The following is a 56,904-nucleotide window of genomic DNA, read 5'->3' as shown; positions in this document are numbered from 1 at the left end:
CATTATCACGAACAGAGAAATGAAAGGTTCCGTCTTGGCTTTTACAATGTACACAATGATTTAGCTCAGGATACAGGCCCATGACACCGAGCATCTTCATTTGAACAATGAAGGTGATAACATCCGGATCTGTTCCTTCATTCAGCTGTTTTAATGATTCTAATATGAATTCAAATAAATAAGGGTTTGGCTTTTTTTCTTCTGTGCCTCTGTCGACTAACTCAGCAATATAGGCAGCATATGCTGTTAAAAACAAATCTTCCCTGATGCCTCTCATGCTGAGGATCATTTCCCCCTGCTGAAGCGTTCCGAGGCCCGATGTTTTTTGCACTAAGAAAGCACCATACAAAAAGGGCTGGCTGACTGCTGATAAACGGCTGTTCGGTTTTTTGGCGCCTCGTGCCATAACACCTATTTTTCCGTGTTCTCTTGTCAGTAATGTTACGATTTTATTCGTCTCTCCGTAATCATTTGTGCGAAGAACGATTCCTTCACATTTTGTCAGCATTTCCGCACCTTCCTCAAGCAGGAGCGGCCAAGAGGTTTATAAAATTGGATAATCAAATCGGGCTAGCTCATCTTCTAGTTCTTCGGGTCTTTCCATGTTCTCTTTTTCCAGTTCTTTAAAAAGAAGATACGTATCAACATTTCCTGTTTGAGAAAATACGTTCCAGGTAAAATTCAACACAAGAAACCCACCTTTCTGTAGTTAAACTAGCTTACCTAAACTCCAAATTCTTACCTTTATCTTGACCAGATGTCCTCCATTTCATGTTAAACAAAATTTGCTAATGTATCCCTGTTCCTGTGAGATAATGACACACACGGGAAGAGATTAATATTCGTCCTCTTTAAAGCCAAAATCGCGAAGCTGGGACATTTTATTACGCCAGTCCTTCTGCACTTTCACCCACAATTCAAGGTAGACACGGGAGCCCAATAGTGCTTCAATATCCGCTCTCGCTCTTTTTCCAACCTCTTTTAGAAGGCTTCCTTTTTTACCGATCACGATGCCTTTCTGAGAATCCCGCTCGACCACAATCGTTGCCGCTACGTGCACAGAACCGTTGTCCTGCCCTTTGATGGATTCGATGGCCACCGCAATGCTGTGCGGGATTTCTTCTCTCGTCAAATGCAGCACCTTTTCCCTGATTAATTCAGAAATGATAAATCGCTCAGGGTGGTCAGTTACCTGGTCACTCGGATAGAATTGCGGCCCTTCCGGCAAATACGCTTCAATCTGAGCGAGCAAGGTTTCGATGTTATTTCCTTCTAAAGCAGAAATCGGAACAATTTCCTTAAAAGGATAACGTTTGCGGTATTCGTCAATTAGCAGAAGCAATTGGTCGGGATGAATTTTATCGATTTTGTTTACGATTAAGAATACAGGCGTAGACATCGTCTGCAATTTCTCAATGATGAATTCGTCGCCCTTCCCGTAGCCTTCCTCAGCATTGATCATAAACAAGATCAAATCGACTTCTTTTAATGTATTTTGCGCCACTTTCATCATAAAGTCCCCAAGCTTATGCTTAGGTTTATGAATCCCTGGTGTGTCAATAAAAATGGTTTGTGATGTGCCTGTCGTCAGTACTCCTTGCACCTTGTTTCTCGTCGTTTGGGGCTTATCGCTCATGATCGCGATTTTTTGTCCAATGACTCTGTTCAAAAATGTAGATTTTCCTACGTTTGGTCTTCCAATAATGGATACAAATCCTGATTTAAAGCTTTCGTTCGTCATGTAAATCCTCCGATGAAAATGCGCCTGGCAATAATTCTTCCACAGTCATTTCTTTTATTTGTCCTTGTAAATTAGTCAGTACGACAATAACGTCTTTTGTGCACAGCTCAGAAATCACCTGGCGGCAGGCTCCGCACGGAGATACTGGTCCAGGGGTGTCAGCCGCAACGGCCAGCATCTGAAACTCTGTATCCCCTTCAGAAACAGCTTTAAATAAAGCGGTACGCTCGGCGCAATTGCACATGCTGTATGCCGCGTTCTCAATATTGCAGCCTCTGTACACTTTTCCATCCTTGGTAAGAAGAGCGGCTCCTACTTGGAATTTGGAATACGGCGCATATGCCATATCACGCGCTTTTAAAGCTTCTGTTATTAATTCTTGTCTGTTCATGTGTACATTCCTCTCTTACCTATAATGGTACCGCTATCACTTTATATTTTACATAATCGCGCGCTTTTTTTCACGCCCATTTCTAAAAATGTAAAATAAATGTAAGAATTTTCAGCCATTACAGCTTTGGCAAAAAAATAAGTAAACCAATGATACACGAAATCACGGCAAAAACGCAAACAGCCCCGGCGGCAGCGTCCTTAGCCGCTTTAGCAAGAGGGTGATGTTTGTCAGTTATTAAATCAACCGTATGTTCAATGGCTGTATTTAAAAGCTCAAGCGAAAACATACCGCCAATCAAAAGGAATATAATCATCCACTCAATCATGCTGAGCTCTACAAGGAAGCCGCAAATGAGAACAGCGCAGGCGGCTGCGGCATGAAACTGGAAATTCCGCTCCGTCCGCGCTGTTTCCCATATGCCCCGGCCTGCATGCACGAAGCTTTTGAAGAATCGCTTCAGCTCATTTCTATGATCTTTTGAGTCCATAAGCGTCCAGCAATTCCTTTTGCTTAGTAAACATCTCCTCTTCTTCCTCTTTCGTCATATGGTCATATCCTAAAAGGTGCAGAAATCCGTGTACAGCTAGAAATCCGAGCTCTCTTTTAAAAGAATGATTATACTCCTCTGCCTGCTCTCTTGTGCGATCGGCACTGATGATAATATCACCTAAAACCGGAGGCATTTCGGCGCCCACGATTTCGATCTCGCCTTCTCCCTCTTCTTCAAGAGCAAATGAGATGACATCTGTCGGAGCATCCTTTCCCCGGTATTCTTTGTTAATCTGATGTATGTCGTCATTGGAAACAATCGTGACAGAAACTTCAGCCTGGTCTTGAACGCCTTCACGCTCAGCAGCAAATTGAAGCAGATTTTCTACTTCTTTGAGCATCTCTTCTGAGACGCTTCCTGTTTCATCAACGATATCAATCAGTAAACTCATCTATTTCACCTTCTTAGTAGCCTCCGGATATTCAATCCGGGAGTGGAAAATTCCTTTTAATGTTGCACAGAGCGTTTTTGCGATTGTATCCAGCTCTTTAAATGTCAAATCGCATTCACTGAACTGTCCGTCCTGAAGCTTATCGGATATAATACCCCGGACAAGCTTTTCAATTCGTTCAGGATTTGGATTGTGCATGGATCTGACGGCCGCTTCAACACTGTCGGCCACTGATATAATTGCGGCTTCCTTTGACTGCGGCTTCGGCCCCGGATAACGGAACTCTTCCTCTGTAATCTGGTCGCCTTTTTCCTTCGCTTTATAGTAAAAAAACTTTAAAAGCGAGGTTCCATGATGCTGCTCAGCAATATCGACAAGCTCTTTCGGAAATTTATAGCTTCTCAGCATATTCGCACCGTCTGTCGTATGCGAGATAATAATATTTTTACTCAACTGAGGTGACAGCTTGTCATGCGGATTGTCAATATTCATTTGGTTTTCAATAAAATATTGCGGGCGCTTTGTTTTTCCGAGATCGTGATAATATGCGCCGACTCTTGCAAGCAAACCATTAGCCCCAACCGCTTCACAGGCTGCCTCTGATAAATTGGCAACCATTACACTGTGATGATATGTACCTGGTGTTTCTGTCAGTATTTTGCGCAAAAGCGGATGGTTAGGATTAGACAGCTCAAGCAGCCTCATGGTGGATAAAATGCCAAAGCCCGTCTCAAAAAACGGCATCAAGCCGATGATCAGTACAGACGAAGCAAATCCTGACACAACCCCCATCAGCATTAATGTTCCGATTTCAAGACCCGACAGTGCAGTGTTTTGGATCAATAATAAAGAAAGAACGACAACCATATTGATAAACGCTACGAAAAGCCCGGTCTGCAAAATCTTTGATCTGGCATTGTGCTTTCCTAAAAATAATACACCTGAAATGCCGCTGATCAAATAATAAATCCCTATGACATAATTGAATGTTCCTGTCACACCCTGATTAAACATCATACTTCCACAAATCGCAAGAATGATACTTCCCAAAATGGCAATGCGTTCATTCATCAGCAGTTTGATTAAGATGGCGCCGGCCGCAATGGGGACCAGATAGCCGATATTATTATACTCCATCTTCTGAAACAAACTGACAACCTCCATGATCACAAGCAAAAGTGTTGTGATAATCGAGAATAACAGAATGGATTGGTTTTTAAACTTCAGATTTTGTTTCTGTTTTTCAAAATAATATACAAGTGTTGCAATGAAAAGTCCGATCATAATCAATAGCCCGCTGATCGGTTTAAAGAGATTTGAGTTATTTAATAACCCGGTCAGCTCAAGTTTCCTGTACACTTCCCGATCAATGAGGTCATTTTCTTCCACGAGCACTTGCCCCTGTTTGATTTGAACCTGCTGGACATTATCTGAGGCTTCCTGCCGTTTTGCCTCTGTTGCTTTCGGATCGAAGACGTAATTCGGAATAATAGCAAAACGCCCGATTTCTGTCGCAGCTCCCAAGTATTTAGACGGAATAGAATTGCTCTTTAGCTCTTTTTCTACCTTATCCTTTGCATCAGATAGTTTATCCGAAGGGATTTCACTGCTCATGACCGTATTTACTGCGGTAATGACCGTATCTCTGACAAAAGAAAAGTCTTCACTGTCTGCTTTCAGCAATGTCTTGATGGAATCCTCCGATATAGAATCATTCACATCTGATGTCAATTTGTCCTTTACAGATTTGACCATTGATTTTTCCGATGGTGATTTACTGCCTTCTTCCGATGATTTTTTCACTTCACTAATACTGTCGAATATTGATGACACAAGGTCAATCCGATTGTCTGTATATTCTTTTTTTAATGTATATTGATCTTCAACCGCGTCCTCAGCGGCTTGCTTTTTTTCCTCTGTGGCTTTTTGATCTTCTACGGTTGCCGGAGCGTAAATGGTCTTGTCGCTGACTGAAAACAGGTCTAAATCAAGTGTTTCCGGCTTAACATGTACAAAGAGCAAAGCAAACATAATGGCAGCCAGCAGAAGATACAGCAGTACATGCATGGAGCGGGCATTTTTAAAATTGCTCCATTTTTTTGAGCTGCTTTTGGTCTTAGCCTTCTTTTTCAACACAAGAACCTCCTCTTGAAACATCAAGCCCACAAGCAATCATAAAAATGACCCGATAACGCGCGATCGGGTCATTCAGCATTAATTTTGCTTATCGTATGCTTCAATAATTTTCGCAACAAGCGGATGTCTGACCACGTCTGTCTGGTCCAGCTCAATCATAGAAATGCCGTCTATTCCTTTTAGCATCTCCTTCGCTACTGCAAGTCCCGATTTGACGCCTTTCGGCAGATCAATTTGGCTAACGTCACCTGTAATGATCATTTTAGAGCCAAAACCCAGTCTCGTCAAAAACATTTTCATTTGAGCAGGCGTGGTATTCTGTGCTTCATCAAGTATAACATAAGCATCATCGAGCGTCCGTCCCCTCATATATGCGAGCGGAGCAATTTCAATGATGCCTCTTTCCATCAGACGTTCTGTATGATCTGCCCCAAGCACATCATGAAGAGCGTCATACAGCGGGCGCAAATAAGGATCTACTTTTTCTTTTAGGTCACCTGGGAGAAAACCGAGGCTTTCACCGGCTTCCACGGCAGGTCTTGTTAAAATGATTTTTTTGATATGTCCGTTTTTTAAAGCATGGACTGCTTTTACGACAGCCAGGTACGTTTTCCCGGTTCCCGCCGGACCAATGCCGAATACAAGGTCATTCCGCTTCATAGCGGCCACGTATTCCCGCTGTCCCATTGTTTTTACACGGATTGATTTGCCTTTTGCGTTTTTTGTAATTTCTTCTTCATACATGCTTTCAAAGTATTCAAGTTCATTCTTCTTTGCCATTTTGATGGCGTAAATCACATCACGTTCAGAGATCTCTATCCCCTTGCGAATTAAAGCGAGGAGCGATCCCAGCAGCCTGTCTGCAATCTGAAACGATTCATCATCGCCTGAAACATAAATCGTCTCGCCGCGCGTAATGATATTTACATTCAGATCTTTCTCCATCAATTTCAAAAAAGAATCTTGGTTCCCGAAGAGTGAAAGCGCCTCGTCCGGGTTTTTCAGTTTTTGATTCATCGCAAGTAAATGTTCTGTCATTCTTCAGTCTCCCTGACAATAGGTGTGGTTTGAACGATATCTTCTATAACTTGGTAGAGAATAATCAACTTTACTTTACCATTCTCAACAGTCTGGTGCAAAACTTTTTCACTTTTCACCTCGCCGTTTTCGCCTATTTTATCCTCTACATCCTGTTTACCCAATTTAATGCCTTCTTGAACTGCTTCTTCTTTCGTATATTTTCGCAAAGCCTCTTCACTTTCTCTCGTTTGCTCTTTGACATAGGATACAGGGAGCTTAAATCCGAGAAAATGAAGCGAATGCTTTTCTTGTTCTGTTTTTGGATGCTTCAATTCCTCTTTTTTAAACGTCATCCCCCAGATCGGGATTGCCAAAGAACCAAAAGAAAGCTTGTGCTTTGTCCTTACTTTGCCCGTATAGACGTTAAATAATGTTTCAAGCGGGACTGTCACTTCTGATCTATACCAGGTTTCTCCGTAAATTTCTGCTTTTGAGGCGACTTCCTGCTGATGGTCTTCGCTGCCGATCAGTCCCGAAACAAGCAGCTGCCCCTTTTCAACATGATCGTGTATGGCGGCCATGGGCTGTCCTTTTTGCACAAACATTCTCGTAATGGTTGCTTTCTTTTTGGCGACAATATTGCGCGGGCTAACATACTTTTCTTTTTCGGGCTCATTTTTCTCCACAACTTTCATGTGAATGGTCGTCCCCTTCAGATCAACTCCGACCCAAGTGATATTGTCTATTCCATTGGTTAATGATTTCTGTATTTTTTCGGGCGACATCATTAAAAACTGCAGACGGCCCTTTTTGACGCCGATTTCATTAAGATGCTGCCTCATTTGATGTTCTGTTTCAGGCTTAGCGCCTGTCACATCAATTTTCCACACCATATTGGACAGCAAAAACAAAAGGATGAAAAAAATCGCAAAACCGATCGTAAACCCTATATTCAGCTTTGATTTCAGCAACAGGAAGGGAAATCCCTTCCGATTGATAAATCGGGCTTTACATTTAAATTTACTTCTCACCCGCCGAAAGGCATGTACATCCTGAAGCTGTATATATAACGATACGGCTTCTTTCTTTTTTTTGACATGAAAGACCGGAATCCCCTGTCTTGTGCATTCATTAAGGAGCCGCTCAATCCCTCTTCCCGTCAATTCAAGCTGGACCTTACCCGAAAAAAAAGACAGCCATTTATTTTTCACAACATTTCCCCCTCGGCTTTATGACTCAACATATCGAACGACATCAATCGTACCCTCCAAAAGTATCTCTTCCGGAAGAATCGCCTTGATGACAAAATTTTTACCAGATATGATGCACTGGCCCTGCTTCAGCATCAGCCTCACTTCATTCTCACTGAAAAGCAAAAGGCCTCTGTGGTTTTCTATGTAGATATGAAGTCTGCCAACCATTGTAATCCTCGGCAGATCCATCATAACGTCCGGGGGAATTTCCAATGCTCTTGTCAGCCAAGCTTTCATACGATTCTTTCTTTGCCCCATACAAAAAGAACCCCCTTTCATCTCATATGTATGATTTGAAAGGAGGTTCTAACACTTTAATTTTTACGGGCCGAGCGCATCGTGCGGTGAGGTTTTTTCGCCCGTGGAGGCCCGAACACCTCTCCTAGAACGATCCCCTGTACGACGGTGTCTTTATTCACCTGAAGCATTTTTTGTTTTGTGTATACTGTTTTTTGTTTGGCAGCAGCAAGATCTCGTTCCAGCCCTTTCAGGTTTCTTGCTGTTTCCCTGCGTCTTTCTTCCGCTTCCCGTCTTGCCTGTTCCATACGGTTAGGGATAGGTGCAGGGGCATCTTCTTTTGACTGCTTCTTTTGAGGAGAAGCAGATTGCACGTGTTGAGGTTTTTTTCTTTTTTGGCTGTTTTGCTTTTCTTCTTTGCTCTTTTTGCCGAAAATCGCAGAAATGATTCCGATGATCGCTGCAATAATAAGCGGATTGGTCAGTAAATCTTCCATCAGCGTTCTCCCTTCTTAGAGAGATTATGATTTGCGGTCTTCATCCGAAGGGTCTTTCGTCAGCTTGCCGAATGAATCACGCATTTCTGTGTCAGCATCGATGTTCTTGATATTCATGTAATCCATGACGCCAATATTCCCTTCACGCAAAGCTTCTGCCATCGCAAGCGGCACTTCCGCCTCGGCTTCTACCACTTTCGCGCGCATTTCTTCTACGCGGGCACGCATTTCCTGTTCTTGAGCGACAGCCATCGCACGTCGTTCTTCCGCTTTTGCCTGCGCGATATTTTTATCAGCCTCGGCCTGATCGGTTTGTAAAATTGCACCGATGTTTTTGCCGATATCTACATCTGCAATATCAATTGAGAGAATTTCAAACGCAGTTCCTGAGTCCAATCCTTTTCCAAGGACTGTCTGAGAAATCATGTCAGGGTTTTCAAGCACTTTTTTATGATTATCAGATGAACCGATTGTAGAAACGATCCCCTCACCTACACGAGCTACAATGGTTTCTTCCCCTGCTCCCCCGACGAGGCGCTCGATATTCGCTCTTACTGTGATTCTTGCTTTCGCTTTGACTTCAATCCCGTCCATTGCGACACCTGCAATGAACGGTGTTTCAATCACCTTAGGATTAACGCTCATTTGAACAGCTTCCAACACGTCCCGGCCTGCAAGATCAATGGCAGCACAGCGCTCGAATGTGAGTTCAATGTTAGCTCGCTGAGCGGCGATAAGCGCGTTGACGACTCTGTCAACATTACCTCCAGCCAGATAGTGGCTTTCAAGCTGGTTTGTTCCAACATTAAGTCCCGCTTTATGCGCTTTAATCAGCGGGTTAACAACCCGATTCGGAATGACGCGGCGAAGCCTCATCCCAACTAGAGTGAAAATGCTGATTTTCACTCCGGCTGCCAAAGCTGAAATCCAAAGCATTACAGGCACAAATGTAAAAAATACTGCCAAAACAATGATCGCTACTGCGACAATTGCCAGAATCATAAGTGTTGACGGATCCATATAACTTCTCCTCGTTTCTATTTAAATTTCTCTCACGACAATGCGTGAGCCTTCTACTTTAATCACTTTTACTTTTTTATCTTTTTCTGTAAACGATCCCTCCGAAACAACGTCAAGGCGTTCATCATCAATAATTACGGTACCGGAAGGACGCAGCGGTGTAAAGGTTATACCCACTTTTCCCATTAAGTCCGTTCGCGTTTGATTTGAAACGTAGCCGCTCTCCGTATTTGTAGAATCATTTAATATCAATTTCTTAAAGAATTTCATACGTTTTCCCAACACCCTTGTCAGTAAAATAAACGCTGTAATCGAAACAGCTGAGGCGATCAAGAGAGAAACCGCCATGACAGTGAAGCTCCCCGCAGCTAAAAACAGGCTCGCAATAATCGCTCCCAAGCCCAGTAATCCAATGATTCCTCCGGGAAGAAAAATCTCAAGCAGAATGAGAATCACCCCTGCTATAAAGAGGAGAACCGTCTCATACCCGGCAAGACCGGCTGCAAGATGCCCGTAAAAGAACAGCAATAACGCAATGAGTCCAGCCGTTCCAGGGAGGCCGACACCCGGGGAAAAAAGCTCCACCGTCAGACCTAAAAAAGCGATTGTCAGCAGAATAGGGACAATGACCGGATTCGTCAGCCATCTTGCTGTCTTTTCCGCAAAGCTCTCCTTTGCGTAGCTGATCTGCGCCTTTTCGAGCCCAAGCTTCTTTACGAGCGTGGACAAATTGTCAGCAGTGCCTTCTGAATAGCCTACCTCAATTGCCTTGTCTGCGTTAAGTGTCAACAGATCTCCCTTAGGCGCGCCGACTTCCTTGGCATCTATATCCGGGTCAGCCATTGCGAGCGCATATTTTGGATCGCGGTTATTTTTCACTGCGGCATCTTCCATCTCTGCCAGCCAAAGTGATTGAGCTTTTTGGTCAGCGGCATTGCCTTGGCCATCAACAATCGCGGCGGCTCCCATTTTTCCGCCAGGCGCCATATAAATGTGATCTGCTTGAAGTGCAATATATGCACCAGCAGACAACGCGCGTTTGTTGACATATGCAGTTACGGGGATCTCGCTATCGGTTATCAAATCGGCCATATCAATAGCAGATTTGACCAATCCCCCCGGGGTATTGATATCAAGAATAATATGGTCTGCATGTGCATCCTTTGCGTCTTGTAACGAACGGGACAAAAACGAGACGAGACCCTGTTCGACATTTTTTTCAACCGGAATCACATAAACAGTTTGTTTTTCTGCTTTAGCGTTCAGCTGTACGCCTAATAAAGAAAGCAAAAATATACCCAAAAGAGCAGCACGGAATCCTTTGATTTGAAGCAAGGGCGGTGTATCCCTCCTTCCTTTTATAATAAGTGCCTTCTCTTCATACGTAACAAATGTATCAAAGGTTTCATTTTTTTATGTATAAAAAAAGACATCTCTCTTAGAAAGATGTCCTTTTCTTTGCCATTTAAGACAGTTGACTGCTCACAAGCTTATTAATTAAACTTCCGTCAGCTTTACCTTTTACTTTAGGCATAATTGCCCCCATCACTTTGCCCATGTCCGCTTTTGAGCTCGCACCGACCTCCGCGATGGTTTCATTTACGATTGTACGCAGCTCTTCTTCTGACAGCTGCTCAGGTAAATAAACTTCTAAAATGTCCAGCTCTTTTTGAACTTTATCTACTAAATCTAAACGATTAGCGTTTGAAAATTCCTGGAGGGAGTCTTTACGTTGCTTAAGTTCACGAGAAAGGACAGTGAGTTCCTCATCCTCGGTCAAACTGTCTTTCTTAAGCTTAATTGCTTCATTTTGAAGTGAAGCCTTAACCATTCGAACGACAGTCAGTTTGTCTTTCTCACGGTTTTTCATATACAGCTTCATATCCTGGTTGAGACGCTCAAGAAGACTCATAAATCCACCCTCTTTTAGAATTTGCGTTTTCTAGCAGCTTCAGACTTTTTCTTGCGCTTTACGCTAGGTTTTTCATAAAATTCACGCTTTCTTGCTTCTTGCAAAGTACCTGTCTTTGATACACTGCGTTTGAAGCGACGAAGAGCATCTTCAAGCGATTCGTTTTTTCTAACGACCGTTTTTGACATTCTCTTTCCCTCCCTCCGAATACACCAATCGACTACCTTTAAGTTACACATATAAACATGTACTTTGACATTATAATATAAGCCATCAGTCAGGTCAACTAAGTGAGTTCACTTTTCCGTCATGAGTGCGACTGCCTGTCTATATAATGATAGAAAGGGGTTGGTGAATAGGATGTTAATTCTGATTAGCTTTACTGCTCTTATATTATTCTTTCTCACAGGCATGAACATGCTTCGAAAAGGCTTAATTTCTATGGCGTACTCAAAAATTGAAGATCGTTTGCTTTTATTTACAGACCATCCATTAAAAGCGTTTCTTATCAGCATTGTATTTACGGGGATACTTCAGAGCAGTTCAGCCTTTATGGTCATTGTCATCGGCTTTGTTAGTGCGGGTGTGCTTTCTTTTAAGCGGACGATACCGATGATTCTCGGAACAAACGTTGGGTCTACCTTTACAACTGAATTTATTGCTATCAAAATGGATATTTTGATTTGGGTTCTTTTAATAGGAGGTTTATTGTTTTTTCTGACTGGCAGGTATCCTTTGAAACAGCTGGGAACAAGCTTCCTCGGACTGGGCATCATCTTCTTTTGCATCAGCGGATTCAGCCACCTTGCCGGGCCGCTGACGAAGCTGAAAACGGGAGCCGACGTTCTATACCATGTTAACGATTCAAACTGGTCCGCTTTGCTCATCGGCATGGTGTTAACTGCCATCATTCACTCCAGTTCTGTCTGTATCGGCATTTTGATGAGTTTTATGAATGAAGGGATTATCGGACTGACACAGGCGATGAGCGTCGTACTCGGATCCAATATCGGGACATGCATTACAGCTGTCATGGCTGCTGTATCCGGTGGATATGCGGCGAAACAGACAGCGTATGCGCATGTGGTATTTAACGTGCTAGGGGTGGCTCTAGTATTGCCTTTTCTGACCGCAGCGACCGGCTTTGTAGAGCAGTTATCACCCGATCCTGCCCAAAGGATTGCTCATTTCAGCCTTTTATTTAATGTAGTAACAGCTCTTTTATTTCTTCCGCTTACAAACTTGTTTTACCGCTTGATTCACCTTCTTATCCCGGCTAAATAAAAAACCGGTACATTTTAATGCACCGATTTTTTAGGTTAAGAAGACAAACGCATGTGTTCAGTTATTTCATCCTCAACCACACGGACAAACTGTCCTTCGTTGTAAGGATAACCTGCTTTTAGGATTTTGACTTTTACGATTTTGCCGATCATATCTTCCATACCTTTGAAAACAACCTTCATATAATTGTCTGTGTAACCGACAAACATATTTTCTTCTTCTGTTTCCTTAAACGCTTCCTCAGGGATAATCTCAAGCACTTCATTTTCATACTGAGAAGCGTATTCTTTTGCAAGCTGGTCAGAAAGAGCAATCAGGCGGTGCACACGTTCGTTTTTCACGTTTTCATCCACTTGGTCTTCCATTCGCGCAGCTGGTGTTCCTGTACGTTTACTGTAAGGGAAAACATGCAGTTCAGAGAATTTATGTTCTTTAATAAAGTTATAGGTTTCCATAAATTCTTCTTCTGTTTCTCCAGGGAATCCGACGATGACATCAGAAGTAACAGCTAAGCCTGGCAGTGCTTTTTTCAATTTATTTAAACGGTCTGCAAAGAATTCCATTGTATATTTGCGTCTCATTCGTTTAAGCACTGTGTTTGATCCGGATTGGATAGGAATATGCAAATGATTCACTATCTTATCTGAGCGGTCTAAGACCTCGATCACTTCGTCAGTGATTTGGCTGGCTTCGATTGAAGAAATTCTGATCCGTTTCACGCCTTCCACACGGGTGTCTAATTCGCTCAAAAGCTTCGCGAAGTTGTAATCTTTCATATCTTCGCCATAGCCGCCTGTATGAATACCCGTAAGAACAATTTCCTTATATCCGGCATCAACAAGCTGCTGCGCTTGTTTAATGACTTCTTCAGGATCGCGGGAGCGGAGCAGGCCGCGCGCCCACGGAATGATACAGAATGTGCAGAAATTATTGCAGCCCTCCTGTATTTTTAATGACGCTCTTGTGCGATCCGTGAAAGCAGGCACATCAAGCTCTTCATATACTCTTGCTTTCATGATGTTGCTGACGCCATTAATCGGCTGGCGTTCTTCTCGGTATTGGTCAATGTAGCCAAGCATTTTTTCACGGTCCTGTGTTCCAACTACAATGTCGACACCGGGGATCGCCATAATCTCAGCAGGTGAGGTTTGCGCGTAGCAGCCTGTGACACAGATGACACCGTCAGGATTTTGACGAATGGCGCGTCTGATCACTTGGCGGCTTTTTTTATCTCCCGTATTTGTAACCGTACATGTATTAATGACATATACATCAGCTGTTTGTTCAAAGTCTCTTCTTTCATAGCCCGCTTCTTTGAAAAGCTGCCAGATTGCTTCTGTTTCATAATGGTTGACTTTACAGCCAAGCGTATGGAAAGCAACAGTTGCCATTACTGATCACCTCTTAATAACTCTGTTTGATAAGAAATCGCGCTCAACGCGTATAGCGGAGCGGTTTCTGTCCTTAAAATTCTCGGTCCAAGGCCGCACGTCACACCGTCTTGCTTTGTGAGCCGTTCAACCTCCGCTTCTGTTAAACCGCCTTCTGGACCAAATACGATCAATAGAGATGATCCTTTCGGAAGGCTGCTTACAATCGCGCTGAATGCGCTTATTTCCCCTTGCTTCGATGACTCCTCGTATGCAACGACACATTTATCGAAATCCTGCATCCTTTGAAGAAGCTGCTGAAAAGAATGGACATCCATCACTCGCGGCACTTCGTTACGGTACGATTGCTCAGCCGCTTCCTTTGCAATTTTCGTCCATCTTTCCCGCTTTTTCTTTGCCTTTTTGTCATCCAGCTTGACAACAGAACGCGCGGCTTGGAAAGGAATAAAGGCATGAGCTCCGAGCTCAGTCCCCTTTTGGATAATCCATTCAAGCTTATCTCCTTTCGGAAGGCCGCTCGCAATATAGACCTTTATCGGAAGCTCTCTGTTTTCATTCGTCCATTCTATCACAAGGCAGGACACTTTATCTTTGGAAACAGATTGAAGTTCACATTTTGCCTCGAAGCCGTCTTGAGAGCAGCAGATAATCTGATCTCCCTCATTCATTCTCATCACGTTCACAATATGATGAACATCTTCGCCGGTAATCGAAAAAGCCGGCGCTTCCTCTATTTGCTGCTTCGTGAGCTCGATAAAATATCGTTGCATACGCTGTGACACCTACTAACTGTTATTTTTTCGCAATAATGCTGACCCAATCTTCCATTGAAAGGATTTCTACAATGGTAAAGCCAGCTTGTTCCAGTGCTTCTTTTACTTCTTGTTTTTTATGCCCGATGATTCCTGACGTAATAAAGTGGCCGCCTTCTTTTAACAGGCTGTACGCTTGTGAAGTAAAGCGAAGAATGACTTCAGCCAAAATGTTGGCCACAATCACATCATGTTCCCCTTCAATCCCGTCTAACAAATTGTTTTGCTTCACTTGAGCAATATCGCTGACTTTGTTCAGCTTGAGATTAAGGCGTGCACTTTCTACAGCCACGGGATCAAGATCGTAGGCATGAACCGATTCAGCCTCAAGCATTGCAGCCGCAATACTTAAAATTCCCGAACCAGTGCCGACATCAATCACCTTATCACCCTTTTGCACAAAGCGTTCAAGCGCCTGAATGCAGAGTACGGTTGTCGGATGTGTCCCTGTGCCGAAAGCCATTCCCGGGTCCATTTCAATAATCAGTTCATCAGTATGGACCGGCGTATATTCCTCCCACGTCGGCACAATTGTAAACTTTTCAGAAATTTTCACAGGATGATAATACTTTTTCCAGGCAGTCGCCCACTCTTCTTCATTTACTTCAGAAATAGTGATGTGGTTTCTGCCCAAATCAATATTGTAAAGAAGGAGATTATTAATCGTTTCTTTAATGCCGTCTACAGTTTCGCCCAGAAAACTGTTAACCGGCAGATATGCTTTGACAATGACACCCTCATCTGGGTAATCATTGGGGTCGAGCTGGTAGATTTCCCCGTACACATTCTCACGTTCTTTAATTAAATCAAGCGGGTCCTCTATCACAACCCCACTTGCACCAGCTTCATGCAATATATTTGAGATAGGTTCGACCGCTTCATGTGTTGTGTGAATGCTTAATTCGGACCATTTCAAAACTACCAACTCCTCATCCAATAATTAATCGCCTTTAAACGCGCGTTTTACCTTGTCAAAGAAACTCATTTCCTGTTCGTCAGGCAGGTTTCCGCTGACTTCGGCAAATTCACGGATAATGTCTTTTTGTTTATCAGTCAGATTTGTCGGCGTAACGACGCGGACGACGATATGCTGGTCACCCTGTCCATAGCCTCTGACATTTTGAACGCCTTTGCCTCTTAATCTGAATTTTGTTCCTGTTTGTGTACCGGCCGGAATTTTCAATTTCACTTTTCCATGCAGCGTCGGCACTTCTACTTCATCTCCAAGAGCAGCCTGAGCAAACGTTAACGGCATTTCACAGTAAATATCATCGCCGTCACGCTCGAAGAACTCGTGTGCGCGTACATGGAACACGACAAATAAATCCCCAGCAGGGCCGCCGTTTATTCCTGGTTCACCCTGTCCCGAGAGACGAAGCTGCTGCCCGTCATCTACACCGGCTGGAATTGTCACATTGATTTTCTTGCGTTTTTTGATTTTTCCTTTGCCGCCGCAATCCGCACATTTGTTTTTAATGATTTTGCCTGTACCTTCACAGTGGTGGCAGACCCGTCTGTTAACGACTTTTCCAAACGGTGTATTTTGCTCCACGTTTAACTGGCCGGAGCCTCCGCAGTGGGAGCATGTTTCTGGATTTGTTCCAGGTTTCGCACCTGAGCCTTTACATGTCTCGCACGTTTCCTCGCGGGGAATTTCGATGGTTGTTTCTTTACCGAAAGCCGCATCCTCAAACGACAGGGTCATCGTATACTGTAAATCAGCACCCTGGCGCGGAGCATTTGGATCTCTCCGTCTTGTGCCTCCGCCGAAAATACTTGAGAAAATATCATCGAAACCAAAACCGCCGAAATCGCCGCCGCCAAAACCTCCGCCGCCGAAGCCTTGGTTAGGGTCAGTGTGACCAAATTGATCGTAATGCGCACGTTTTTGGTCATCTGACAGCGTTTCGTACGCTTCTTTTACCTCTTTAAATTTTTCATCTGATCCGGCTTCTTTGTTAATATCAGGATGATATTTTTTTGACAGCTTCCGATAAGCTTTTTTAATTTCATCCTTTGAAGCGCTCTTACTTACTCCCAGCACTTCATAGTAATCACGCTTACTCATCTCGCTTCACTCTCCCGAATTTCTCACATAAATTAGATTGTATCATTTTGAATTATGATTTTTCAATTCCTTTTATCCCGGGCAAGAAAAAAAGTCAAAGCCAAGAGATGCCTGACTTTGACTTTCTAATCATTGAATCAGATTATGAAATGTGTTCTTTTCGGTCAGCTCCGGAAGCGGGGCTGACACTAAAAAGAACTTATTTTTTGTTTTGGTCGTCGTTTACTTCTTCGTATTCAGCGTCGACAACGTTGTCATCCGCTTTGCCTTCAGCGTTTGCTCCGCCTTGAGCTTGCTGTGCTTTAGCAGCTTCTTCATAAAGCTTCATAGAAAGCTCTTGAACGATTGTTTGAAGCTCATCTTTTTTCGCTTTGATCTCTTCAAATTCGTTTTTCTCAATTGCTGCTTTTAAAGCGTCTTTGGCATCGTTGGCTTTTTTCACTTGTTCTTCATCCACTTTGCCTTCAAGATCTTTTAATGTTTTCTCAGTTTGGAAAACAAGCTGATCTGCTTCGTTGCGGACTTCGATTTCTTCTTTTTTCTTCGCATCAGCGTCAGCATTTTCTTCCGCTTCTTTAACCATGCGTTCGATCTCTTCATCTGAAAGACCTGAAGAAGATTTAATTGTAATGTTTTGTTCTTTCCCTGTGCCTAAGTCTTTTGCTCTTACGTTTACGATACCGTTTTTGTCAATATCGAAAGAAACTTCGATTTGAGGCACGCCGCGCGGTGCTGGCGGGATATCAGTAAGCTGGAAGCGGCCGAGTGTTTTGTTGTCGGCAGACATTGGGCGCTCACCTTGAAGAACATGGATATCAACAGCTGTTTGGTTATCAGCAGCAGTTGAGAACACTTGAGATTTGCTTGTCGGGATCGTCGTGTTGCGGTCGATCAGTTTTGTAAACACGCCGCCCATTGTTTCGATACCGAGAGAAAGCGGTGTAACGTCAAGAAGAACAACATCTTTTACGTCACCTGTGATAACGCCGCCCTGAATCGCAGCACCAAGCGCTACAACTTCATCCGGGTTTACGCCTTTATGCGCTTCTTTTCCAGTTTCTTTTTTGATTGCTTCTTGTACGGCAGGGATACGAGTTGATCCGCCGACAAGGATGACTTTGTCGATTTCGCTTGCAGAAAGTCCTGCATCTTGAAGCGCTTGACGGACAGGACCCATTGTGCGCTCTACTAAATGAGAAGAAAGCTCTTCGAATTTAGCGCGAGTTAATGTAAGTTCAAGGTGAAGCGGTCCTGCTTCTCCAGCTGTGATAAACGGTAAAGAAATTTGCGTAGAAGATACGCCGGAAAGATCTTTTTTCGCTTTTTCAGCTGCGTCTTTCAAACGCTGAAGCGCCATTTTGTCTTTTGATAAATCAATGCCGTTTTCTTTTTTGAATTCAGAAACAAGATGATCGATGATAACTTGGTCAAAATCGTCCCCGCCCAGACGGTTGTCGCCGGCAGTTGAACGAACTTCGAATACACCGTCGCCAAGCTCAAGAATGGAAACGTCGAATGTACCGCCGCCAAGGTCGTATACTAGGATCGTTTGATCTTCATCTGTTTTATCAAGTCCGTATGCAAGCGCTGCTGCAGTTGGCTCGTTGATGATACGTTCTACTTCAAGACCGGCAATTTTACCAGCGTCTTTTGTTGCTTGACGCTCAGCATCGTTAAAGTATGCAGGAACTGTGATAACTGCTTTTGATACTGTTTCGCCAAGATAGCTTTCAGCGTATGATTTAAGGTGTTGAAGGATGATAGCAGACACTTCTTGTGGAGTGTAATCCTTTCCTTCAATTTCAACTTTATAATCAGTACCCATATGACGTTTGACTGACATAATTGTGTTAGGGTTTGTAATAGATTGGCGTTTAGCCACTTCCCCTACTTGACGTTCGCCGTTTTTAAACGCAACAACTGATGGCGTTGTGCGGTTTCCTTCAGCGTTAGCAATAACTTTAGGCTCGCCGCCTTCAAGCACTGCCACACATGAGTTTGTTGTTCCTAAGTCGATTCCGATAACTTTACTCACTTGAATAACCTCCTGCTATGTAATTATTGATTCACTTTGACCATGGAAGGGCGAATGACGCGATCCTTCAGCTTATAGCCTTTTTGCATTTCCTCAACAACAATGTTGGAGCCGTAGTTTTCGTCTTCAGCCTGCATAACAGCTTGGTGCAGATTAGGATCAAATTCCTGCCCTACAGCTTCGATGGCTTCGACGCCTTCTTTTTTCAAGGCTTCTACGAGCTGACGGTGGACCATTTCCATTCCCTGGAGCAAACTTTTCGTCTGTTCATTGTCGGCTTCAACCTGAAGCGCTCGTTCAAAGCTGTCAAGAGCCGGCAGCAAATCAGTCACGATATTTTGAGAACGGTATTTTTGGGACGCTTCCATCTCTAAACGGCTGCGTCGTTTATAGTTTTCAAAGTCTGCTTGAACACGCAAAAGTTTGTTTTCTTTTTCCTCAAGCAAACCTTGCAATTCGTTAATTTGGTTTTGAAGAAGTTCGCTTTCATTTGTTTCTTCCTGCTGTTCATCAGCGGCAGCTTGTTCTTCAATGATTTCTTGCTCTTCTGTTTCGTTTTGTTCAACGGTTTGTTTTTCTTCTGACATTGTGTTCACCTCCCTCAAAGTGTAAGGAGAAGGACAGGTGCTGCCCTTCGATAAAATTTGCCAAAATTCCCTTATTCATCATACAGACTTGTTAATGCTTTTGACAAGTCCGAAGTCACATGCTGAAGCAGGCTGACAACCCTGGAATAATTCATGCGGGTCGGGCCGATAATCGCAATTGAGCCGATCTGCTTCTGGTCTACGGAATAAGAAGCCGTAATCAGACTGCAATTTTCCATCTCTTCATAGTCGTTTTCTTTTCCGATTTTAATCGAAATTCCCGTGTGCGGGGATTGAACCAGCTTTAAAACATCCTGTTCTTTCTCAATTAATGAAAGGAGCGACCGAACTCGGGTGATATCATGGAACTCAGGCTGGTTCAGCATATTGATTTTCCCGCCAAAAAACAACTTTTCAACATGATTTGTGGAATGAAAGGTTGAACGAAGCGCGTCGAGTATATTGTCATAGTTCTTAATGTGCTGTCTTAGGTACATGACAACTTCCTTAAATATGCGCTCATTCAGTTCATCCATTGGAACGCCGCTTAAACGGTCGTTCAGTATATTGACCAGTTTTTCAATATCAGACAGATCCATTTTGGTCGGAAAGTTAATCGTTTTGTTTTCCACATGCCCCGTATTGGTAACGAGAATCGCTACCGCCATATCAGGCTGAATCGGAATGATTTGAATCTGTTTAAGGTAATTCTCACTCAGCTTCGGCCCGAGTACGATGGATGTGTAATTCGTCAGATCGGACAAAATTTGCGCTGATTTTTGAACTGTCTTCTCCAGCTCGAAAATTTTCTCTTTGAAGATCGAGTGGATTTGGTCCAGGTCGCTTTTCGTCAGTTTGACGGGTGACAGCAAATGGTCAACATAGTACCGATACCCTTTTTCTGACGGAACACGTCCTGAGGATGAATGGGTTTTTTCAATAAAGCCCAATTCCTCCAAGTCAGCCATCTCGTTTCTTATTGTTGCAGAGCTAAATGTGATTTCATCTTTTTTCGAAAGAGTTCTTGATCCCACCGGCTGTGCCGATTTAATAAAATCGTTGATTATAACCTGAAGGATCAGCAGCTGACGATTTGTTAACATCATCATCACCTCTGTTAGCACTCTCAATAAGCGAGTGCTAATTCTATAACAAAAGTATCAAACCACAAGAAAAATGTCAATTATAACTCACCCAAAAAAGCGCCAAAAACTTCATTGCCTAATAATTTCCCTTGATGAGTCAAATAAACGGCAGACTCCGAATTGTGAATCAGCCCTTTTTCAGCGAGGTCTTTTAACACGCTTGGGAAAAGTCCATCCAGGGAGCGGCCGTATTTTTCTGCGAATCGTTTTTTGCTGACACCGGCTGTTTTTCTCAAACCTAAAAACATTTCTTCCTCAATCTGTTCTTCTGTTGTCACTTCATGTGTATCTCTGTACGGAAAACCCTTTTCAGCTATCAGGTCAATGTAATGCTTAACAGGTCCGACGTTCACTGTTCGTGTGCCGCCAATATATCCGTGAGCGCCAGCTCCGAAACCGAAATATTGTTCGTTGCTCCAATACGTTAGATTGTGCTTAGATTCCATGCCTGCCTTAGCAAAGTTGCTGATTTCATATTGATGAATGCCGTGAGCTTCCATCTGGCTCATCACCATTTCATACATTTCAGCTTCCTGCTCCTGCGGCGGAAGATGAAGCCGCCCTTTTTGCATCAAATTATAAAATACCGTTTTCGGTTCTACAATAAGGGAGTAAACGGAATAATGCTCGGCGTCCAATGATAAAGCAGTGTTTATGGAATGTTCCAGATGCTTGAGGGTTTGCCCCGGAAGCCCGAACATTAGATCAAGACTGATATTCTCAAAACCGATTTCCCGCGCTCTTTCAAAAGAGGTGAATACATCTTTTTGCTTGTGCACTCGGCCGATTTTTTCTAACAGATCGTCTTCGAACGTTTGCACACCAAAGCTGAGGCGATTTACGCCTGCTTCTTTTAATATTTTTAATTTCTCTGCGGACAAGTCGTCCGGATTCGCTTCAACCGCAAATTCCGATAAGTCGCTTGAGGGCTTCAGCACGCGGTTGATCATGTCCATCAGCTTTTTAAGCTGTTCCTCAGACAGGGAGGTCGGCGTGCCTCCTCCGATAAAGATTGTTTTGAGATCAGGCTGCCCGGTTTTTGCTATTGTATTTATCATTTCCTGTTCGAGTGCGTTTAAATACTCGTCGACTGGCTGACTTTGAATAAAATATTTATTGAAATCGCAGTAGTGGCAAATATGCTCACAAAATGGGATATGGATATAAGCTGATTTCAAATGGATTCACCTTCTTTACAGAAAGAAGCCGCAGTACAAGACTGCGGCGGCTTCTATTGTTTTTTCGGACTGTCGTCCATTTTCAGAACTGCCATAAATGCTTCTTGCGGCACTTCAACTGAGCCGACCTGCTTCATACGGCGTTTTCCTTCTTTTTGTTTTTCAAGAAGTTTCCGTTTACGCGAGATGTCCCCTCCGTAACATTTAGCCAATACGTTTTTACGCATTGCTTTTATGGTGGAGCGGGCCACGATTTTCTGGCCGATTGCGGCTTGTACCGGAACTTCAAACTGCTGGCGCGGAATGAGTTCTTTCAGTTTTTCAACGATCACTTTTCCGCGTTCATATGCGTAATCACGATGCACGATAAAGGAAAGGGCATCGATTTTTTCACCATTCAGCATAATGTCCATTTTCACAAGCTTGGACGGTTTGTAGCCGATCAGTTCATAATCAAAGGACGCATAGCCTTTAGTGCTTGATTTCAGCTGATCAAAAAACTCATATACGATTTCCGCTAATGGCATATCATAAATGATGCTGACACGGTTTGCGTCTAAATACTGCATATCAATAAAATTGCCGCGTTTTCCTTGGCAAAGCTCCATTACAGCGCCGACATAGTCATTCGGCACCATCATCGTCGCTTTTACGTATGGCTCCTCAACCCTTTCGATCTTTTGAGGATCCGGCATGTTGGACGGGTTGTCGACAACGACCTTTTCGCCGTCTGTCATATACACGTCATAGATAACGCTTGGCGCTGTTGTAATCAGGTCGATGTTGAACTCACGCTCAATTCGCTCCTGAATGATCTCCATGTGAAGCATGCCTAAAAATCCGCAGCGGAACCCGAATCCAAGCGCTTGCGAAGTTTCCGCTTCATATTGAAGGGAGGAATCATTCAGCTCAAGCTTTTCAAGAGCTTCCCTTAAATCATTATACTTCGCTGTATCAATCGGATACAAACCACAGTACACCATCGGGTTTAGCTTGCGGTATCCCGGCAGCGCTTCTTCTGCAGGATTGGCAGCGCTCGTTATTGTATCACCGACACGTGTGTCACCGACATTTTTGATTGAGGCAGTCAGGAAGCCTACATCACCGACCGTCAGTTCATTTGTCGGAGTTGCTTTCGGCGTGAACACGCCCACCTCTGTTACTTCGAATTCTTTGCCGGTTGCCATCATTTTGATTTTTTGTCCCGGCTTTACCGTTCCTTCAACGACTCTGATATAAGCCACGACACCGCGGTAGGCGTCATAAAGCGAGTCGAAGATCAGCGCTTTGAGCGGCGCCTCCGGATCTCCGGTCGGAGCTGGCACCTTTTCTACGATTTGTTCTAAAATCTCCTCAATCCCGATACCGGCTTTTGCTGAAGCAAGCACGGCTTCTGATGCGTCAAGGCCGATAACGTCTTCTACCTCTTGGCGCACACGTTCGGGCTCGGCGCTCGGAAGGTCGATTTTATTGATGACCGGAAGGATTTCAAGATCGTTGTCAAGCGCTAAGTAGACATTGGCGAGCGTCTGCGCTTCAATCCCCTGGGCTGCATCCACGACAAGAATCGCTCCCTCGCAGGCAGCAAGGCTTCGGGATACTTCATACGTGAAGTCGACGTGTCCCGGCGTATCGATTAGATGAAAGATATATTCTTCTCCGTCTTTTGCTTTATATTTAAGCTGAACAGAGTTTAATTTAATGGTTATGCCCCGCTCACGTTCAAGATCCATAGAATCGAGCAATTGTTCTTTCATTTCTCGTTGAGTGATTGCCGACGTTTTTTCTAAAATACGATCCGCTAAGGTCGATTTTCCGTGGTCAATATGGGCAATGATAGAGAAATTCCGTATTCTCGATTGCCTCTCTAAACGCTTTTCTTTATCTGTCACAATCTATCACTCCTACTATTAAACGCAAAATACACTAGCTTAGATTATATCAATAGGATTGTAAAGATTCAATGTAAAACAAGAAAGAGAAAAGTTCCCTATCATATCTGGGCTGCTTTTCTCTTTCACGTACTTATTGATTCATATCCCGTATCCATTCATACATTGACTGGGCAGTATTGGTTACGGTGTTCGAAAGTACTTGTCCGGCTTTTGAAAACATATTGAATGTCTCCACCTTTTCCAGCTCTTTTTGTTTTTCTTCTAAATCTTTTGCCGTGACTGTTTCTCCTAGGATTGAGGCTTCTTTTTCATTATCTTTTCCGTCGGTGAGCGTAAACGCCCCCTTCAGTGATGGATCATGATAGCCTTTCATACTCAGCATCCCGTTGTTTGCCTGCTGCATGCCGAACAGAACGCCTAAAAACATGATCGTGACAAGCAGTAAGCACTTTCCAAAGTATGCAATCAAATCAACCACCTATTTCTTATTGTTTTTTCGTCTCCCCGCTCGCTGCGTTGACCTTTTCAGCATCCCAGTACATTTCGCTGAATACGTCCGCGGCCGCGTTAGCCGCACGCTGCAGCTCTTCGAGATTATTATCTACTCCGCCAAACTCGAGCAAAAGCGCTCTATCGGTTAAATCCTGATTGTAAACACCATTATCGCCTGGCGAGCCTTTGGAAAAGACACCTGTGCTAAGTCCGGGGTATTTTTTCTCCATCAGTTTATGAAGCTCACTCGCAATTTTATAGTTTTCTTCGAAGTTTTTGCTTTTTTTCCCGACGACAAAGGCTACCCTGGCATAGCTTTTTCCTTTAATCGTTGCGGTTGTGTCTTTTTTGCGCCGTGAGTCTCTGTGGATGTCAATGATATATTGCAGATTTTTGTTTGAAGCGAGGGCGTCTTTCACGACCGGCCTTGATTCATCATAGGACCTGGCATAGTTTAAGCCTTTTTTATTCAATTTTGACTGTATATCGGTTTTATTCACTGTGGCTCCGATTCCCTGGGATTCAAGCGCTTGTCCGAACATATCTCCTACAAGCGTGACATTGGCTTTAGAATGGCGCGCCATGTCAGGATCGGTCTCGCCTTTTAATAGAGGGAGATATGATTCGGTATTGTGCGTGTGATAGATAAACACGACCTTTTTATCTCCTGTTGTTTGTTTGGGCGGATCTTTTTGCGCATTATCTGATTGCGTTTGCTGTTTTTCAATCTCTGCCAAATTCGCTTCCCTTTCTTCCTCCATCACCTTAGACGGCGGCGGCGATTCCGCAGGCATATTCGTATAATCGGTTCCTTGTCCAGCTAACAAAATCTCGGTATCAAATTGTGCAAACCCTGGCAGCTCCCGACCGAGAAAGCTCCGCGGATCTTCGAGGTTAATGCTCGTCGCCAGCTTTAAAGAAAGACGAGAAAGATGAAATGAGCTGTCGGTTTGAGAGAGGTCAGAAGCGAAATAATGGTTTTCCATCCGCAGCAAATGTGCAAATACGTCACCCGGCAATTCTTCAGCAATCCCATAAAAAGAGTCAGACGACGGCCTAAGTTCCGGCCGGAGAGACGTCAGCACACCGGATAGAACAAAAATCACGATAAGGCTTACGATAAATAGAAAGATGGCTTTTACCGCTTTCCCTCCATTTACCGCAACAACAATCTGTCTGTTTCTGCGTTTATTTCTCATTGAATCCCTCCAGCGCTTGTCTAGTAATTACTCTATGAACAAGCTAGAGGAAGTAGAACTGTTTAGTGATTGTAGGAGCCTTTGTTTTCTTGTGACACTTTTTCATGAAGCGCTGTGTTTAGTCCGTTTGCTAAAACATTTGCCATATCGTCGATAAATGAATCGACTTCCTTCGGCGTAACCATTAAGTTGTGCCCTAAAGGCGAAAGCACCTCGTGAATGAGCTGCCGTTTTTCATCTTCTTGAAGGGTTCCGACAATCCCTAGGAACGATTGGCGCTGCTTTTGATCGGGAAGATCTTCTTCAGTGAGCACTTTCTTTTTCCCAAACGTCATGCCTGCCGGAACAAGCGATCTTGATGGCCTGTTATCCTTCATTTCTCTGCCAAAATGTTTTAATATGTAGTCCACCGTGTCGCTGGCAATTGTCACGGCATCAACTACTGTCGGAACACCGATAGCAATCACCGGAACACCAAGCGTGTCTTTGCTTAAATCTTTTCGTTTATTCCCCACTCCAGATCCCGGGTGAATGCCTGTATCCGATATTTGAATGGTTGTGTTGACCCTTTCCACCGCCCGCGCCGCCAACGCATCAATGGCTATGACAAAATCAGGCTTCGATTGCTCAATCACACCTTTAATAATGTCACTTGTTTCGATTCCTGTTATCCCCATTACACCCGGTGCAAATGCACTGACAGGCCTGTAACCCTCCTGTACGTTTTCCGGCTGAAGCTTAAACAAGTGCCTTGTTACCAACAGATTTTCTACTGCCATCGGTCCAAGCGCATCAGGTGTCACGTTCCAGTTGCCGAGCCCAACGATCAAACAGCTCGCATCTTTTGAGATATTAAGGTTTTCAAGAAAAGCTGAGAATTCCTCCGCAAAGACAGCAGAGACCTTCTCCTGCATTTCCGAATCATTCTCCCTGATTCCCTGTGCTTCAAGCGTTAAATAGCGCCCTTCTTTTTTTCCCGAAAGCTCTGCGCCTTCCTTTGTAACATCAACTGTGCGGATTTTAATGCCGCCGTGATCACGCTCTTTTTCAATAAAGCCTTTAATTCCTTTTGTCGGCACAGCCTGCTGATTGGCCATTGCTTCCTTCGTTTCCACTGCCAAATCGGTCCGTATCAAATACTGATTCACATCCAGCTCACTCTTTTTCATACAGGGGCCTCCTTCACATTAAGTACCTATATTGTTGCCATTTGCTGAATGAATCATGCTAAAAAGAGAACCTTCAATGAAAAATACTTTACATTTATATTGCAATCTAAAGGTGTGTTTGATAGAATACAATTTGTTCTATTGTGAAGAAGATTTAACCTTAAGACACTGTGCTACAGGTTGTATCTTAGGAGGTGAAACACATGCCAAACATTAAATCAGCGATTAAACGTACAAAAACAAACAACGAACGCCGCGTTCATAACGCGACAATCAAATCTGCTATGCGTACTGCAATCAAACAAGTTGAAGCTTCTGTTGCCAACAACGAAGCTGACAAAGCGAAAACTGCTCTTACTGAAGCAGCTAAACGTATTGATAAAGCAGTGAAAACAGGTCTTGTACACAAAAATACCGCAGCTCGATACAAATCAAGACTAGCGAAAAAAGTGAACGGACTTTCTGCATAATATAAAAACGATCCTCAATAATGAGGATCGTTTTTTTCATTTCTTTTTAACAGCTGTAAAAGGAACAGTTCGAGCAGAAGCTGCTTGTCCTTTTTCCCGGTTTTCATTTCATAGTCCATGACGGCAAGCTGTTCAATAATTGAACGGAGCTCCTCCTCTGAAAAAAGCCTTGCTTGATCCATCGCCAGCTTTACCCGAAATGGGTGAACTTTTAGATTAGAAGCGATTTGTTTTTGTCCGTATCCCTGTTCCGCGAAGTACTTTGTCTGCAGAATCAGCCGGAACTGATTCGAAATAAGCGCCATAATTTTGATCGGTTCTTCATTTTGTTTTAGCAAATCATAAAAAATTTGCAGACTCTCTGTTCGTTTTCGGTTGACGATTTTATTGATCAGCTCAAAAATATTTTGTTCAAGGCTTCTAGCAACAAGCATTTTCACATCATCCAGCGTAATTTCTTCACGATCTCCAATAAACGTGCAGAGCTTTTGAATCTCCTGAAAAATCGATGACAGATGCCCGTTCACAAGCAGAACCAAATGCTCCGCCGCTTCCGTGCCGATTGTTTTCTGCTCTGTTTTTGCAAGGTTGACAGTAAAGTCTGTCGTTTCCTTTGCGTTTAATTCCTTCGCCTCCATCATAAACGCGTGCTTCTTTAACGCTTTCGTCAGCTTTTTCCGCTCATCAAGCTTTTCATACGGAGCAAGCAGGACAAAGACTGTGTAAGGCGCAGGTGATTGTATATATGATTCAAGCGCACTGACGTTGTGCTCAATTTTTTCTTTTTTCTTTTCACCTGTTAAAAAATATGGATTTTTCACAATGACAAGACGCCGCTCTCCCATAAACGGAAACGTTTCAGCATCTGCAATCGCTTGATCCAGCGGGTCCTCTTCCAGATCAAAAACGGATAGATTGAAATCCTTTGTCTCCTGATCAACGACCGTTTGTCTGATCCTGCTGACGGTTTCTTGCAGCAGATATGTCTCTTTTCCGTATAAGCAATAAACCGGATGGACATCTCCTTTTTTCAGGCTTTTCCACACATCAAATACCATTGTTGTACGACTTCCTCTCTTTCATCATCCCCCTCTATCCTAAATTGAGTTTGCAAAATAGTAAAGAGGAAGCCTGACTGCTGCTTCCCCATTTATATTAAACGCCTGTTCGCAAGCCCCCGGGACAGCTTGTAAAAAGGCGATAATCACCAGAACAGAAAACGTTACCTAAGCTTCTAGATTTTTCAAAACGATTCGATTATACTTAAATCAGTCAGGAGGGATAAAGTTGAATGATTTTGAAAAAAACGTTCAAAGCAAACGAAATGATGCTGTAGACTCAGCTGTTGGTTTTGTTGTGTCCTTCGGATTTTTCGCCTTCTTGTTTGTCATGGCAACGGTTATTCACCTGGTTGGTTCATAACAGCGACTGCCCGGGCTGCTGATTTCTCGGCAGTCTTTTTTTAGTTCGTCTCTGTTATATCTGATGTATCATATGGGGGATAGACAGAAAAGGTTCCACCTCTGTTTTTATATCTATATTGGATCGTTCCGTTTTGGTCTGTTCGCAGCACGCGGATAGAATGTCTCTGTAATAGTTGCAGAACTTCTTGATGAGGATGATGGTACCGATTGTTTTTCCCGGCTGAGATAATGGCCGTTTTCGGCTGAAGCTGTTGGATGAATTCTTCACCGGTAGAGCCTTTGCTCCCATGGTGCCCCACCTTTAACACATCTGCTTTTATATTCGGAAACACGTTCATCACCTCTTGTTCCCCTTCTTTCTCCAGATCACCCGTCAAGATCCAGCTCATACCGCCCGTCTCCATCCAAAGAACGAGAGATGAATTATTTTTGCTTGCCGGATCAGGTGCTTCCGGTGACAGTACATGGAACTGCAAATCCTTTATTTGCAACACATCGCCTCGCTTCACCTCTTCAATTGCCACTCCCTCTTCCCTGGCTGCCTGCAGCACTTTCTCATCTTTAGGTTCAGAAACGAACCCTTTCGGAATCACGAGGCGCTTTACTTTATGATGCTTCAGCAGAATCTCCGCCTCTCCGATATGATCTTGGTCAGCGTGCGTCAGAATTAAAGCGTCAAGCTGCTTGATTCCCTTAGCAGTTAAAAACGGAATCAGCACCTTTTCCCCCAGTGAAAACGGATGCTGTTTTTCGCGCCAAGGCTCTGACGAGTAAGACAAAGTGCCGCCGGTATCAATTAAGACACGACCCCGCTGATGCGGAGCACCTACAAACATGCTGTCACCCTGTCCAATATCTATCATATCCACTTCTCCTTCGGAACTAAGACACGGATATATAAAGAGCAGAAACATCACCGTGCAGCAAATGCCTCCGGTTACCATCAACTGCGACAAGGAGCGTTTTTCAATCGCCATAAGCAATAGGATGATCGTGACCGTGAATAAAAAAAGCAAAACAGGTGCAGGATGTGCGATCATAATCGTGAACACTTCAACATCTGCAATGTTTGTGATTAGCCTATTGGTCCAGCTTATCAATAAATCAAACCAGCTGAAAAACAATCTCCCAAACGAAACGGAAAGACTTAATAGAAGAACACCTGCTACAGCTCCCGGCAAAATACAGAAGGTATAAAATGGTACCATCAACATATTCATCGGTACGCTGATGATAGAAAACTGATGAAAATGATATAGGAGAATCGGAAGCGAGCCCAGCTGAGCGATGAGTGATACAATTGTCAGCTGCCCCAAGGAGGTTTTAACCTGATGAAAAATAGAAGAGGATAGAATTAAAGAAAAACTGACGGCGAACGATAGCTGAAAACCGGCTTCAAAGAGATGATAAGGATTGAAGAGCAGAAGGACGATGTATGAAAGACAAATTGCAGTTGCAGAGTGGACACGCCATTTGACAAGGCTTCCAGCTAAGTAAACACCCGCCATGAGAGCAGCGCGTAGCACTGAAGGAGCAGCGCCGGTCAACATCACATAGAGCGGCAGAAATAACAGCAACAGAATTGACGCCTTTTCTCTAGTTATACCAAGGCGAATCATGATATAAAACAAACCTGCTGTCAAAATCCCCACGTGGAGTCCTGATATTGCCAAGAGATGGACAACACCAAGCTTTTGATACGCGGTAAGCACTTCATCCTCCACATAAAATCTGTCACCAACTGTAAGTGCCTGTACAATCCCTGCCGAATCAGGAGGCAGAAGGCTGTTTGTGAATGATATGATATGTTTTCTCAAACTGAGCACCTTGTACTTGAAATTTTCAGGTTCGCTGCAGTTTTGGATAGACGTGACAGAGTAGTTCCAATGAATATGCTGCCGATAGAGATACTCGTTATAATCAAATGCACCCGGCACAGTTGCGTGTTTCGGTTCTTCCAATGTACCAGTCAATTCACATGACATTCCTGGTTCTATGTATAACAGCTGTTCTTTTTCACCAGCAGACTGAATGCGATACGCGGCAGCCCATTTTTCCTTATCAGGTGTCTCAACCATCATAGACATACGGTCGCCGTCAATTTTGGGAATAGTGTCAATCACTGCCTTGAATTGATAAGTTCCCTGCCGATAGGAAGAGACATTCTGAGAATCTGTGACTGCATACAGTACAAAAAACAATATAAAAGAGAAGAAACAAACAATAATAAGAAAAGCGTGCCTCGTTTTGATTAAAATGATGAGGAGAAGGAGGATGAAAAGAAAAATAGCGGGGAAATAAGCGGCGGCAGTAATTCCAGCCGTTGCCGAAGCTGCCGCCATAGGCAATAACAAACGCGAATTACGCATTCATCACACGTAGCTCGTGAAAAGTGTATTCGCCTGTTCATGTATCTTTTTCAATTCTTCCTCCGCTAAACCGGCATCGGCCAATTTCCCTATAAGACCCGCTACAAATGAAAGCTTTTCTCTGTTTTTCAGATCAACGATCATTTCATCGAGTTCAACCTGTTCAACAGTTACACCCGCCTGTTCAAATAATTCCTGCGCATACGGATGTGTTTTGTAATCCTCAGCATAATAAACCGTTTTGATACCAGCTTGAATAATAGATTTGCAGCATTGAATGCACGGATAATGCGTCACATAAATCTCCGCTCCATCAGTCGGCACCCCAAACTTAGAGCATTGAAGAATCGCATTCATTTCAGCGTGAATCGTTCTTGCGCAATGATCATCTATCATTAAGCATCCTTCATCTGCACAATGTACACCGCCCGCGATTGACCCGTTGTAGCCTCCTGCTATCATGCGTTTGTCTCTGACTATAGTAGCGCCGACAGATAATCTCGGACATGTGCTGCGCAGCGCCAATAAATGGCTTTGAGCCATAAAGTATTGATTCCATGAAATTCGTTCCACGTTGTTCCCTCCAAATGTTGTGTTGCCTGACCTATAGTTTACCTATCATAATGCATGACCGTCAAATCACTTTACTGTAATGGAAGACTTTATTTTCTCAAATGACTTTTCACCTATTCCTGAAACCTTAGTGATTTCTTCAATTGTTTGGAAACGCCCGTTTTCTTCCCGGTATGCAATAATAGCTTCAGCTTTGGATGGCCCCACCCCTGAGATGCCTTGTAACTCCTCTAAGGTTGCTGTATTGATATTCACCAGCGCTCCCTTCCCTCCATCGCTTTGGACAGACCCTCCGCCACCTTGCTGCACTGCTGTTTCCTCTCCCTTTTTCGGGATGTACACCACTGTCCCGTCCTGCAGAATCTCCGCCAAATTTACTTGCGCTTCGTCTGCTTGTTCTTTGGTCCCGCCTGCTTTCTCAATTGCCTGAGATACTCTGTCCCCTGTACGCATTTCATAAACGCCTGGATGCTGAACAGCACCTTTGATGTCTATCACAATTGTTTCGCTTGACTCGTCGTTGTTTGCTTCCTGCTTTACCACTGTATTTTCTGCCTCTGTTGGTACAGCTTGCTTCACCGGCTCTTTATTTTTCCCTGTGGCCAGAAAGATCATAATCGCTGTGAAAACAGCCGCAGAAGCCGCTAAAACAATTGCTTTCTTATGCTGATTCAACCAATTCATCGTGCATGTTCCCCGCTTTCGTCATATTTTATTTTCATAACACATATGGTTTAGAGGATAATAGCTCAAAGGAGGGGAAACCATTGAAGATAGGCTTTATCGGCACAGGAAATATGGGTACGATCCTTATCGAATCATTTATTGAATCAAAAGCGGCCGATCCCTCAAACATGACAATCACAAACCGCACAATTGAAAAAGCGTTGCACATAAAAAACCGCTACAACAGCATCAACGTTACCGAAAGCCTCGAAAAGCTCGTTTCTGAAAATGAGATGATTTTTATTTGTGTTAAGCCGCTGGATATATATCCTTTACTGGCAAGAGCGCTACCTTATTTAAGAAAAGATCATATTCTCATTTCAATTACAAGCCCCGTTCAAACCGAACAGCTCGAACAATATGTGCCGTGTCAAGTGGCGCGAGTGATCCCAAGTATTACGAACAGAGCGCTGGCAGGTGTTTCTCTCGTCACGTTCGGCACAAGCTGCGGCGAATCTGCAAAAACGAAAATCAATGAGCTGATGCAGCATATCTCTCATCCGCTGCAAATTGAAAGTGACATCACAAGGGTTGCATCAGACATCGTAAGCTGCGGCCCCGCTTTTATGAGCTATCTGATTCAGCGGTTTATAGATGCAGCTGTCACGGAAACATCAGTATCTAAACAGGACGCGATTTTGATGTGTAAGGAAATGCTTGTCGGAATGGGAAAACTGTTAGAAACCGAATTGTATACCCTGCCTGCATTACAGGAAAAGGTTTGCGTTAAAGGCGGTGTAACAGGAGAAGGCATTAAAGCGCTGGAAAGCGGTGTGCAGGATATGTTTCACCGGGTATTTCAAAATACTCATATGAAGTACGAGGAGGATATTTCTGCAGTGAAAAAGCAGTTTCATGTGTAGACGAGTATGTCATACTTTCGTCTGTACTGCAAAAGCATAAAAAAGCATTTTAAAAAACCATCGTTTTAAGAAACGATGGTTTTTGATTTCTGCGCCTTGAAAAAGAGGCGTTCTGATTGTGCTGATGGCTCGGTATCCGTAAAATCAGCTGTCACGCGATGGAGCTGAAAGCCGCAGTTCTTAAGCATTTCTTCGTATTCTTCCACCGGGAACGTTCTTTGCTCGTGTGTCTCATCAAAACGATCATACGCTTCTCCGTTCCACACAAAAAACGACATATCATGAATGACAGAAAGCTCGTCACTTCCGGCAAAGCTCTGCCAAATATAGCTGATATCTTCGTCCTGGTCAGCAAATGTGCTATCCGGAAAGACTTCCGCAATTTTAAAAGATGAATGAACATCAAACAGCAAAATGCCTTCAGGCTTTAATACCCGAAATACACTTTTAAAGGTTTCGATCACATCATTTTTTGTTTTTAAATAATTTAATGAGTCACAGCATATCACAACAGCGTCAAACTGATCGTCAAAGCCGGTAATCTCTCTCATATCCTGCTGAAGAAATAAAATAGGCTGGCTACTCGATACCTTTTGCTGGGCGAAAGAAAGCATCTCTTCGCTGAGATCGATGCCTGTAACCTCGAAGCCTTTTTCGGCAAGCCGGATGGAGATTTCCCCCGTGCCGCATGCCAGATCGAGAATACGGCCTTTTTCCGGGAGAGATGCTTCAATCCATTTTGTCCATTGATCGTAAGGCGCGTGTGACATTAACTCGTCATACACGCTTGCAAAGCCTTGATAAATCATTGATTCATTCCAAAGTCAAGATCTGCGAGCGGAGCGTCTCCCCACAGCTTTTCAAGGTTGTAGTAGCTTCTTTCATCCTTGTGGAAGACATGGACAATTACATCGCCTAGATCAACGAGAACCCATCTTGCTTCATCAAAGCCTTCCATCTTTTTGACTTGAATGCCGTTTTCATCAGCTTGATCCTTGATTTCACGGGCAATCGCCTGTACCTGTTTATCTGAATTTCCGTGGCAGATCAGAAAATAATCAGCAACCAGAGAAATACCTTCCATATCCAGTGCTAAAATATCCTCTGCCCGTTTATCATCGCAAGCCGCAGCTGCGATCTTTAAAATGGACTTTTGGTTCATTCACAAATTCCTCCTGTTCAGCTGCCAGACACAAGCCAGTTATATGTTAAAAATGTGTCTGGAAAAACCGGTTGATTTTTTTTCATAAGAAAAACCATTGTATTTTTAATGGACTGAATCAGCGCTTGATTCAAATCTGTCTCAGCAAGCTTACGCACCTCATCGACACCGGGAAATGCCCGGTTTGGCTCAATGTAATCGGCAACGTAAATGACTTTTTCTAAAAGTGTCATACCGGGGCGCCCTGAGGTATGATACCTAATGGCGTCAAGAATGTCTTCATCTTGAACCCCTGCCTCTCTTTGGACCAAATAAGCGCCGACCGGAGCGTGCCAGAGCTCCGGATTATGATCCAATAAATGCGCAGGCATTTTTTCACGTGCAATAATTTGTTTCATTTCTTCTTTCGGGCGGAATTTGGCGTAATCATGAAAGATTGCCGCTGTTTCCGCTTTTTTAGAATCGGCTCCAAAACGCTCCGCAAGTTCGATCGCCGTGTTCATCACGCCAACCGTATGGATATATCGGTGTTCGGTCAATTGCTGCTTCACGCATGCAAGTGCCTCCTCACGATTCATATAAACCATTCTCCTCTACATACTTCTTCACTTTATCAGGGATTAAGTAGTCAGTGGGCTTCTTGCTTTTAAACCGTTCCCTTATCATAGTTGATGATACCTCAAATTCCGGAACGTCTGCAAAGAGAAGCGGATAAGGGGTTTCAACATGAAAACCGGGGCGCTTTACTCCAATAAATTGAATGAGGTTCAGCAGCTCGTCCAGCTTATACCATTTCGGCAAATATTCAATCATATCAGCGCCGATAATAAAGAACAGCTGATCATTTGGATAACGCTGCTTCAGTAAAGAAACGGTATCAAAGGTATATGACGGTCCTTCTCTTTCCATTTCAACAAGCTCCAGCTTAAAGGACGGATTAGATTGAATTGCAAGCTTTAGCATTTCCACGCGATGAAAGCTGTCGGTATAGTCTTCGTTCTGTTTATGCGGCGGAATTTGATTAGGCATAAACCAAATTTCATCAAGCCCCGCCTGGTACAGCACCTCATTCGCCATTAAGAGGTGACCATTATGCGGAGGGTCAAACGTGCCTCCGAAAATTCCGATTTTCTTCATTTCAACCACCTTTAAGGAAGCTCGATTTGTTTATTTTCCTTTGATTCCTTATATAACACAATCGTATTGCCGATTGTCTGCACCAATTGAGAGCGGCTTCCTTTTACAAGAGCTTCCGCTACATCGTTTTTATCCTCTTCGCAATTCTGAAGCACGCTGACTTTAATGAGCTCTCTCGCTTCAAGCGCCTCAGCAATTTGTTTAATCATGTTGTCGTTTACTCCGCCTTTACCTACTTGAAAAATCGGCGTTAAATGATGCGCTTTTGAACGCAAAAAACGTTTTTGTTTACCTGTTAACATTCTCTTCCTCCTAATTTTCCTATTACAATGGATCTCATTTTTTCAATATCAGGCTCTTGTCCAGTCCACAATTGGAAAGACAATGCTGCCTGTTCAACAAACATGCCCACACCATCGAGTGTTTTCAAGCCTTTTTGGCTTGCTTCTTTTAAAAGGGCCGTCTGTATTGGATTATACACGATATCACATACGACGGCACTGCTCGCGGCACGCTGTAATGAAAGCGGCACATCGTCCACGTTCGGATACATGCCCACAGACGTTGTATGGATGATAACATCATACTGCTCAAGACGTTCTTCTGCTTCTTTTATGCTTAATACTTCTTTATTGTGAAACGAGGGAGTAGCTTCTGTAAGCCGCTTTGCTTTTTCTAACGTCCGGTTGCAAATGTCAAATTTTTTCGGGGTATTTCGGACAATTGTTGTAAAAATGGCTCTCGCCGCTCCGCCAGCGCCGATCATTAAGAATGACAGTTCAGAGATGGGCTTGTCTAATACCTTCATTAATGACTTCACGAAGCCTTCCCCATCAGTATTGTATCCGACAAGCTTATCTCCCTCTCTTCTGACCGTGTTTACGGCACCGAGCACTTTTGCACTCTCATCAATATGATCCAGATAATCCATAATGGAAACCTTGTGCGGAACAGTCACATTGATTCCTTGTACGCCTAGAGCTCTTATTCCTTTTACCGCATCCTCCAGATCATTCTCTTCTACCTTGAAGGCATGATAATGTCCGTCAAGCCCGAGGTCTTTCAATGATGCGTTATGAATATCAGGTGACATAGAATGGCCAATCGGATTTCCGATAACCCCGTACAGCTTTTTCATGCTCCTCTCCCCTTTTCTTAAATTAATGAACGTCGAACAAATACATGAACGCCTTTTGGCGCGTATGCAGTTACCTTTTTATCGGCGTCATGGACAGTAACCCAGCCTAACCCAGAGAAAACGATATCTGTCTTTTTGTCTTTTATCGTAAACGTATGGGCGACCAATTCCGGAAACTCATCCATTTCATCTTTACCCGGAGGTGTGAGCAATTCCCCTGCATGCTTTTCATAAAGCGCGTCTGCATTTTCAAGTTTTGTTCTATGAATCATCAGCTCATTCGGCATATAGCAAATAAAAGGAGATCTTTCCCCAGACACATAATCAAACCTTGCAAGTCCGCCAAAATACAGTGTTTGCTGATCATTAAGCTGGAATGTGCGAGGCTTCAGCTCCTTTTTAGGAGATAATATTTTCAGATCCTTTTTATTGACATAATGCGCCATTTGATGGTTGTTGATAATTCCAGGTGTATCATAAAGCGATGAACCGTCATCCAGCGGGATTTCAATCGCATCAAGGGTTGTGCCAGGAAATTGGGATGTTGTAATAATATCTTCTTCACCTGACACTTCTTTAATAATCCGGTTAATAAAGGTTGACTTTCCTACATTTGTACATCCGACAACATAGACGTCTTTTCCGTTGCGGTAATGCTCAATCGCGTCAATTACTTCTCTGATTCCCTGGCCGCGTCCCGCACTGACCAAAAATACGTCAACCGGTTTTAAGCCAAGCTCTTTCGCTTCACGCTTCATCCATTGGATCAGACGCTCTCTTTTCAGTGACTTAGGCAAAATATCCGCTTTATTGCCAACTAATAAGATAGGGTTTCCCCCCACCAAGCGCTGCAGCCCATTAATCCAGCTGCCGTTAAAATCAAAAATATCAACAATTTTTACGACAAGAGAGTCCGTTTCTCCAATACCGTGAAGAATGTTCAAAAAATCATCATCAGTTAAGGAGACATCTTGTATTTCATTATAGTTTTTCAGTCTGAAGCACCGCTGGCAAATCACATTTTCTTTCGTAAGCGATGCAGGCGGCGCGTACCCCAAACCTGTTTTGTCCTCGGTTTGGATCGTAACTCCGCACCCGATACAAACAACCTTTTCCATTTCTTACTCCTCCCACTGAATGTGCCCTTTTCGTTTGAGAGCACTCAGTATTCTGCGTTCGACCTGGCGGTTAAAGCGCGTAATGAATCCGTCAGAGGAAGCGACTGGCACGACCAAAATCGTATGGTAGCCGTTTCGATTTCCCCCGAGTACATCGGTCAGCAGCTGGTCTCCGATGACAACGCAGTCCTCTTTTTTCAGCTCCATATTGCGCACCGCTCTATTAAAGGCTTTACCCATCGGTTTTCTGGCTTTATAGATGAATGGGATTCCAAGCGGTTCTGAGAAAAGTTTCACTCTTCTTTCGTTATTATTAGAGACAATTGTCACTTTAATGCCGTGTTCCTTCATTTCTTCAAACCACTCGATCAATCGCGGCGTCGCGTTCGGCCTGTCCCATTCAACAAGCGTATTATCCAGGTCAGTAATAATTCCTTTTACATTTCGTTCCTTTAATTTCTCAGGTGTAATATGAAAAATATTTTTTACAAACTCGTCAGGTAAAAAAAACTTTTTTAACAAAACCCGCACCCTTCCCTTTTTCTTTCTTTCAAAATGATTGTCGAAAAAAATCGAACTTGCGCCTAAAGAAAAACTGAGCAAAAAAATTTCGACAAAAATTGGGTTTCTTCACCAGGTGTGGATAAATTTACACACACTATCCACTCTTATTACATCACTCTTTAGACAAATTATAAACACGATACTCACAAGTTATCCACTTTTTGGTGTGGATAACAGAACGATTGTTCTTATATGCATTTCATGGTAGATTAAAGATAACTTCAACCTCAGATGAACGCAACTTATCATTGTATGCGTTAAAATCATGAATGATTCCAACTTTTAAGGAGGTGCCTCTCCCATTAATTGGGTTCCTAGCATGAGAAAACTGTCTGATGAATTACTAATAGAATCTTATTTCAAAGCCACCGAAATGAATTTAAACCGTGACTTTATCGAGTTAATTGAAAACGAAATAAAAAGAAGATCGCTCGGACATATTATTTCCGTATCTTCTTAATAGGAATTTGTCTATTTTTTCCGGGCGTATTTCCTTTTTTTACTCAGATGACTGATATTATATCACTTTGGCTGCGCGCTTTACTACTATTTTCAGCAAAAAACACCCCTAAAAAGAGGTGTTTTAAAGGGCCGGTTATTATGCTAACCAGTATATGCCGCCCACAACCAGGAGAACAACAACTAAAACAACAATAAAAGCGTATCCATATGCTCTGCCTGCGCCATACATGTGAAGCGCCTCCTTAATAAGGTTTTATAACAGCCTATGTAGGAGAAATAAATCGGACTAGGCGGTTGTCCGGCTCAACGCTGCAGAATCTGCCCATCTTGTATTCCTTCATATACGATCCTTGCCCCTTTGGGTGTCATATGATTTCCAGAAGGATCTATTAAACCAGATTGGATAAGCGCTTCATCAGTTGCTTTTCCGCCGTCTGCTTCTATAAAATGCTTCCAGTTATCTACAAGAGGGACATCCAGGCGCTTCGACACATCTCTTGTAATATCGTTATATGAGTTGTGCCATTTCCTTGCTCCGCCTTTTGGTTCAAAAGCAGCTGCTTGATATCTGGAATAGTAAAACAGATGATGCTTCCCATTACCTTCTATAATTGGGATACACGTCATTAAGATAGGCTTAATCCCGTGTTTTCTGCTTTCTTCAATAAAATAAACCAGATTTTCTCTAAAACGCTGCTTCGACACTCTCGGTTTCCCCTCAGTCAGTATGGCAGCGTCATTGGTGCCGAACATAATAAACAAATACTTCGGTTTTTGATCCAGCACATCTGTCTGAAATCGGAGACGGGCATCCTCTGTCGTCTGTCCGCCGATTCCCGCATTGAGTATATCAAGGTTACCGCGCTCAGCTGTTTTTAATATATTGACCCACTGCTGTGCTTTTGGATAATCGCGATAATCCCAATTAGAGCCACGCGTATTGCTGTCACCAAATGCTACAACGTCTTCGTATCCCCTTCCCTCGCATCCTGCTGTAACGAACAGCAGAAGGAAAAGGATGATAAAATGTTTCATCTTTACACCCCCAAAAGCCTCACCTTAATGTTATACCTCTGTTTCTCTTCGTTCAATGAAGAGTTTTTCGCTATCACTGTTTTTTCCTATAGTTAACGTATCCCCCTCAGTGAATATCATTCTGCTTTCATTGCGGCGCAGCTGATGATTTTTTAAAATTCCCTTCTTTCCAATCTGAAAAACACACAAACCAAAGAAAAGAAAATAACCTGAATCCGCACTGGAAACAGGTTATCCGTTAAATCCTGCATTTACTTTAACTTCGATTTAAGCTTGGCCTTTGTTTTTGGCCCATAAATCCCGTCTGCAGTTAATCCGTTCATGAGCTGAAAACGCTTGACGGCATTCGCTGTTTTCGGTCCGTAAACTCCATCTATGCCATTGTTTTTGGCTCCCTTATCAGGGTAAAAGTGAAGTGCAGCTAAAGCCTTTTGCAGCTGGAGAATGTTTGTGCCCTTTCGATAAGGCGAAGTGAGCTTTATAACCCCAGACGGCAGAGGATATGATGGTAAAGGTTCTTTTGGAGGTGTATCCGAGGAAGAAATTCCGTTTATAAAAGAGTTCCAGTGGTTCAAGAGTTTCCGCGGACATTCTTTCCCAGACCATTTTTTGTGGGGAACAACACGATTTAACGGAATATTGTTTTCCTTCATCAGCTTTCTGATCAGCCACTGGGCATTTGATGTTGCTTTTTCAAAATCGCCATCAGCATTTTCGCAGATTTCAATCCCGATCGATTTGCGGTTTCCTGTCCCGTTTGTACCGTCTCCCGCATGCCAGCCGTTTTCATCTATCGGGAGATGCTGATAAATGACTGAATCGTCAACTGTAAAATGCCAGCTTTCGGATGTGCTCGGGTTTTTTACAAAATTGGCGTGCATTTTCGCATCAGCGCCTTTTGCTGTATTCGCTGTATTATGCACCGTAATATAAGCAGGCGTCATCGCATAGCCAGGACGATTATCATTTGATACCGGTATAAAATCCTTTTTTATGGTTACCATTTCTATCCCTCCCTATTATTAAGAATGCAGAAAACAGAGAGATGGACAGCCTTTTTTATGAGGTAAAAAAGAATTGTGTTCTCAACCTGGTTTTCAGTTGAACCGCTGAAATGGCACCAGTTATACTAATTTAGATGACGGAGGTTTTGGCTCCTGACATCACCTAAGTTGGGAGTGACCATAGACATGTTAAAAAAAGTAATAGGTATACTTGTGATTATTGCTATCATTGCAGTCGGTTTTTTTCAGAAAGAAGCTTGGCTTGATGCAATCAAAGCAGGAGGGATGTTTTCCGTTTTATTTAGTATGCTGCTGATTGCTGCCGATGTTTTTTTCCCAATAGTGCCGTTTGCTTTGATTGCTGCTTTAAATGGCGCAGTGTTCGGGACTGCAAATGGAATTTGGATTACACTGACCGGCTCAATGCTTGGTACAATATTGCTGTTTTTTCTCGCCAGGTACAGTTTTAGAGATTGGGCCAGAAAAAAAGTTCAGGCCTATCCTGCCATACAAAGCTACGAGGCTTCCTTCAACAAAAACGCTTTTACCGCTGTTTTATTAGGAAGGCTGATACCTGTCATACCTTCACTTGTAATGAACGTGATCTGCGGGCTGAGCCAGGTTCGCTGGCATGTTTTTTTCTTTGCGTCTTTAATAGGGAAAATCCCCAATATTGTTGTTGTCACTATTGCAGGTGCCAATTTCACCAGCAATAAATTATTGTCTATCAGCATTTACGGTACATATATTCTGATCATCATGCTGGTCATTTATAAAAAGTTCCCTCACCTTCTAAAGGTGCCAAAAAAATAAGGAGGCTTGTTGGCCCCCTTACTTTTTTTCTGTCGCATGGCCTCCAAATTCATTTCGAAGCGCAGCGACAACCTTTCCTGTAAACGTATCGTCCGTTAAAGAACGGTATCTCATCATCAGTGACATGGCAATGACCGGCGTTGCCGTCTGCAGATCAAGCGCGGTTTCCACCGTCCATTTTCCTTCACCTGAGGAATGCATAATGCCCTTGATCTGATCCAGTTTCGCATCCTTAGAGAAAGCTCGCTCAGTCAGTCCCATAAGCCAAGAGCGAATGACAGAACCATGATTCCACACTCTGGCAACCTTCTCGTAGTCAAAATCAAATTGGCTGTTTTCAAGCACTTCAAATCCTTCACCAATCGCGGCCATCATTCCATACTCAATTCCATTATGGATCATTTTTAAAAAATGTCCGCTTCCCGCTCCACCAGCGTATAGATAACCATTTTCGACGGCAGTATCACGAAAAAGCGGTTCCACAATCTCCCATGCTTCATGATCGCCCCCCACCATAAAACAGGCTCCATGCCGTGCGCCTTCCATTCCGCCCGACGTTCCGGCATCGAGATAATGGATACCCGCTTCTTTCATTTGATTGTAGCGGCGAATTGATTCTTTATAATGAGAGTTTCCAGCTTCGATAATCATATCGCCTTTACTTAATAAAGGTGATACATCACGCAAAACAGCATCGACAATGCCATGCGGTACCATAACCCATAGGATACGCGGCGGGTCTAATAAAGAAATTAACTCTTTAAGATTCGTTGTCCCATCAGCCCCGTATGCTTTCAGTTCATCAACAGCCGCTTGATTTACATCATATCCAACCGCTTGATGATTGCGGTCAATGAATTGCTTTCCTATGTTTATGCCCATTTTCCCTAAGCCGATTAATCCGATTTTCATAACTGTTCCTCCTGATTGTCTAAAAAGCCTTTACTCTTTATGTTCCCTTTGGATTGTATTGTGATACGCAGAAAACAAATGGGGCTTACATCGTCTACGCATGTAAATTTTATTTTTCATGACAGACTGTGCCTGCCAGTTCTATTACTGAATCTCTTTGTATCCATAATTATCACTTTATCCTTGATTTACCATCAGTTTAAGTTAAAATATGGGAAGGATTTCGATTTTTTCAGTAAAAAGAAGGTGACATGTTGCAGAATCAATCTCATACTCTTATTGGAGTTACGAAAACCGCTGTATTCTTTTTATACGCTGCACTTGCAATCATCGGTTTTGCAATCGGGTATTTTATCCCGCAGATTGCGAAATGGGCATTATCCCTCCCGTGGATCCCTCTTGAAGGACCGCTTCGGCTCATTACCTCTTTTCAGGGATCTACAGCTGCATTTATCACTGCTCTTCTCGGTATGTGTGCGGGGATTTGGTTCGCTCATTCTGTTATTGCAATGCTGCTGTCTGTCAAAATTACAGATCACACAGTGGAATTCATCAAAGGAAAAAAAGTGCAAACAATTCATTCCGATGACATCGCTCTTGTATTTATGGATCACAAACGGCTTGTCCTCCTGGGAACAGCCGGATATGAATTGGTACGGGAAGAAATTGATGAAAAAACAGTAAACGTTGAGAAGGCCTTTAGACAGCATCATTACGAATGGGCAACAGATGGTGATCCGTTTAAAGATCAATTTCGCCGATGGATTCCTGATGCACCAGACCTATCGCAAGGCGCCCATGCCTTATTAAAAGCTCGTCACAAAGCGCTGCAGGACGAAGAAAAAGACGATATTGAAGAATTCCGTCTCGAACTGGCACAGCTGGGCATCGTTGTACGGGACGACGGCACACGCCAATATTGGCGAAAAGCAGAAACCTATCCCCCGAAAATTCAGTACGGCGAAGGATTGTAACAACAGAGGCTCAAGAAAGAGCCTCTTCTTTATTACTGCACAATAAACAGCACTCTGGTGCCGTCAGGATAGCTGCTCATTTGATTCCCTACCCACGAGCCGGCGCCGCGATTATCAGAAGGCGTCACATATCGGACATCAGCCCCTGCGCCGCCTTCCTCGCAGACAGCCATCGGCCACTCATCCCGGTCATAGCCCGGCTTCGTCGGGATTCCCTTTAAAGATTCCTCCCGCCTTTTGTCTGCTCCATCTCTATCAATGGTACAAATATCTGGATGTCCCTCTGCAATCGCATCTCTAATATGACTGCCGGTTTCCGGATAACGAGACAGCGGAAAATATAACACTTTGTCATACGAAGATGCGCCTTGGATCTGTTGCGGAACCATTAAACAAAGAAGAACTGCTGCAGCAAGAAACAGGCCTGCCATCCATTTTTTCATTCCCATCCCCCCATATCTTTGTTCACTTCAATGTATGGGCGCTTGATAAAGATTATTTTTAACATTTGAAGTTAGTATGCTGCTTACAAAAGCCGGACTCCCCCGCGAGAAATTTCCCGGTACAGACACAGACAGCCTCCCGGTCACATACATTTACATATAGGCTTTTGCCTACATACTTTTGTGGAGGTGACGATGGTGACAGGTGTTTTCGCAGCGCTCGGCTTTGTTGTTAAAGAGCTTGTCTTTTTAGTATCTTACGTGAAAAACAATGCCTTTCCACAACCGCTCTCAAGCAGCGAGGAAAAAAAATACTTAGAGCTCATGGCTAAAGGGGATGAACATGCCAGAAACATGCTGATTGAGCATAATCTTCGCTTGGTCGCCCATATTGTGAAAAAGTTCGAAAATACAGGTGAGGATGCAGAGGACTTAATCTCCATCGGAACGATCGGGCTTATTAAAGGAATTGAAAGCTATTCCGCTGGAAAAGGGACAAAGCTGGCGACGTATGCTGCGAGGTGTATTGAAAATGAAATCCTCATGCATTTGCGCGCATTGAAAAAAACAAAAAAAGACGTCTCCCTTCACGATCCGATCGGGCAGGATAAGGAAGGGAATGAAATAAGCCTGATTGACGTTTTGAAATCAGAAAACGAAGACGTGATAGATACGATCCAGCTCAATATGGAGCTTGAAAAAGTGAAACAATACATTGACATTTTAGATGACCGTGAGAAGGAAGTGATTGTCGGGCGGTTTGGACTTGATTTGAAGAAGGAAAAAACGCAGCGAGAGATTGCCAAAGAACTCGGTATCTCACGCAGCTATGTATCGCGGATTGAAAAACGGGCGCTGATGAAGATGTTTCATGAGTTTTATCGGGCAGAGAAGGAAAAGCGGAAGAAGGCGAAGGGGAAATAATGCAGAAGAAGCCGGATCTCATATTCCGGCTTTCTCTATTTGAAAGAGTTATAAAAATCATTTTTTTCATCGCTGATAAGCTCTCCGAGAAAGACAGGCAGGATCGTAACAAATAACTTGACTTATAAGTCCCTTGCTTGCATCCTCCCTCAGGCATTCAAAGCCGGACGTTCTAAAAGCTCTCCAGATAATCCTTCATCGGCATACTTCAAACAATCTTTAGTCCCTGCTTTCTTTATACAGGCCTCGATCTGGCTGTCGATGCTCGATCCCTTGATCGCTTGTTCCTCGGTATATTGCTATCACCCTAGATCTCCTTCCTATAAAGTTTTATTAAATAATGATAGCAATCGTTCATGCATTTGTCAGCTTGCGGTCCCTCGATGATTATCACCTTCATTAAAATACATCACCCCTTGGGTAATGCAATGTAAAGGTGGTTTGTCCTAATGAAATCATTTTCAATGAGTATGAAAACAAATAAAAAACCGATGGTGGATCATCGATTTCAACCCCACTAGACCCTCAATAAAGCAGAACCGCACTTTCTGTTACAAAACCTTTATATATCAACGTTTGTTGATTTAGATTATAGGTGCTTACAATTATTTGTTCTGGCGTAAGAATGAAGTAAGATTTTAAAGATCATTGACTATAAAGTCTGGTTTTTCCCCATAATTCCGCATGTTTTTTTACTATATTCATAAATTCAACCATCGCTGTGGAAAGCCATCTTTTTTTATGATATGCCATCTGCGTTATAATACGTGTTTCATCCATAATTAATCCACTTAATTTGTTTTCTTTTAACTCTTTTTGTACAGTGATCAACGGTAATAGTGAAATTCCTAAACCGCACAAAACGCACTGCTTTATAGCCTCAACACTCCAGAATTCAAAGGTATTCTCCGAAACCAGTCCTTGGTGTTTCATATACTCTTCAAAATAAGTACGGTAGCTGCACCCATGTTCTGTATATAAAATCACTTCATCAGATGAAAAATAAAAATCATCAAATGAAATATTTTTTAACTGATGCTGTTCAGGGAATATCAATATCATTGGCTCAGTTATCAGTTTTTCTATATATAAATCAGATTCCTCTTGTTCATACTCCAACAGAAACGCTAAATCCACCTTCCCATTTCGGAGATCATCTTTTAATTCCCAGCACGTCGATGATTTTAAAGTTACTTTCACTTTAGGAAAAAGCTTTTTGAATTCGTGAATAATTTGTGGTAAACGGTAAACCGTTAAAGATTCCGGGGCACCAATAACGAGATTCCCCATAGGTTCATCGCTTAATTGTATTTGTTTTACTTTTTCAGAAATCCTGATCATTTCGTTAGCGTAAGGAAACAAACGTTCTCCCACTTCAGTTAACAGCATTTTCTTCCCAAAACGATTAAATAACGGTTTTCCTATTTCTTGCTCTATATCTTTAATATGTGAAGTTATGGTTGATTGGGCATAACCCAAATATTCAGCTGCTTTTGTAAATCCTCCCTTTTCCACTATTGTTATAAATGTTTTTAAATGCCGTATTTCCATCATTTCTCCCCCTTTAAACATTACTAATTCCGATGGAAAAGATCATATATATCTATTTTACTGATGAAAGGAAACAAATTACAATTGAAATATGAACGTAAAACACGTTTAAGAAGGGATGGAATGAAAAGTGAAAGAAAGAAAACTTGGTCCCGTACTTTTAAGCGGATTAATTGTCGGACCTATTTTGGGATCTGGGATCATTTTGCTACCACCAATCATTTTTGGAAAGTCTGGGGATTATGCTGTTTTCGCATGGTTTATTATGATGATCATTAGTTTTCTATTTGCTTCATTGTTTGGAAAGTTAAGTGTTGAATTCCCAAATGAATCTGGTGTTGCACATACAGTTGAGCTTGCATTTGGACAGCATATAAAACAATTAACTTCTATATTTTTTATTATTGCTGGAAGTATGGGACCAGTTGCTGTTCTCATGACAGCCAGTCAATACCTCAAGGCTTTATTCATAAATAATGATTGGCCCTTAGAGATATTTGGAATCATTCTTATGATGATTTGTTTATTCATTCTATTATCGAATATCTCTTCTGTGGGAAAAGTGTCATTTATATTTTCCACAGCCGCCACAGTAGTATTGTTAAGTGGAGGGATTAGTTCAATTCTCCATATGAAAGATAAGGCTTTTATTAAAACTCCATTTCATCTTGATGACTTTGGTTACAGTATTCTTTTGCTTTTTTGGGCTCTAGTAGGTTGGGAAATTATAGGTAATTATAGTTTAGATGTCAAAAACAGAAATAGAACGATTCCCCAAGCAATAGTAATAAGCTCAGCTGTCATTACAACGGTTTGTATTGTTGTAGCTGCTGCTTATCAATGGATTGACTTACACCACACACATACTCACTTAAAATTAACGATTATTTTGATTCCAATGCTCGGAACGTTTGCTTCCCCGACAATGGCTTTTATCACAACAATATTATGTATGAGCACATATCTATTAGTTACTGGTGGAGTATCACGTCTAATAGCTTCGGAGACTAAAAAAATAACCTTGATTTCTTACCGCTCCAAAACCAATATACCGATTGGATCTATTGGTTTATTAACAATAGTTCATGCCATTGTTTTTATTCTTTTATTTTTACATCTCATTAATGTTGAACAAATAGTTGGAATCGCTAACGCTTTCTTTATTAGTAATGCGATTTGTGGTGTTTTGTCTGCATATAAATTATTGCCTGGAAAGTTTTCAAAGAGTTTATCAATAATACTTATTATCTGTTTTTTGATTATCCTATCTTTCTCATCCTTATGGACTTTATTAATGATTGCCCTGATAACTACCTTCTATCTGATTCGACACTTTATTTGGGTACGTCAATTAAAAAAATCCGCTAAAAATTCTCAGGGCAAATTGTGATTTTAATAAGTCTGCATTTCTTACTCATACTTGGATGTATAAACAGAGACAAGAGATTGTACAGTTCCTTTAGGATATAGTTGTTTCTGTTACAACTATTACTTACTGACAACTTCCATTCATTGACGCTATTTTATATTCATTTTGGCCGAAAATGCGCACTATTTTCAATCCGTCCAAATAAAAAAAGGAAGATTCCTCTCTTCCTTTAGTCTCTAACTTGACCTCCTGCAATTTTGAAACCACCAGTTGAAGCACTGTCTGCATCAACAAAGTGAATTTTAATAAACTAATCTTTTAATACTGCTTAATTCACCATTGAGAGATTTTCCATCAGAACCAAAAAGTTATTGCGGTCTCACCGAAAATATAATTTACGGTGCCCTACTACCTTAATAAAAAACCCTCAATTAAGAGGGTTTAATCAGTTTTCATGTTTGATTTCGGTCAGAAAGTTGATGATACGCAATACCTTGCTCAACAGTAAAAGTAGTAACGAGACCTAAACTTAAAGTTACTGCAGTAAGAATAATGATTACGCCCTTTTTAAAATTCATACAGGCATTCTCCCCTCTGAATTTGTTTTTGCGTTTCAAGCATTTTTTGATGATAAACATATGATGTTTCAAATTCCTTTGATTTTGCAAAAACTTCAGCCGTATCAATTGCGATATCTTCCACATACGCATAATTCTTATTTCTTTCTAAGTAATCAATCGTTTTTTTGATTCCCGCTTGATCTACTGCATTAATATAAAGTGCTTCCAAATACTTTTGCAAGGACACAAAAAGTTTATCACCTTGGGATATTGCAGCGGATAAACCCTTTTTACTCATTTTTATTGCTTCACTTGTTTTCCCTTGCTTAAAAAGAAATTTAGCGTATGTAAACAGTGAATGTGGTAAATTGCTCAACTTAGCACTTTCTGATACCTTGGCAGCCTCATTTAAGAAATGATCTGCTTTATCATTTATTCCTAAATCTGCGTAATTCTTTCCGAGATTGTAGTAAGCCGAGCTAAGCAGCCTTTCATTGCGCTCTAATTGTTTGGACAACTCTAAGGCTTTTTCAAGGTGCGGCAAGCTTTTCTCGAAATGTTTAAAATCAACGTAATTTCCAGATATCACGAAATGACATTGTATTTTTCGCACTTTATAAAGTTCATATTGATTATAAATGTCCATCGCTTGTTTAACATGGTGCATCGAGATATGATTTTGCTTCATAATATAGTAAGCTTCAGCCAACTTAAAATGAAATTCCGCCTTCTCAATATCATCATTAACATGAGTAAGGTGTTTTTCTGCTTCTCGATAAAAACCAATTGCTTTGACATATTCCCTCTTATCAAACTCATACATTCCACGAAAAAACAGAGAGTAGTAAGACAACAGACCAGTTATCCCCTTATTGGATGCTTCTATTTTTTCAAGCAGTTCATCAATAGTTGGCCTGATTCTTGTTGTAACTGGTTCCAAATAATCTAACATAAGCTGATGACGGAATTTCATTAGAGAGAAGTAAATAAGTAAATACTCATCTTCCTCCATCTGATTGATCTCTTGTTCCACCTCAGCCTTTAAAATCTCTGCATCCGGGACACTAAATTGACGTATCATTTTATACCATTCATTGATCTTTACGCCAACTTCTGATGATGATAAAACCGGATTCACAGGACCCCTCCTTTTATGTCTTTTTATGTAATATTCTAACATTTCCAAAAAGTGTTCGGACCGCAAAAAAACCGCAAACTTTTTATTCGCTATCTTTGATACGATCAATCAAGTTAATTTTAGGTTCGTTTCTTCTTTCTCCCATGGTATATGATTAAATGAAAGGGTATGATTATGAAAGTCTTTGAAGCTAAAACACTTATGTCTGAAGCTACAGACCGCGCCAAAGAATATAAAGAACTAAGGACGCAAATGGTCAACTTGAGAAAAGCTTTACAAAGCGTTGCTGAACTTGACGACAGCGAATTCTCAGGTAAAGGCGCTAATAACATTAAAGCATTCTATCACGATCATGTTGGTGTAACTGATCAATGGATCGACTACATTGACATGAAGATCGCGTTTTTTAATAGCATTGCCGGGGCTGTCGAGGACAAAGGTCTCTCTGATGCTTATATTGAAGAATCTTTTTTAGAACATGAACTGGCTAACGCCCATAAAAAATCAAAGTCCATCATGTCTGAACAGAAAAAAGCCATGAAAGATATTCTAAACGATATCGACGACATCCTCCCGCTCGACTTGTTTTCAACAGAAACCTTCAAGGATGAGCTTGCAGATGCCAATGATAAACGCAAAAAAACAATTGAAAAACTAGGTGACCTTGACGAAGATTTACTGACAGAATATGCTATGTCAGAGCCAAATGAACAATTCATCAAGTCAGACTTCCAAAAGCTCCAAGAAGCAACGGGCAAAGGCAAAAACGCTACGCCCATCCACTACAACGCCAAGGCATACCGTGAAAGCGACATACATAAGAAAAAAGGCGATATTGAAAAGCGAACGGAAGCTTATTTGAAGATTAAGAAAGAGGAAGCGAAGGAACGCGAGATAAAAGATTTAAAGAAAAAGCTTGCGAATGGTGTCTCAGATCCGGATGAGTATTTAGAAATTGCGAAGAAGATCGGGTATGAGAACCTTGAACCTGCACAGTTACAGTATGTGGTGCAGCTAGAACAAGCAAAACAGCTGAAGTCCGTCGGTGAAAGTGTAATCAATGCAGGTAAAACGGCATTGGATATCATCGATGGGGTTAATGATGGGCTTAACGATGCGATTGATGATACGATATATGGCATCAAGGACTTGGTTGTAGGCGCATGGGAATTTTCACAGCTCCCTATGGAACTAAAACTTGCAAAAACAATTACAACAGTCTTAAGTGTCCCCTCCTACCCTAAAATAATTTGGACAAACATCGTCGATTCATGGAATGATAAAATGATAAATGGCGATGCATATACAAGAGCACATTATATCAGTTATGCGGTCGGTAATATCGTTGGTCCAAAAGGTGCAGGTGCTGCAGTGCAAACCACTACTAAGCTCTCAAAAGTGGGTAAAGTGGTTGAAGGTGGAACAGCCGCTTCTCATGTGAATAAAGGAATTACAAAAGGAAACAACCTTATTAATCCCTTTTTTAAAAACAGATATGAACCTGCACTTGTAGGAATTGCACAAGATATTGAGAATACTCATAATGTAAAGAATACGTCTATATTAAAAAAAGCAATACAATCCAAACATGATCAATTTATTAAAGCTGCACCATACACGTACGAAAACAGTGCGGGTAAAACAACGACTATTAACTTAAGAATGGGTCACTTGAAAAATGATGTCCACCCAGTAACAAAAGTTCCCTATGATAAAGATGGATTTCCAATATTCGAATCAAAGCATACACTCACACTTGATAAAGCCGATTTTAAAAAAAGTAGAGACCAGCATTTTGACAAATTAAATAAACAATTATATAAGCAGATTGAAGAAGACCCATCATTGATTAAAAAGCTTGATTTGAACGAAGATGATTTACTTGATCTTCAAGATGGAATAACACCAGAGAAATACACATGGCACCACCATCAAACTCCTGGAAAAATGGAGCTGGTGGACCGAGTAATTCACGCTAAAACAGGTCACACTGGCGGATATAAAATTTGGGGGAAAGATGAGAAATAGGAGGTTAAACAATGCAAAGTATTAAATGGAGAAAACGAAGCACCTTTCAAGAGGCGACAAACAGTCAGATCAAAGAGGTAGAAGAGAAATTAAAAATCAAGTTCCCGACAGATTACAAAGAATTCATTAAAGACCATAATGGATGTTCCCCTATAGATAAAAAGGTTGTTTTATTCCAAGATTCTCGAGAATCAATCAACAATTTACTGAGTATAGGAGATCCTACTCGGCCAATTGATCTCCTTAGTACCATTGATAATGTTAAAGACCGGTTAGTTGATAAGATCATACCTTTTGCTACAGATGCAGGGGGAAACCTCTTTTGTTTTGATTACAGAATGTCTGCTCAAGAACCCGTAATTGTTTTTTGGGATCATGAGATAGCTTATGAAGATAAGGAAAGTTCCATTAGCTATGTTTGTGATTCATTTACAGAGTTGATTAATAAACTATACGAGGGATAAACGGATAAAGCCTTTCCCCTTCTTTTTGAGAAGAGAGTATTAAAAGGTGGAAAGCCCTTCTCGTTATGAGAGGCTTTAATTCGGTGGAAAAATGAAATGGATAATAAAAATAAAGAATTAATTAATTATTTCTTTAAGGTTATTGGTGATGAACGATTTATACGAATTTTAGAGAATTTCTCCAACGGAGAAGGTTATGGTATAGAGAATGTCTGGTGTGTATTTGCTGATGACTACGAAGAGTGGGAAGAAGATTACTTTGGAGATGAGGGTATAGCTTTTTATTTCGATTACCCAGCAGTCGAGGAAGATGAAGAAGTCATATTAGATTACGAAAATTTCTATAAATATTTAAATGAAATTGTTGGTCAATATGTAGAACGACACCCAGACAATAAATTAGAAGTAGAAAAATATATGGAAACCATTAAAGAGAAATATAATATTAAGCTATAAGGAAAAGCTGAATATTTCTATGTTGTACATTGTTATGTTATTTTGAAGCCCCATGAAATTTCTAAGGGGCTTTGTTCTATTTCAAGAAGGCTCCGCTTCAGCAAATGGTAAGGGCTATAACTGGACATGATATGTTCGGGAATAAAGTCTTCAAAGAAAGGCAAGAACAGATCCTCAGTCGCGCAAAATGTTGGTTCCTTTTGGAGTTCGCAGAATTAACAAAAAGCTTAACTCCAGGTCAGGTTTTCAAGTTAACGAATCCTATACTAACAACAAAAATCCAGAGCTTTTTCAACCTGAATTACCTATGTCCTAAAGGGTTATAATTTGGTGATTAGGAGAGATTGTCTAATGGGCGTTACACAAGAAAATAAAGTAATTGCTAGAACAGTTTTAGGAGCTTTTGGAGGTAAACCGATAGTAACGAAATATTGGGATGATAATGAGATAAGCAGCATTGATATTTTATCAGTTAGTGACCAGCCTCAAGAAGGTATCACGTCGTACTCAACTCTAGGCTTGTCGGACCATTCTATTAATTATGAGGTGAATGGCACCCCGTTACGGATAGAAATCGTAGCTGCAATGGAGTCAGTTTCAGACATATATGCTAATGTTTTATCAACTTGCGCCTTTAATATAATCAACTCAAATTTCTCTTGTGCACCAGGTGTTATTTTTAAAGATGTGATTAGTATGTATGATCAGGAAACCGATATGAAACATGTTATGTTCGTTCCCCAATTTCTCTGGGAGGAAGATTTAGAACTACTTGAATTTAGCAACAAAAGTGTTACTTGGCTAATGGCTATACCTATATCAGAAGGAGAATTGCAAATAGCTGAACAATACAGTCCAGACCATTTACAAGATCTTTTGGAATCAAAGCAGATTGATATCTTTGATATAAAGAGAGAATCTGTTGCTTAAATAACATTCATTCAAAATCGATGTTTTATTTAATAAAGAAGAGTACTATACAAGTCCCTCTTAATGGGGGCTTATTCCAACCAACCATATAAAAAAGAGAGGAAGTACCATGGATGAAAGTTATGATTTCTTAGACGAATTAGAAAATTTTTTAGGCGGAACATTTCATCAAGATATCCAATCGCCTGAACACGCATTAGACGAATTTATTGAGGAAATTAGTAAAGAAGGTTTGCTATTTACAGTAAAGTATTGCGAAGAGTTTCTAAATAGCAATCTAACTAAAGAAGAAAAGGAAGACATTATAAAGTGTAATGCAGAAATATATTTCCCGACAATTGGATTAACACCAATAGAATGGTTGAAAAGTGTAATAGAACAACTAAAAGAAGCTATTTAAAAGAAACACTGAAAGGCCCCCATTTTATGAGAGGGCCTTTTTAATTCAAAGATGCTTCAGGTTTCGCTATCACTTTGAGGTCCATAAAGCCGTCAGATGAGAAGTCAAAGAACAAAACATGTAAAATGGATTTAAATGAAATTAAACATATCCGCTGTGTACAATAATTCATACATACTTTAATAAATAATTTGTGTATTACAGTTAATTTGTTACAAATAAAGACCCTCTTCAATATAAGAAGAGGGTTGTTTTTTCTAATTTTTGTGTACTTTTTTTCTTTCTATTACAAAAGATACAATGATAAGAACCAGAGCAACTGTTATATAAGGAGTATCATTATTTATATTTAATGTAAAAGATACAATGATGTAGAGTACTAATAACCCCACTAGGATGTAATTAATAATTTTATGCATTTTGATCACCCTGAATCTTTATTCTTTTTTAAATCATAGGAGTACAAGTCCACATGCTTCCAACGTTTATGATATAGAAGCCTTTGTCATTCCAGTCACAAAGACCTGTACCAGCAGCCAACATCGCTAACCCAGAAGCCACTAATACTGGAAGACCCAATTCAGAGGCAAGTAGAGCTACTCCAGCACCTCCTGCAATTAACTTTTGCGCTTTTGATGCTTTAGAGTGTGAAATAAACCAAACTCCCTGTTGTGATACGTCACCATTCTTTTCCGGAAAATTAATATCCGATAGATTTTCACCTAAAGTATATTGTCCAGATTCAATTCCAGCATTTAGATTTTCCAATACAGCGTTAAATTCATTGTATGCTTTTTCACTTACATTTGCTTCTTTTGCATTTTTATAATAGTTTTCCGCTAAACCTTGATCATTAACGATTGCTTTTTCCTCTAAATCTGAATTAGCTATTTCCAACGCTAAATCTAAGTCAACGTTTTTGTCACTAATATGTGCGGGTGTCCCATATTTTTCTTTCACCTGTTCCTCAGTTAATGGTTGACTACACCCATTTGAAATATTGGGCTCTACAGTTTTCGCGGATGCGAAGGACGGGAATGTAAGACTAGAAACAAGTGCAACAGACATTACAGAACTAAAGATTTTTAATTTCATAATATTTCCTCCTCCTTGGTAAAACCCTAACAAACTTAAAAATATAAAAAAACCCCTAACCCATTATTTAGTTAATAAATACTAAGCTTATTTTATTTTTGTTAGTTAATTTGTCATTTTGGTATTTGTTTAGGAGGAGGGAATGACCATTTTATTTTTTTGAGGAAGGATTTTCGTTTCAGATATAGATTGGTGCTTTAGAAATGACAACTGAAAATGAACATTACATAAAAGAATATAAAAAGCTTATGCATTGATTAATCATACCGTAAAGATTTCTTCAAAGCCTTATATGGTAAAATGTTGTATGTGATAAATTCATTTTTTGAAACGAGGAGGAGATTAACTATTGATTGAGCTTACAAATACAGCTTTAAGTATTATTGCATCATTATTAACCATTATAACAATAATTATAGGGTTTGCCGCTACCAAAGAAACCCCTACTAAAATAATTCAAAGAGGCAATAACAACTCAGTACATGTTGGAAAAAAGAAAATCAATATAAACATTTTCATGCCTACCCAAAACCAAATAGATAAAGTCGCTAACGCAAAAAGGGAGCCCGACTCAGATAACCATTTTATGATTGTTCTTTTTTATATAGCTATCATCATCTTTGGTGCATTTTATATTAGCTACTATTACTGGTTTGTTGCAATTCTGTTGGTTGTCTTTATAATCCGATTTATTAAGTATATTCGTTTTTCTATTGCCATAAAGCTTACACCAAACTTATATGACAAAAGTAAATTCTACATCAATTTTATTCAGCAAATAATTTTATGTTGCATTCTTCTAAGTCTGCTGTTTTTTTCGGTACCACAGGAATTACAGATAGTTGCTAATCATATAAAAGTAAATTTTGAAGGAGGTACCTCTTTTAAAGTTTGGTTATTAGACTTATTTAAATACACATTCAGTATATGGAATACTACTACTTTTTATTTTTTCATTTTTAGAAGCGTAGGGATGATGGTTCTTACTCTTTTTGTATTCTATACAACAGGCAAGAATGCATTACCAATTTATATTCAACACCAGTCTTTCAATAGAAGAAAAATATTGGTTAATGAACTTGCTTCTTATATTTTTATTATTATTATATTTTTCTCACTCTACCCATGGGTATTCATAGACCTAAAAAACAGCTTAGAACCTTTGTGGAATGAATGGGCACGCAAATAAAAAATACACATTCTTTAATGTTCATTAAAAGGCCCTTTAACAGAGGGCCTTCCTTTATTTCAATAATGCTTCTAATTTAGCTTTCGTATCAGGTCCATAAATACCGTCTTGAGTAAGCCCGTACACTGACTGGAACCGTTTGACTGCGTTTGCTGTTTTCGGACCATACACGCCATCAATGCCGTTATTCTTCGCCCCCTTATCTGGATAGAAATAAAGAGCAGCCAGAGCTTTTTGAACTTGTCTGACATTCGTTCCTTTCGTCATCGGACTTGTCACTTTAATAACTCCGGAAGGAAGCGGGTATGATGTCTTTTTGCCGCTTGTTTTAGTGCTGCTGGATGAATCGGATTCTTTTAGTTTCAACTTTTGGCCAACTGTGATTTTATTTGGATCTTTAATGTTATTCCATTTCTGAAGGTTTGCCACACTTACTCCCTCAGCCTTTGCAATTCCGGAAAGCGTATCTCCTTTTTTCACTGTATATGTTGTTCCGGATCCTGAAGAACCGCCTGAAGACGCTGAGCTTTTGCCTCCGATTTTTCTTAATTCATCAGCAATAGCGGCTTTTACTTCATCCCATCTACCCTCTGACAAAATACGGTGAGGACAGTATTTGCCATTCCAGTCTTGATGTTTGCGAACTCGATCAACACCCCATCCTCGTTCTTTAAGTAGCTGCGCCACAAACTTAATAGCGAGCTTTTCTGCTTCCTTATATCGTGCACCTCCAGACTTGCTATAACAAATTTCGACACCAATCGACTTACGATTCCCTGTACCGTTTGTTCCATCTCCTGTATGCCAAGCGTTACGATTTGTTGGAATTCCTTGAATGACTTGTTTATCGTCTACTGCAAAGTGAAAACTCGTTGAGCTAGAGTTACTCTTCATGTAAGAAATCTCATTGGCTGCTGAAGCATCATTCGCAGTGTTATGAATAGTGATATACTCAGCTTTCATTGGGTTAGGACATTTCAATCCATACTTTGATTTGGAGACTAGATTCTTTACAACTTTAATGGCCATATATCCTCTCTCCTTCTGTCTGTGTAATAAAAAAAGCCACCGGCTCAGCCAGCATCTTTGTTTGCGTTATTCTTACTCTGTTCTTTTTCGTTCTCAATTGTTTGTAATCGATCTGTTATCGTTGAAGGGATTTTAACACCGATCTGTGCTAGGTTTTCAGTTATTGACAAGCCTTCAT

64 protein-coding genes and 3 pseudogenes (2 of these 67 running past the window's edge) are annotated in these 56,904 nt (G+C 41.6%); 16 read left to right on the top strand and 51 right to left on the bottom strand.

Annotated features, from left to right (window positions below; all coding sequences use genetic code 11):
• The 15 genes from recO to rpsU all read right to left on the bottom strand — a co-directional run.
• Positions 1–508, bottom strand: partial view of a DNA repair protein RecO gene (gene recO / locus M1D94_RS08725; RefSeq protein ID WP_038829711.1) — the 5' portion only. 260 nt of this gene lie to the left of the window's left edge; the window shows 508 of its 768 coding nt (coding positions 1–508); its start codon is at positions 506–508; its stop codon lies beyond the left edge, outside the window.
• 36 nt (positions 509–544) lie between these two features.
• Entirely contained in the window at positions 545–688 is a 144-nt protein-coding gene (locus M1D94_RS08720; protein ID WP_003230053.1) for a YqzL family protein, read from the bottom strand.
• A 147-nt stretch (positions 689–835) separates the two neighbouring features.
• Positions 836–1,741, bottom strand: a complete 906-nt coding sequence (gene era / locus M1D94_RS08715; RefSeq protein WP_003230051.1) for a GTPase Era — start codon at positions 1,739–1,741, stop codon at positions 836–838.
• Positions 1,722–2,132, bottom strand: a complete 411-nt coding sequence (locus M1D94_RS08710; protein ID WP_003230049.1) for a cytidine deaminase — start codon at positions 2,130–2,132, stop codon at positions 1,722–1,724. The genes era and M1D94_RS08710 overlap by 20 nt, the downstream gene beginning before the upstream one ends.
• 118 nt (positions 2,133–2,250) lie before the next feature.
• Positions 2,251–2,622, bottom strand: coding sequence for a diacylglycerol kinase family protein (locus M1D94_RS08705; RefSeq protein WP_015384119.1), 372 nt, complete (start codon positions 2,620–2,622; stop codon positions 2,251–2,253).
• Positions 2,603–3,076 carry an rRNA maturation RNase YbeY gene (gene ybeY / locus M1D94_RS08700; protein ID WP_003230039.1) on the bottom strand — a complete coding sequence of 158 codons (474 nt, stop codon included), beginning with the start codon at positions 3,074–3,076 and terminating at the stop codon, positions 2,603–2,605. Before ybeY ends, M1D94_RS08705 begins: the two co-directional genes overlap by 20 nt.
• A complete protein-coding gene (pgpH, locus tag M1D94_RS08695) occupies positions 3,077–5,212 on the bottom strand; it encodes a cyclic-di-AMP phosphodiesterase PgpH (protein ID WP_014664649.1) in 2,136 nt (711 codons plus the stop codon).
• 78 nt (positions 5,213–5,290) lie between these two features.
• Entirely contained in the window at positions 5,291–6,250 is a 960-nt protein-coding gene (locus M1D94_RS08690; protein ID WP_014477373.1) for a PhoH family protein, read from the bottom strand.
• Positions 6,247–7,443 (bottom strand): sporulation protein YqfD, encoded by a 1,197-nt coding sequence (gene yqfD, locus M1D94_RS08685; RefSeq protein WP_003230033.1) that lies wholly within the window; start codon positions 7,441–7,443, stop codon positions 6,247–6,249. Before yqfD ends, M1D94_RS08690 begins: the two co-directional genes overlap by 4 nt.
• An 18-nt stretch (positions 7,444–7,461) precedes the next feature.
• On the bottom strand, positions 7,462–7,743 hold the full coding sequence (gene yqfC, locus M1D94_RS08680; protein ID WP_003226191.1) for a sporulation protein YqfC: 282 nt from the start codon (positions 7,741–7,743) through the stop codon (positions 7,462–7,464).
• Positions 7,744–7,799: 56 nt separating this feature from the next.
• Entirely contained in the window at positions 7,800–8,219 is a 420-nt protein-coding gene (locus tag M1D94_RS08675; RefSeq protein ID WP_024573276.1) for a hypothetical protein, read from the bottom strand.
• A 24-nt stretch (positions 8,220–8,243) separates the two neighbouring features.
• Positions 8,244–9,239 carry a flotillin-like protein FloA gene (floA, locus tag M1D94_RS08670; RefSeq protein ID WP_003230026.1) on the bottom strand — a complete coding sequence of 332 codons (996 nt, stop codon included), beginning with the start codon at positions 9,237–9,239 and terminating at the stop codon, positions 8,244–8,246.
• A 21-nt stretch (positions 9,240–9,260) separates the two neighbouring features.
• The gene (locus M1D94_RS08665) at positions 9,261–10,574 is read right to left on the bottom strand and encodes an NfeD family protein (protein WP_038829709.1); all 1,314 of its coding nucleotides are present in this window, start codon (positions 10,572–10,574) and stop codon (positions 9,261–9,263) included.
• 130 nt (positions 10,575–10,704) lie between these two features.
• Positions 10,705–11,151: a GatB/YqeY domain-containing protein gene (locus tag M1D94_RS08660; protein ID WP_003230022.1), complete on the bottom strand. Its 447-nt coding sequence runs from the start codon at positions 11,149–11,151 to the stop codon at positions 10,705–10,707.
• A gap of 14 nt (positions 11,152–11,165) precedes the next feature.
• Positions 11,166–11,339 (bottom strand): 30S ribosomal protein S21, encoded by a 174-nt coding sequence (gene rpsU, locus M1D94_RS08655; protein ID WP_003152957.1) that lies wholly within the window; start codon positions 11,337–11,339, stop codon positions 11,166–11,168.
• 172 nt (positions 11,340–11,511) lie between these two features.
• Here rpsU and M1D94_RS08650 point away from each other — a divergent pair, with 172 nt between their 5' ends.
• The gene (locus M1D94_RS08650; protein WP_014480301.1) at positions 11,512–12,435 is read left to right on the top strand and encodes a Na/Pi symporter; all 924 of its coding nucleotides are present in this window, start codon (positions 11,512–11,514) and stop codon (positions 12,433–12,435) included.
• Positions 12,436–12,470: 35 nt separating this feature from the next.
• On the opposite strand, the gene mtaB is transcribed toward M1D94_RS08650, so the two are convergent.
• From mtaB to gpr, 12 genes are all read right to left on the bottom strand, one after another.
• Complete coding sequence (gene mtaB, locus M1D94_RS08645; protein ID WP_424935063.1) at positions 12,471–13,826, bottom strand: tRNA (N(6)-L-threonylcarbamoyladenosine(37)-C(2))-methylthiotransferase MtaB; 1,356 nt, start codon at positions 13,824–13,826, stop codon at positions 12,471–12,473.
• The gene (locus M1D94_RS08640; RefSeq protein ID WP_038829708.1) at positions 13,826–14,596 is read right to left on the bottom strand and encodes a 16S rRNA (uracil(1498)-N(3))-methyltransferase; all 771 of its coding nucleotides are present in this window, start codon (positions 14,594–14,596) and stop codon (positions 13,826–13,828) included. Before M1D94_RS08640 ends, mtaB begins: the two co-directional genes overlap by 1 nt.
• A 22-nt stretch (positions 14,597–14,618) precedes the next feature.
• Entirely contained in the window at positions 14,619–15,554 is a 936-nt protein-coding gene (prmA, locus tag M1D94_RS08635) for a 50S ribosomal protein L11 methyltransferase (protein WP_004398884.1), read from the bottom strand.
• A 24-nt stretch (positions 15,555–15,578) separates the two neighbouring features.
• On the bottom strand, positions 15,579–16,706 hold the full coding sequence (gene dnaJ / locus M1D94_RS08630) for a molecular chaperone DnaJ (RefSeq protein ID WP_003230010.1): 1,128 nt from the start codon (positions 16,704–16,706) through the stop codon (positions 15,579–15,581).
• A gap of 199 nt (positions 16,707–16,905) precedes the next feature.
• The gene (dnaK, locus tag M1D94_RS08625; protein WP_014477380.1) at positions 16,906–18,741 is read right to left on the bottom strand and encodes a molecular chaperone DnaK; all 1,836 of its coding nucleotides are present in this window, start codon (positions 18,739–18,741) and stop codon (positions 16,906–16,908) included.
• 23 nt (positions 18,742–18,764) lie between these two features.
• Positions 18,765–19,328 (bottom strand): nucleotide exchange factor GrpE, encoded by a 564-nt coding sequence (gene grpE / locus M1D94_RS08620; protein ID WP_003230005.1) that lies wholly within the window; start codon positions 19,326–19,328, stop codon positions 18,765–18,767.
• Between the two features lie 71 nt (positions 19,329–19,399).
• Positions 19,400–20,431 (bottom strand): heat-inducible transcriptional repressor HrcA, encoded by a 1,032-nt coding sequence (hrcA, locus tag M1D94_RS08615; protein WP_003246126.1) that lies wholly within the window; start codon positions 20,429–20,431, stop codon positions 19,400–19,402.
• 80 nt (positions 20,432–20,511) lie between these two features.
• Complete coding sequence (gene hemW / locus M1D94_RS08610) at positions 20,512–21,651, bottom strand: radical SAM family heme chaperone HemW (RefSeq protein WP_015714284.1); 1,140 nt, start codon at positions 21,649–21,651, stop codon at positions 20,512–20,514.
• A 53-nt stretch (positions 21,652–21,704) separates the two neighbouring features.
• Positions 21,705–23,543 carry a translation elongation factor 4 gene (gene lepA, locus M1D94_RS08605; protein ID WP_003229999.1) on the bottom strand — a complete coding sequence of 613 codons (1,839 nt, stop codon included), beginning with the start codon at positions 23,541–23,543 and terminating at the stop codon, positions 21,705–21,707.
• Between the two features lie 133 nt (positions 23,544–23,676).
• Positions 23,677–24,015 (bottom strand): YqxA family protein, encoded by a 339-nt coding sequence (locus M1D94_RS08600; RefSeq protein WP_124048123.1) that lies wholly within the window; start codon positions 24,013–24,015, stop codon positions 23,677–23,679.
• Positions 24,016–24,031: 16 nt separating this feature from the next.
• Positions 24,032–25,237 (bottom strand): spore autolysin SpoIIP, encoded by a 1,206-nt coding sequence (spoIIP, locus tag M1D94_RS08595; protein ID WP_014477383.1) that lies wholly within the window; start codon positions 25,235–25,237, stop codon positions 24,032–24,034.
• A gap of 62 nt (positions 25,238–25,299) precedes the next feature.
• The gene (gene gpr / locus M1D94_RS08590) at positions 25,300–26,406 is read right to left on the bottom strand and encodes a GPR endopeptidase (RefSeq protein WP_282627262.1); all 1,107 of its coding nucleotides are present in this window, start codon (positions 26,404–26,406) and stop codon (positions 25,300–25,302) included.
• 203 nt (positions 26,407–26,609) lie between these two features.
• On the opposite strand from gpr, the gene rpsT reads away from it, so the two are divergent.
• Positions 26,610–26,876: a 30S ribosomal protein S20 gene (gene rpsT, locus M1D94_RS08585; RefSeq protein WP_003229989.1), complete on the top strand. Its 267-nt coding sequence runs from the start codon at positions 26,610–26,612 to the stop codon at positions 26,874–26,876.
• A 14-nt stretch (positions 26,877–26,890) separates the two neighbouring features.
• Here rpsT and holA read toward each other — a convergent pair whose 3' ends face one another.
• Complete coding sequence (gene holA, locus M1D94_RS08580) at positions 26,891–27,934, bottom strand: DNA polymerase III subunit delta (protein WP_029317888.1); 1,044 nt, start codon at positions 27,932–27,934, stop codon at positions 26,891–26,893.
• Between the two features lie 39 nt (positions 27,935–27,973).
• On the bottom strand, positions 27,974–28,087 hold the full coding sequence (locus M1D94_RS08575; RefSeq protein ID WP_122060479.1) for a hypothetical protein: 114 nt from the start codon (positions 28,085–28,087) through the stop codon (positions 27,974–27,976).
• Between the two features lie 76 nt (positions 28,088–28,163).
• Here M1D94_RS08575 and M1D94_RS08570 point away from each other — a divergent pair, with 76 nt between their 5' ends.
• Complete coding sequence (locus M1D94_RS08570; RefSeq protein ID WP_003229983.1) at positions 28,164–28,298, top strand: YqzM family protein; 135 nt, start codon at positions 28,164–28,166, stop codon at positions 28,296–28,298.
• A 40-nt stretch (positions 28,299–28,338) separates the two neighbouring features.
• On the opposite strand, the gene M1D94_RS08565 is transcribed toward M1D94_RS08570, so the two are convergent.
• The 3 genes from M1D94_RS08565 to comEA all read right to left on the bottom strand — a co-directional run bounded on the left by M1D94_RS08565 (position 28,339) and on the right by comEA (position 31,926).
• Positions 28,339–30,669 (bottom strand): DNA internalization-related competence protein ComEC/Rec2, encoded by a 2,331-nt coding sequence (locus M1D94_RS08565; protein WP_456270506.1) that lies wholly within the window; start codon positions 30,667–30,669, stop codon positions 28,339–28,341.
• Between the two features lie 3 nt (positions 30,670–30,672).
• Positions 30,673–31,242 (bottom strand): ComE operon protein 2, encoded by a 570-nt coding sequence (locus tag M1D94_RS08560; protein ID WP_003229978.1) that lies wholly within the window; start codon positions 31,240–31,242, stop codon positions 30,673–30,675.
• Between the two features lie 66 nt (positions 31,243–31,308).
• Complete coding sequence (gene comEA, locus M1D94_RS08555; protein ID WP_032726193.1) at positions 31,309–31,926, bottom strand: competence protein ComEA; 618 nt, start codon at positions 31,924–31,926, stop codon at positions 31,309–31,311.
• 83 nt (positions 31,927–32,009) lie between these two features.
• Between comEA and comER the strand changes: the two genes are divergently transcribed.
• Positions 32,010–32,831, top strand: coding sequence for a late competence protein ComER (comER, locus tag M1D94_RS08550; protein WP_032726195.1), 822 nt, complete (start codon positions 32,010–32,012; stop codon positions 32,829–32,831).
• Between the two features lie 65 nt (positions 32,832–32,896).
• Here comER and M1D94_RS08545 read toward each other — a convergent pair whose 3' ends face one another.
• The 8 genes from M1D94_RS08545 to M1D94_RS08510 are packed head-to-tail and all read right to left on the bottom strand — an operon-like array spanning position 32,897 to position 37,908.
• The gene (locus M1D94_RS08545; RefSeq protein WP_021480065.1) at positions 32,897–33,640 is read right to left on the bottom strand and encodes a class I SAM-dependent DNA methyltransferase; all 744 of its coding nucleotides are present in this window, start codon (positions 33,638–33,640) and stop codon (positions 32,897–32,899) included.
• Positions 33,637–33,993 (bottom strand): ribosome silencing factor, encoded by a 357-nt coding sequence (rsfS, locus tag M1D94_RS08540; RefSeq protein ID WP_014477391.1) that lies wholly within the window; start codon positions 33,991–33,993, stop codon positions 33,637–33,639. Before rsfS ends, M1D94_RS08545 begins: the two co-directional genes overlap by 4 nt.
• Before the next feature lie 17 nt (positions 33,994–34,010).
• On the bottom strand, positions 34,011–34,571 hold the full coding sequence (yqeK, locus tag M1D94_RS08535) for a bis(5'-nucleosyl)-tetraphosphatase (symmetrical) YqeK (RefSeq protein ID WP_014480316.1): 561 nt from the start codon (positions 34,569–34,571) through the stop codon (positions 34,011–34,013).
• The gene (locus tag M1D94_RS08530) at positions 34,561–35,130 is read right to left on the bottom strand and encodes a nicotinate-nucleotide adenylyltransferase (protein ID WP_004398676.1); all 570 of its coding nucleotides are present in this window, start codon (positions 35,128–35,130) and stop codon (positions 34,561–34,563) included. The genes yqeK and M1D94_RS08530 overlap by 11 nt, the downstream gene beginning before the upstream one ends.
• 11 nt (positions 35,131–35,141) lie before the next feature.
• Entirely contained in the window at positions 35,142–35,432 is a 291-nt protein-coding gene (yhbY, locus tag M1D94_RS08525; RefSeq protein WP_003226133.1) for a ribosome assembly RNA-binding protein YhbY, read from the bottom strand.
• Positions 35,426–36,268: a shikimate dehydrogenase gene (aroE, locus tag M1D94_RS08520; protein WP_456270505.1), complete on the bottom strand. Its 843-nt coding sequence runs from the start codon at positions 36,266–36,268 to the stop codon at positions 35,426–35,428. Before aroE ends, yhbY begins: the two co-directional genes overlap by 7 nt.
• A gap of 17 nt (positions 36,269–36,285) precedes the next feature.
• Positions 36,286–37,386 carry a ribosome biogenesis GTPase YqeH gene (gene yqeH, locus M1D94_RS08515; RefSeq protein ID WP_003229966.1) on the bottom strand — a complete coding sequence of 367 codons (1,101 nt, stop codon included), beginning with the start codon at positions 37,384–37,386 and terminating at the stop codon, positions 36,286–36,288.
• Positions 37,387–37,389: 3 nt separating this feature from the next.
• Entirely contained in the window at positions 37,390–37,908 is a 519-nt protein-coding gene (locus M1D94_RS08510; protein WP_003226126.1) for a YqeG family HAD IIIA-type phosphatase, read from the bottom strand.
• Between the two features lie 361 nt (positions 37,909–38,269).
• Here M1D94_RS08510 and sda point away from each other — a divergent pair, with 361 nt between their 5' ends.
• Positions 38,270–38,410 (top strand): sporulation histidine kinase inhibitor Sda, encoded by a 141-nt coding sequence (gene sda, locus M1D94_RS08505; RefSeq protein WP_003226124.1) that lies wholly within the window; start codon positions 38,270–38,272, stop codon positions 38,408–38,410.
• Positions 38,411–38,715: 305 nt separating this feature from the next.
• On the opposite strand, the gene M1D94_RS08500 is transcribed toward sda, so the two are convergent.
• Positions 38,716–39,447 carry an SGNH/GDSL hydrolase family protein gene (locus tag M1D94_RS08500; RefSeq protein ID WP_003229964.1) on the bottom strand — a complete coding sequence of 244 codons (732 nt, stop codon included), beginning with the start codon at positions 39,445–39,447 and terminating at the stop codon, positions 38,716–38,718.
• A gap of 251 nt (positions 39,448–39,698) precedes the next feature.
• Positions 39,699–40,451, bottom strand: a complete 753-nt coding sequence (gene cwlH / locus M1D94_RS08495) for an N-acetylmuramoyl-L-alanine amidase CwlH (RefSeq protein ID WP_041351697.1) — start codon at positions 40,449–40,451, stop codon at positions 39,699–39,701.
• Between the two features lie 186 nt (positions 40,452–40,637).
• Between cwlH and M1D94_RS08490 the strand changes: the two genes are divergently transcribed.
• Positions 40,638–41,264 carry a TVP38/TMEM64 family protein gene (locus M1D94_RS08490; RefSeq protein ID WP_024572279.1) on the top strand — a complete coding sequence of 209 codons (627 nt, stop codon included), beginning with the start codon at positions 40,638–40,640 and terminating at the stop codon, positions 41,262–41,264.
• Positions 41,265–41,282: 18 nt separating this feature from the next.
• On the opposite strand, the gene gnd is transcribed toward M1D94_RS08490, so the two are convergent.
• Positions 41,283–42,176, bottom strand: a complete 894-nt coding sequence (gnd, locus tag M1D94_RS08485) for a phosphogluconate dehydrogenase (NAD(+)-dependent, decarboxylating) (RefSeq protein WP_163190054.1) — start codon at positions 42,174–42,176, stop codon at positions 41,283–41,285.
• A gap of 251 nt (positions 42,177–42,427) precedes the next feature.
• Here gnd and M1D94_RS08480 point away from each other — a divergent pair, with 251 nt between their 5' ends.
• Positions 42,428–43,150 (top strand): YqeB family protein, encoded by a 723-nt coding sequence (locus M1D94_RS08480; RefSeq protein WP_208555861.1) that lies wholly within the window; start codon positions 42,428–42,430, stop codon positions 43,148–43,150.
• 32 nt (positions 43,151–43,182) lie between these two features.
• Here the strand turns inward: M1D94_RS08480 and nucB are convergent, their stop codons facing one another.
• On the bottom strand, positions 43,183–43,593 hold the full coding sequence (nucB, locus tag M1D94_RS08475) for a sporulation-specific Dnase NucB (protein ID WP_009967785.1): 411 nt from the start codon (positions 43,591–43,593) through the stop codon (positions 43,183–43,185).
• Between the two features lie 195 nt (positions 43,594–43,788).
• Between nucB and sigK the strand changes: the two genes are divergently transcribed.
• A complete protein-coding gene (gene sigK / locus M1D94_RS08470; protein ID WP_013308023.1) occupies positions 43,789–44,517 on the top strand; it encodes an RNA polymerase sporulation sigma factor SigK in 729 nt (242 codons plus the stop codon).
• A complete protein-coding gene (locus M1D94_RS08465; protein ID WP_185183705.1) occupies positions 44,517–44,633 on the top strand; it encodes a hypothetical protein in 117 nt (38 codons plus the stop codon). The genes sigK and M1D94_RS08465 overlap by 1 nt, the downstream gene beginning before the upstream one ends.
• Here M1D94_RS08465 and M1D94_RS08460 read toward each other — a convergent pair.
• The 3 genes and pseudogenes from M1D94_RS08460 to M1D94_RS08450 all read right to left on the bottom strand — a co-directional run.
• Positions 44,599–44,795, bottom strand: a pseudogene (locus tag M1D94_RS08460) (recombinase family protein); the annotation flags it as partial. The gene M1D94_RS08465 and the pseudogene M1D94_RS08460 overlap by 35 nt on opposite strands.
• A pseudogene (locus M1D94_RS08455) lies at positions 44,753–44,917 on the bottom strand (hypothetical protein). The pseudogenes M1D94_RS08460 and M1D94_RS08455, both read right to left, overlap by 43 nt.
• A 245-nt stretch (positions 44,918–45,162) precedes the next feature.
• Positions 45,163–46,068 (bottom strand): LysR family transcriptional regulator, encoded by a 906-nt coding sequence (locus M1D94_RS08450; protein WP_069704085.1) that lies wholly within the window; start codon positions 46,066–46,068, stop codon positions 45,163–45,165.
• A gap of 130 nt (positions 46,069–46,198) precedes the next feature.
• On the opposite strand from M1D94_RS08450, the gene M1D94_RS08445 reads away from it, so the two are divergent.
• On the top strand, positions 46,199–47,458 hold the full coding sequence (locus M1D94_RS08445; RefSeq protein ID WP_185183714.1) for an amino acid permease: 1,260 nt from the start codon (positions 46,199–46,201) through the stop codon (positions 47,456–47,458).
• A gap of 546 nt (positions 47,459–48,004) precedes the next feature.
• Here M1D94_RS08445 and M1D94_RS08440 read toward each other — a convergent pair.
• On the bottom strand, positions 48,005–49,135 hold the full coding sequence (locus tag M1D94_RS08440; protein ID WP_042976548.1) for a response regulator aspartate phosphatase: 1,131 nt from the start codon (positions 49,133–49,135) through the stop codon (positions 48,005–48,007).
• A gap of 174 nt (positions 49,136–49,309) precedes the next feature.
• Here M1D94_RS08440 and M1D94_RS08435 point away from each other — a divergent pair, with 174 nt between their 5' ends.
• From M1D94_RS08435 to M1D94_RS08415, 5 genes are all read left to right on the top strand, one after another.
• Positions 49,310–51,163: a T7SS effector LXG polymorphic toxin gene (locus M1D94_RS08435; RefSeq protein ID WP_413358524.1), complete on the top strand. Its 1,854-nt coding sequence runs from the start codon at positions 49,310–49,312 to the stop codon at positions 51,161–51,163.
• A gap of 11 nt (positions 51,164–51,174) precedes the next feature.
• Entirely contained in the window at positions 51,175–51,627 is a 453-nt protein-coding gene (locus M1D94_RS08430; protein WP_185183713.1) for an SMI1/KNR4 family protein, read from the top strand.
• A gap of 96 nt (positions 51,628–51,723) precedes the next feature.
• A complete protein-coding gene (gene cdiI, locus M1D94_RS08425) occupies positions 51,724–52,083 on the top strand; it encodes a ribonuclease toxin immunity protein CdiI (RefSeq protein WP_076458157.1) in 360 nt (119 codons plus the stop codon).
• Positions 52,084–52,434: 351 nt separating this feature from the next.
• Entirely contained in the window at positions 52,435–53,013 is a 579-nt protein-coding gene (locus M1D94_RS08420; protein WP_185183712.1) for a suppressor of fused domain protein, read from the top strand.
• 109 nt (positions 53,014–53,122) lie between these two features.
• Complete coding sequence (locus M1D94_RS08415; RefSeq protein WP_185183711.1) at positions 53,123–53,413, top strand: contact-dependent growth inhibition system immunity protein; 291 nt, start codon at positions 53,123–53,125, stop codon at positions 53,411–53,413.
• A 447-nt stretch (positions 53,414–53,860) separates the two neighbouring features.
• Here M1D94_RS08415 and M1D94_RS08410 read toward each other — a convergent pair whose 3' ends face one another.
• On the bottom strand, positions 53,861–54,508 hold the full coding sequence (locus tag M1D94_RS08410) for a hypothetical protein (protein WP_185183710.1): 648 nt from the start codon (positions 54,506–54,508) through the stop codon (positions 53,861–53,863).
• A gap of 349 nt (positions 54,509–54,857) precedes the next feature.
• On the opposite strand from M1D94_RS08410, the gene M1D94_RS08405 reads away from it, so the two are divergent.
• Complete coding sequence (locus tag M1D94_RS08405; RefSeq protein ID WP_185183709.1) at positions 54,858–55,697, top strand: hypothetical protein; 840 nt, start codon at positions 54,858–54,860, stop codon at positions 55,695–55,697.
• Between the two features lie 54 nt (positions 55,698–55,751).
• Here M1D94_RS08405 and M1D94_RS08400 read toward each other — a convergent pair whose 3' ends face one another.
• Positions 55,752–56,726 (bottom strand): N-acetylmuramoyl-L-alanine amidase, encoded by a 975-nt coding sequence (locus M1D94_RS08400; protein WP_185183708.1) that lies wholly within the window; start codon positions 56,724–56,726, stop codon positions 55,752–55,754.
• A 44-nt stretch (positions 56,727–56,770) separates the two neighbouring features.
• Positions 56,771–56,904: pseudogene (locus M1D94_RS08395) on the bottom strand (phage holin family protein) (its annotated part continues 103 nt past the right edge of the window); the annotation flags it as partial.

Source organism: Bacillus sp. JZ109, assembly GCF_053903135.1.
The sequence above is the reverse complement of the archived record's forward strand: the minus strand, read 5'-3'. Positions and strand labels throughout refer to the sequence as shown.

Bases quoted from the DNA above. Each gene is read 5' to 3' on its own strand.
- era (WP_003230051.1), bottom strand. From the start codon at position 1,741: ATGACGAACGAAAGCTTTAAATCAGGATTTGTATCCATTATTGGAAGA.
- M1D94_RS08710 (WP_003230049.1), bottom strand. From the start codon at position 2,132: ATGAACAGACAAGAATTAATAACAGAAGCTTTAAAAGCGCGTGATATG.
- M1D94_RS08705 (WP_015384119.1), bottom strand. From the start codon at position 2,622: ATGGACTCAAAAGATCATAGAAATGAGCTGAAGCGATTCTTCAAAAGC.
- ybeY (WP_003230039.1), bottom strand. From the start codon at position 3,076: ATGAGTTTACTGATTGATATCGTTGATGAAACAGGAAGCGTCTCAGAA.
- M1D94_RS08690 (WP_014477373.1), bottom strand. From the start codon at position 6,250: ATGACAGAACATTTACTTGCGATGAATCAAAAACTGAAAAACCCGGAC.
- yqfC (WP_003226191.1), bottom strand. From the start codon at position 7,743: ATGGGGCAAAGAAAGAATCGTATGAAAGCTTGGCTGACAAGAGCATTG.
- M1D94_RS08675 (WP_024573276.1), bottom strand. From the start codon at position 8,219: ATGGAAGATTTACTGACCAATCCGCTTATTATTGCAGCGATCATCGGA.
- floA (WP_003230026.1), bottom strand. From the start codon at position 9,239: ATGGATCCGTCAACACTTATGATTCTGGCAATTGTCGCAGTAGCGATC.
- M1D94_RS08660 (WP_003230022.1), bottom strand. From the start codon at position 11,151: ATGAGTCTTCTTGAGCGTCTCAACCAGGATATGAAGCTGTATATGAAA.
- rpsU (WP_003152957.1), bottom strand. From the start codon at position 11,339: ATGTCAAAAACGGTCGTTAGAAAAAACGAATCGCTTGAAGATGCTCTT.
- M1D94_RS08650 (WP_014480301.1), top strand. From the start codon at position 11,512: ATGTTAATTCTGATTAGCTTTACTGCTCTTATATTATTCTTTCTCACA.
- mtaB (WP_424935063.1), bottom strand. From the start codon at position 13,826: ATGGCAACTGTTGCTTTCCATACGCTTGGCTGTAAAGTCAACCATTAT.
- M1D94_RS08640 (WP_038829708.1), bottom strand. From the start codon at position 14,596: ATGCAACGATATTTTATCGAGCTCACGAAGCAGCAAATAGAGGAAGCG.
- dnaJ (WP_003230010.1), bottom strand. From the start codon at position 16,706: ATGAGTAAGCGTGATTACTATGAAGTGCTGGGAGTAAGTAAGAGCGCT.
- grpE (WP_003230005.1), bottom strand. From the start codon at position 19,328: ATGTCAGAAGAAAAACAAACCGTTGAACAAAACGAAACAGAAGAGCAA.
- hrcA (WP_003246126.1), bottom strand. From the start codon at position 20,431: ATGTTAACAAATCGTCAGCTGCTGATCCTTCAGGTTATAATCAACGAT.
- spoIIP (WP_014477383.1), bottom strand. From the start codon at position 25,237: ATGAGAAATAAACGCAGAAACAGACAGATTGTTGTTGCGGTAAATGGA.
- gpr (WP_282627262.1), bottom strand. From the start codon at position 26,406: ATGAAAAAGAGTGAGCTGGATGTGAATCAGTATTTGATACGGACCGAT.
- rpsT (WP_003229989.1), top strand. From the start codon at position 26,610: ATGCCAAACATTAAATCAGCGATTAAACGTACAAAAACAAACAACGAA.
- holA (WP_029317888.1), bottom strand. From the start codon at position 27,934: ATGGTATTTGATGTGTGGAAAAGCCTGAAAAAAGGAGATGTCCATCCG.
- M1D94_RS08565 (WP_456270506.1), bottom strand. From the start codon at position 30,669: ATGCGTAATTCGCGTTTGTTATTGCCTATGGCGGCAGCTTCGGCAACG.
- comEA (WP_032726193.1), bottom strand. From the start codon at position 31,926: ATGAATTGGTTGAATCAGCATAAGAAAGCAATTGTTTTAGCGGCTTCT.
- M1D94_RS08545 (WP_021480065.1), bottom strand. From the start codon at position 33,640: ATGATTTATCAAGGCTTTGCAAGCGTGTATGACGAGTTAATGTCACAC.
- rsfS (WP_014477391.1), bottom strand. From the start codon at position 33,993: ATGAACCAAAAGTCCATTTTAAAGATCGCAGCTGCGGCTTGCGATGAT.
- yqeK (WP_014480316.1), bottom strand. From the start codon at position 34,571: ATGAATCGTGAGGAGGCACTTGCATGCGTGAAGCAGCAATTGACCGAA.
- M1D94_RS08530 (WP_004398676.1), bottom strand. From the start codon at position 35,130: ATGAAGAAAATCGGAATTTTCGGAGGCACGTTTGACCCTCCGCATAAT.
- yhbY (WP_003226133.1), bottom strand. From the start codon at position 35,432: ATGTTAACAGGTAAACAAAAACGTTTTTTGCGTTCAAAAGCGCATCAT.
- aroE (WP_456270505.1), bottom strand. From the start codon at position 36,268: ATGAAAAAGCTGTACGGGGTTATCGGAAATCCGATTGGCCATTCTATG.
- yqeH (WP_003229966.1), bottom strand. From the start codon at position 37,386: ATGGAAAAGGTTGTTTGTATCGGGTGCGGAGTTACGATCCAAACCGAG.
- sda (WP_003226124.1), top strand. From the start codon at position 38,270: ATGAGAAAACTGTCTGATGAATTACTAATAGAATCTTATTTCAAAGCC.
- M1D94_RS08500 (WP_003229964.1), bottom strand. From the start codon at position 39,447: ATGAAACATTTTATCATCCTTTTCCTTCTGCTGTTCGTTACAGCAGGA.
- cwlH (WP_041351697.1), bottom strand. From the start codon at position 40,451: ATGGTAACCATAAAAAAGGATTTTATACCGGTATCAAATGATAATCGT.
- M1D94_RS08490 (WP_024572279.1), top strand. From the start codon at position 40,638: ATGTTAAAAAAAGTAATAGGTATACTTGTGATTATTGCTATCATTGCA.
- gnd (WP_163190054.1), bottom strand. From the start codon at position 42,176: ATGAAAATCGGATTAATCGGCTTAGGGAAAATGGGCATAAACATAGGA.
- M1D94_RS08480 (WP_208555861.1), top strand. From the start codon at position 42,428: ATGTTGCAGAATCAATCTCATACTCTTATTGGAGTTACGAAAACCGCT.
- nucB (WP_009967785.1), bottom strand. From the start codon at position 43,593: ATGAAAAAATGGATGGCAGGCCTGTTTCTTGCTGCAGCAGTTCTTCTT.
- sigK (WP_013308023.1), top strand. From the start codon at position 43,789: ATGGTGACAGGTGTTTTCGCAGCGCTCGGCTTTGTTGTTAAAGAGCTT.
- M1D94_RS08465 (WP_185183705.1), top strand. From the start codon at position 44,517: ATGCAGAAGAAGCCGGATCTCATATTCCGGCTTTCTCTATTTGAAAGA.
- M1D94_RS08450 (WP_069704085.1), bottom strand. From the start codon at position 46,068: ATGGAAATACGGCATTTAAAAACATTTATAACAATAGTGGAAAAGGGA.
- M1D94_RS08435 (WP_413358524.1), top strand. From the start codon at position 49,310: ATGAAAGTCTTTGAAGCTAAAACACTTATGTCTGAAGCTACAGACCGC.
- M1D94_RS08430 (WP_185183713.1), top strand. From the start codon at position 51,175: ATGCAAAGTATTAAATGGAGAAAACGAAGCACCTTTCAAGAGGCGACA.
- cdiI (WP_076458157.1), top strand. From the start codon at position 51,724: ATGGATAATAAAAATAAAGAATTAATTAATTATTTCTTTAAGGTTATT.
- M1D94_RS08420 (WP_185183712.1), top strand. From the start codon at position 52,435: ATGGGCGTTACACAAGAAAATAAAGTAATTGCTAGAACAGTTTTAGGA.
- M1D94_RS08415 (WP_185183711.1), top strand. From the start codon at position 53,123: ATGGATGAAAGTTATGATTTCTTAGACGAATTAGAAAATTTTTTAGGC.
- M1D94_RS08410 (WP_185183710.1), bottom strand. From the start codon at position 54,508: ATGAAATTAAAAATCTTTAGTTCTGTAATGTCTGTTGCACTTGTTTCT.
- M1D94_RS08400 (WP_185183708.1), bottom strand. From the start codon at position 56,726: ATGGCCATTAAAGTTGTAAAGAATCTAGTCTCCAAATCAAAGTATGGA.